We start from the raw sequence: 43,561 nt of genomic DNA, 5'->3' as shown, positions 1-43,561 counted from the left end.
AAACAAGGTGAGCTTAGGGAACGGACTATACAACATCAATTGCAAAGAGCCAGTGCTTTAAACATCATTATCAATGCCATCAGTATCTGGAATACTTTACATCTAACAAAGGCAGTTGAATATCAAAAACGGTCAGGTAGTTTTAATGAAGAATTATTGCACCATATGTCACCTCTAGGTTGGGAACATATTAATTTACTTGGAGAATACCATTTTAATTCGGAGAAAATGGTCTCGTTAGATTCTTTAAGACCCTTGAAACTTTCTTAACGTTGTTAAAACTGGGGGAATAGTCGGGGAAATGGGCTTAGCGTTGTAAATCCGCATTTTCCTGACTGTACCCCAAATAAGAACAATTAAGCGATTGATGGGAATGAATAAATAAATCTTATTCAACCAAAGGGTGCTTTACTTGAGAAGGTCACTAGAAGAGTCAAATGATAACTATGAACTGCCCCAATTGCTAGGTTTTGTTTAACAATTGGGGCAGTTCATTTATAGCGCATAGGTAATCAGCTTTTTGTTAATCATGAGGTAGATATTTTTATCTAAAAACCCAACAATGGAAATATATTACAGCTCATGCCCCGTTTTTACACGTATCTCGGCTGAACCCCATCAACCTCTAAATTAATAACTACGCCAAAAGCTGATTTTCTTTAAGATAAGGAAATCAGCTTTTTCTTTGTAAAATATTTTTTAATACAGGAAAACCGGATTTTTATTTTCCATAAAATTTATTAACGTGGGTTTTATGTCATTTGGTTGGCGGGACCCCTTAGAGTAGGAAATTCGGCTCATTTTATGTCGAAATTTACTTAGCGTATATTTTCGTTAATTATCTTAACTAGTCGTTACGTATGACTTTACAGCATTCGATGCAAAGTTATCGGTTTTTTGTATGCAAATTTATGGATTAAGTCATACAATTACGCACTATTTTTAATGAATCGATATTTACTTGTTTCTTCAACTAAGTTCGTCCGAATCTTTTTCTACAAAATCACTAAAGTCATCTCCCCAATCACAGATGGCTGTTACAACATTCTCTAGTTGATGACCAATTTCACTAAGTTCATACTCAACCTTAGGAGGCACTACGGGGTATACACATCGAGTAATTATTTTATCGTCTTCTAATTCTCTTAATTGTCTAATCAACATACGTTGATTAACTTCAGGCAGCTTTTTTTGTATTTCACTTAATCTTAATGGCGAACGTTGTAACAAACACCATATAATTGCTATTTTCCAACGCCCTCCTATCACAGATAAAGCTAAATCTTTTCCAGTGAAAAATTCCTTGTCCTTATAATGAATAACCATAATTTTTGACCTTCCTCTCGCGAAAAAAATGTTTATAGTGACAAATTTGTCAGTATTGTAATTAAAATTATAAAGTGTAATCTTAGTGGTGTAAACAATAAAAAAAGAAAGTAGGGATTCAATTGAAAAGTAGAGCTGCTGTTGCATTTAAGCCAGGGGAGCCACTTCAAATCGTAGAAATCGATGTAGAAGAGCCAAAAGCAAAAGAGGTATTAGTAAAAATACTATATACTTCTGTCTGTCATACAGATGCTTTTACATTATCAGGTGACGACCCAGAAGGAGTATTTCCTGCTGTATTAGGCCATGAAGGTGCTGGTGTTGTCGTTTCAGTAGGTGATGAAGTTACTTCAGTAAAACCTGGGGATCATGTTATTCCACTATATACACCTGAATGTGGAGAATGTAAATTCTGTCGTTCTGGTAAAACAAACCTATGTAGTGCTGTACGAGAAACACAAGGTAAAGGTTTAATGCCTGATGGAACAACTCGCTTCTCTTATAATGGAGAGCCCCTTTATCATTACATGGGAACTAGTACATTCAGTGAATATACAGTTGTTAATGAGATTAACTTAGCGAAAATCGATGAAAACGCTCCGTTAGATAAAGTTGCTTTATTAGGATGTGGTGTGACTACAGGTATTGGTGCTGTACACAACACTGCAAAAGTTGAAGAAGGAGCTGTAACAGCTGTATTTGGTTTAGGAGCGATTGGATTAGCAGCTATTCAAGGATTGGTTCAAGCAAAAGCAAGCCGAATTATTGCAGTTGACCTGAATCCCCAAAAATGGGAACTCGCTAAAAAAATGGGAGCGACTGATTTTGTGAATCCTGCAGATTATGATCGCCCAATTCAAGAAGTTATAGTCGAAATGACAGATGGTGGCGTGGATTATAGCTTCGAATGTATTGGTAATGTTGAAGTAATGAAATCCGCTCTTGAAGCATGTCATAAAGGTTGGGGCGAAAGTATTATTATCGGAGTAGCTGGTGCTGGTAAAGAAATCCATACTCGTCCATTCCAATTAGTAACGGGCCGAGTATGGCGTGGATCAGCCTTTGGTGGAGTTAAAGGAAGATCTGAACTTCCAGAAATGGTCGAAGATTATATGCATGGTGATATTGATTTAGATTCATTTATTACTCATCATTTAGAATTTAAAGACATCAATGCGGCATTTGACTTATTACACAAAGGTGAATCCATTCGTACGATTTTAACTTACGGAGAGTGAGATAATGAGTCTTAAATGTATTGAACAACATCGTTCTTTCGAAGGAGAGCAACGTAAGTATAGCCATTATTCCGAAGTCTTGCAATGTGATATGAAATTTAGTATCTACTTACCATCAAATAAAGAAAAGAAAAAAATTCCACTTATATGGTGGTTATCTGGTTTAACTTGTACAGATGATAATTTTAGTCAAAAAAGTGGATTTCAACGTTTGGCTGAAAAACATCAAGTTGCAGTGATTATGCCAGATACTTCACCACGTGGAGAATACGTTTCTGATGTTGCAGCATGGGATCTTGGACAAGGGGCAGGTTTTTATTTAAATGCTACCCAGGATCCTTGGGCACAGCATTATAAAATGTATTCGTATATCGTAGATGAATTAACATCCATTGCTTCGACTATAGTACCTAATTTTTCAGGTGAAGAAAGCATAATGGGGCATTCAATGGGAGGACATGGGGCTTTAGTGATCGGTTTGAAAAATGCTAAGAGATTCAAAGCGGTTTCTGCTTTTTCTCCAATCTTAACTCCTAGTCAAGTACCATGGGGAATAAATGCTTTCACCTCTTATTTAGGTGAAGACAAAGATTCTTGGAAAGAATGGGATGCTTCAGAATTAATTAAAGAAGCTACTATTCCACCAATTCTTATTATGCAAGGTAGTCAAGACGAGTTTTATCCGAAACAATTGGAAGAACATATTTTCTTAGAGAACGCTCAAAAAAATAGTCAAATGGTAACTTATAAAAAAATGGAGGGCTATGATCATAGCTACTTCTTTATTTCCACTTTCTTAAATGAGCATTTCTCTTTCCATATGAAGTATTTAAGATGATTCTTATTTACAACAATACCCACTTCCAATGGCATATGAAGTATTTAAGTTTACAGCAAAATATAGTAACAAAAGTATCCGCATGTAGAGATGTGGGTGCTTTTGATTGTTATATTTTGTCATATTATATAGTTTGTAAAAACAAATAAATTGGGAGGAAGAGTTCATGTGGATTAAAAAAATGTTATTTAATTACCGTGTTAAACCATCCTTATTAAAATCTCGTTATGAGATTGAAAAGGAAAATCGACAAGTTGACTTATTTGAAAGTTCAACTGAAACGTCTAAACCGTTTTCGATAAGAGATACAAGATCATATATTCAGCCTAATACTAAAACATTAGAAGACATGATTAATTACTTAGCAGCTATTCGTGAAATCCCTTCTCTTTCCGTGGATAAGAATAAAATGCTTTGGCCATTAATATCCAAATGCTAAATTCAAAAAAATAATGGTTATAATTTTAGCTATTTCTATATCAAATATTTGAGTTGATGGGAGGTACAGTTTGTATGGAAATGAAAAAAATGTTAAACAATGACCGTATTAAACCATATTTATTAAAAGCACGTTTTGGAGTTGAAAAAGAAAGTCAACGAGTTGACCTATCAGGAAGTTTAGCTAAAACGGAACATCCCAAAAGTATTTCAGTAAGAGATGAACATCCTTATATTCAGCGAGATTTCTCTGAAACACAAATGGAATTAATCACACCAGTTACTGAGACACTAGGAGATTTATTTAATTATTTAGCAGCTATCCATGATGTTGCCTATCGTTCTATGGGAAATAACGAAATGCTTTGGCCATTAAGCATGCCACCACAGTTGCCCGAAAAAGAAGAAGATATTGTTATTGCGAAACTTAATAATCATGAAAATGTTTTATATCGTCGATATTTATCTAATTCTTATGGTCGACGAAAACAAATGATTAGTGGTATTCATTACAATTTTGAATTTAGCGATAATTTGATTCAGGCATTATTTGAATTACAATCAGAAATAAAAGATTATCATCAATTTAAAACAGAAATTTATCTGAAAGTCACAAGGAATTATTTACACTATCGATGGTTAATAACTTATTTCTTCGGTGCTTCTCCTAGTAGTGAAAAGAATTTCTTTGAAATAAATCCTTTAAATGACGCCGTAAGAAGCATTAGAAATAGTAAATATGGTTATAGTAATGAAAATGATGTTCAAGTATCCTATAGTAGTTTACAGAACTATATATCTGATCTTTCTTCGCTGGTAAGTAAAGGGGTTTTATTAGAAGAAAAAGAATTTTATGCATCTGTCCGTTTAAGGGGCGGTCCTCAAGTTTCAGATTTAAAAAATCATGGGATTCGTTATATTGAATTAAGAAACCTAGATTTAAATCCTTTTGAAACATATGGAATTAGCCATGAACAAGCAGAATTTCTACATCTTTTCCTCATCTATTTACTCTGGATTGATCAAGACGATAATAATGATGAATGGGTAAAAATCGGTGATTTTCAAAATAATTTAGTGGCTCTTGAACATCCGTTAGAACATACGCAATTTAAAACAGATGCTGAGCGTATTATTGATGAGATGGAACATTTAACAGGGCTGTTAGACATAACTGTTTCGAATACCTTATTTGTTAACTTGAGAGAAATGCTAACAGATCCAAGTAAGACTTTAGCTGGAAGACTTTATAAAGAGATTATAAAAAGTAGTCAAAGTCAGGTAGCTTCCCGTATTGCTAAAGAAAATTATAAAAAAGCATGGGATAAACCATATCAACTATCAGGATTTACTGACATGGAGTTGTCTACACAAATTTTAATGTTTGATGCTATTCAACAAGGATTACAAGTAGACGTTTTAGATCGACAAGATCAATTTTTAAAACTACAGTTAGGAAATCATGTTGAATATGTGAAAAATGGGAATATGACAAGTAAAGATAGTTATATATCACCATTAATTATGGAAAATAAAACAGTAACAAAGAAAATTCTTCAACAGCATGGATTTCGTGTACCAATAGGTGAGGAATTTAGTGATATAGAAAAAGCCTTACGTTCCTATGATATATTTGCAGGAAAGCCTTTTGTCGTTAAACCAAAAACAACAAATTATGGTTTAGGAATATCTATCTTTAAAGAAAACGGAGCAAGTTACGAAGACTATCAAAAAGCACTCACAATAGCATTTAAAGAGGACTCATCAGTATTAATAGAAGAATTTATTAATGGAACAGAATATCGATTTTTTGTGCTAGATGGCAAAGTTTCTGCCGTTTTATTACGAATTCCAGCCAATGTTATAGGAGACGGTTCACATACGATTGAAGAGTTAGTCGCTCAAAAGAACCTGAATTCATTAAGAGGAATGGACCATAGAACACCTTTAGAAAATATACAATTAGGTGAATTAGAGGTCCTAATGCTTAAAGCTCAAGGGTATCGAAAAGATTCTATTCCAACAAGTGATGAAATTGTTTTTCTGCGAGAAAATTCTAATGTCAGTACAGGTGGAGACTCAATTGATATGACAGATCAAATTCCCGATGATTATAAGAAAATTGCCGTAGATGCTGTGTCGGCACTTGGAGCAAATATTAGTGGTATTGATTTGATTATTGAAAATACAGAAGTTCCTGCAGCTAATAAAAATGCTTATGGAATTATTGAGGCAAACTTTAATCCATCGATGTATATGCATATATATCCGTATAAAGGCAAATCCAGACGTTTGACCATCTGTATATTACATTATTTATTCCCTGAACTACCAAAAAAATAATTTAGAAGTCTTCGAGATGTTAGAGGGATTAGTATAAAAATTGTAAATGATGTAACAAGAGGAGACATTACTTTTTAATTAATTGGGATCTCTCAGAGGTCCCAATTTAAATTATTATTTTAGAAACAGGCGTATGAGAAATGGGTTATTGGAATGCAAGTTTGAATAAGATAAAATAGGGGAATATCAGAGGGAAATTTAGAAAGGTATTTTGACTTATTTGGTCAATCAAGAGCAAGTCAAAAAGGGATACAGACGAGATATACATGTTATCTATACTTAGGAGTAAAAACCTTAATTTAATAAGAGTTTTACATTGAATACATGTAAACAATTTGTTTGACAACGATCCTTGCAACATCGAAGTCTACAACCGTTCGTTGCCCTCAAGGTAACGGACGCGCCTTAAGGAGCTCTTAAGAGACACGGTTTATCCAAGCAAGGTTATTCGATACCTTCTCATTGCACTACCTTGAATACATTAAATACATAATTTACTTAGTTAAGATATCAAGTAGTTAACGTAGCTTATCACTCAATTCTTCTTCTTAGAATACTTTAAATATTCCTGATTTTCATAGTAGATAATACACGTACCTTGGCTGTACTCCAACGTAATAGTTGATATAAAACTTACGTTAAGCAAATTTCCACGAAATTTTCACTATTTGATTCTTTAAAAAAAGTAGTAAACTAAGTAATCGGTTCCTTAACGTACAGGAATCAGTTTAAATGTGTCTAAATTTTGTCTAAATGTACAATTTTCTTTTTTGGGTATGGTGACCCCTTATTGCTCCACCAGGTATAGAAAATCCAGAGTGGGAACCTATTAGAAAGTTTATTTATAACGACAGTACATGCAAAAAGAAAAAATCATTTAAACATTTTTTACATTATCTTCACGCGAATGGGGCAGATTCTGACTATCTTAATCCACACTATTCACAACAATATATTCAAGGAGAAGAAGAGTTTGTAACCAATTATATATATTTAGAGAATTTCTCTAATGAAATCTCAAAAATAGAAAACAAATATAACTTACAGACTATCCCACTAGACACATTAACGAGATCATGGCATCATCAGGCGCCTAAGATGATTCATAAGGGAAACTACGCTGAAGCTGACATTACAGATCCATCTTTCCCTCGGCTGCCGACATATCAGAGCTTTTATGATACGGAGGCTATAAAATTAGTTACAGATATATTTAATGAAGATTTTGAAGCGTATCATTATCTTAAAATGGATATTTCTACAATATGAATCAGTTTCAGAGTACTTAAATAATAGTCTTATTTTTAATATGGAAAACACCGTGAACACTGTTATGGTGTTTTTTTGGGTTTAACACTATATTTTTAACTTTATATAATCCATATACCTTCAAGATAAGATGTATTTGTAAAATAATGTATGATTATGACCCATTTCTACAAGTATCTCGGCTGAACCCCTCTAGGTTTTTCTGTGCATCCTTTATATATTAAAGAGCCGATTTACTCTTAGCGGGGTAAATTCTGGCTCTTTTCTTATATATATTCTCTTAGCGTGGTTTTTTTCCGAAATGCTGGCGGTACCCCTAATAAAAGCTGCAGAAGATTCCCACTTTAATTTTCTAACTGTATCATTTGCACGCTTTTATCGGTGGATAGGATTTCTTTTAGCTGTCTTCCTACCCGGATTTTGGATGGCATTACTTGCTTATCACCAAGATCAAATTCCTTTCCCTCTTCTTGCGACTGTGACTGTTGCAAGATCAGGTCTACCATTTCCAGCACCACTTGAGCTTATAATTGTTTTGTTCCTTTTTGAGATGTTCCGTGAAGCCGGTCAAAGATTACCCTCCCCCCTTGGTCAAACCCTTTCAGTGGTAGGCGGACTAATCATTGGGGATGCTGCAATCCGTTCGGGTTTTATCTCCCCTTCTGTCATTGTTATTACTGCTTTATCTGCTATTGCGGGATATACCTTAGTAAACCAAATATTAGCAGGAGCAGTATCCATACTCAGAGGGTTTGTACTATTATGTTCAATTTTGATGGGGTTATATGGATTTATGCTTGCCGGATTCGTAATCGTTCTTTATATCTCAAGATTACGTTCCTTTGGAATCCCTTACTTAGCTTTAGTTTTCCCAAAATCTAGTTCAGATTTTTTCAAGGGATTGTTTCGTTTACCGTGGAGAAGTTATAGACATAGAGTTGATTATCTCCGAACCAATGATAGTTCTAAAACGGACGAAGGAGAAGGAAAACAGTGAAGCTGCACAAAATAAAACTAATAATTATGATGCTTATCACTAGTGCAATGTTATCTGGATGTTGGAATATTAAAGAAGTTCAAGATATTTATTATGTTGCAGCTCTTGGTATAGATTTTAAAGAAGGAAAATATATAGCTTATGCTCAGTTACTTGACTTTTCTAACGTTGCTAAGTTAGAGGGGGCTAGACCTGATAAACAACCACCAGTGTGGATAGGAAGAGGTGAAGGTTTTACCATTACGGAAGCATTAAATCAATTATATAAGGATGCTCAACAAAGACTTTTTTGGGGACATGTATCTACAATAATATTAAGCGAAAGACTGCTCAGACAAGATATTAAAGACTCTATTGATTTTATTAATCGGTACCGAGAAATACGCTATAATATTCTCTTATACGCTACAAAGGAACCCATTGATGATATACTTAAAACAAAAGCCTTTTTTACATTATCGGGGTTGTCTACCATTCTCCATGAACCAAAGGAAAGGTATAAACAACGGTCTTACATACAACCTAAACAATTTTATCAATTTATTAGAGATAGTGATCCGATGGGGCAAACTGCTTATATCCCATCACTTAAAATTTCAACAGAAAATTGGAAAGAAGAATCCAAAAAAGCACCATTATTAAGAAATGATGGAGCGTTCTTTGTAAGGAATAATCGCCTAGAAGGATGGCTTTCTGAGACTGATTTAAACGGTCTAAGATGGATGGATGAAAAAAACGTTCGATCTCCTGTGTGGATTATTGAGAATGATAGCGCTGTTGTTTCCGTAGTGATAGAGAAACCTAAGATTACAATTTCCCCTATTATGAGTAGTAAGCCCATACTTTTTAATATTCGAGTTGAAGTTCAAGCTGGAATAAATGAGAAGATCAAGGAAATTAGTGATAAAGAGTTGATTACAAAAACTGAAGATATTATCAAATTAGAAATTCTAAAATCCTTTGAAAAAGGAATAGAAATAAATGCAGATATCTACAAATTAGGTGAATCATTATACCGTCAGAATCCAAGAAAATGGAAAGAAGAAGTAAAAACAGACTCGTTTTACTTAAATGAACACAGTATAAAGAATTTAAAAGTTAAAGTTAATTTAGTTAACTCCGGAAAGTTGAAGTACCAAGATGGATCCTAATATTAATTCAAACGGTATTTATAGTTTTTTAAAAAGGCCTAAGCTCTTGCAACACCGAGAAATTAGGCTTTTTTATATTGAATTCCTTAACGTTGTAAATCCGCATTTTCCTGACGCTACCCCTATATTAGGTTGCGCATGCATTGCTAAAATAGGATTAAGCCGGGTAAGATATAATTATTTTTCTAAATAGTCTACTTTATAATTATTTAATCCGTATATTTTGTTTTTAGGGATAATGATTTTGTTTAGTGTTATACATATTTCTTTTCTACTGTATAAACCTTGTCTCCTCCATGAATAATAAACAAGGGATCTAATTTAGCTGCTCTTTGTAATAAAAGTTCGAATTCACCACCCATCTTAAAACAGCTACCTTCAGGTCCGTTGCATCTGCTGTCTTCAAAAAACACAAAATTAAATTTATTCTTACAGTGTAATTTTTTCATTCATTCTTTCAGTAAATATTCTGAACGTCCATGTAGTGTCATAAACATCTTTTCCTTTCATAAAAATCAATAATCTATCTTTTTAATTACATGAAGATTAATTGTTAAGTTAATCAAAAAAATAAAGGTTCTATAATGAATCTTGAGAAGCAAAAATAATTGAAATCATTTGAGTATAGAGATGAAAAACTTAGATGTTGGGAACTTGTTTTTTGTGGCATCTTCAACCAGTGATGTATAGGTGCATCTTCTATGCCTCGAGATATCGCTATCCAAACTTTCTTTTCACACAGTGGGCTTATTTGGATTTTAAGTGATTTGATATGAGATTTATTGTGTTAGCGCCTTTACTAATTTTTATTGTATATAAGATAAAATGAAGGAATGGTGGAAATGAAATGTCTTTTTAAAGTTATAACAATTGCGCTTATAGCTGGGGCTATCAGCGGTTGCTCTGAGTTAGCGGAGATAGAAGAAAGAGGCTTTGTAGTAGGTGCCGCTTACGATATTGTTAAGGAAAAGAAATCTAATCCAATTATGAAAGGGACGTATCAAATGGTACTTCCCAGTAAGTTAACGCAAGAAGGTGGAAAAGGCGCAGGGAATAATTATATTGATGTGAGTGCAAAAGGAGATAGTGTGTTTGAACAAATACGAATAATCGCTAAAAAGATTAGTCGTACTTTATTTTTTCCACATATACAAGTAATCATTTTTTCTGAAGAATTACTATCGAATCCAAATGTTTTACAAAATACGTTAGATGTATACATTCGAGATCATGAAATGAGAAGAAATATTCGTCTATTTGTTTCTGAGAAAAATGCAGAAGCAATCTTGAAACAAAATGCAAAATCAGAAAATTTACCGGCACAGTATATTGATATGCTAGCTGAACACCCTCCTAAAAATGCTCAGATGGTTGAGGCAGCAAGAATTGGTGACGTGCAGGAAAAGATAATTTCAAACCGAAGTTTTGTACTACCTGTCTTAAAACCTACAAAACAGGGGATAGAAATGGATGGGGCTGCGTTGTTTCGTGGGAAGGATAACAAGTGTGTTGGAATGTTAAACGGCGAACAGACAGTGGGAATAAACTTTATAATCGGTGAAAAATTAGGAGGTTATTTTACCATACGTAAAAAGGACCAGCTTATTACATATGAAATTCATAAGCTACACCGAAAAATACAGGTATTTACTGAAAATACTACAAAACCGAAGTTTGATATTCATCTATTTCTCGAAGGTGCTTTAGCGGAGTTGCATTTTAGTGATCATAAAAAATTCATGAATGAAAAACGCTTAACGAAGGATATTTCAAAAGAGGTGGAACAAAGGATTCAAAAATCAATAAAGCTTGTTCAAAAAAAATATAAGGTAGATGTATTAGCGTTAGGAGAAGTATATAAGCGGCATAATTATAAAAAATGGAAGAAAATACGTAAGAATTGGGATCAAGGCGAAAATTATTTTAGTGATGCCCAAATTAATGTTCATGTTCATTCAATAATTGAACATTCAGGTTCAGCTTTACCCAAGAAAGTAAAATGAGTTAATTTGATTGGTTACCGAATTAGATATTAGCTGCCAAATATCAATACTAGCTATACCCCGTATTATATATTTTATTTTCATAACTTCGATTGCTTCATATACATTACCTGTATTTCTTACATAAATTATATAAGTGAACAAGCTTTTACACTTTTCTTTCAATTTCACCTTTTACTTTTCTTAATATTTTCTTTTCAACTAAAAAATTGACTGAATAATTTTTTATCAGAGGTTTGAAATAGATTAAGTAACTAGAGGTACCATGTCAAAAAAGCTTGTAATTTGGATAACATCCAAATTACAAGCTTTTTATTTTTTATTTAATTACTGCCACCAAATCCAAGCCCAAAGGTAATTTCTTATATTTCGAGGAGTAATGCGAATGAAGCGTTCACCGTCAAAGAAGCAATTTAAATTTGGAAGTGTTTCATCTGGATTTTCTGGAACAAAGGTGACGATGTTCTCGTTACTTGTAACGGTTACTGTAATTGGTGGATCGGTAGGCGAGACTTGAAGTTGTAACGAAATATTGGCCGTATTTTTAAACTCATTATTAACAGGTGGACTTATTACTTGTACTGTGAATAACACGATAATTGTTTCGTTTGGCTCTAAATTAGTGGCAACTAGGAAACCGATATTCGGATTCGCTAGTGGAGAGCGTTCACCGTTAATAAAGACAGTGCCGTTTATAAATTGTAAACCTGCTGGAATAGTATCTTGTAACGAAATATTTGAGAGTGAAATTTTGGAAGTATTTGTAATGCGTACCGTGTAATCAAAATATTGATTTAAATAAGCTGAGCTGACGGAAGCATTTTTCGTGACTGTTGTAGTTATAAATTGAACTGGTATACGAACAATATTTGAATTAACAATGAAAGTAATAATTGGATCCTGTGGTGTCAATTGAAAAGCAGCGGTAACTGTTGCAGAATTTATAATTGTACTGTTTGAAGGAATAGAAGTTACGAGGACTTGAAATGTTATAGTTGCTACTGTACCTGCAGATAAAGAACCAATATTAATACCAGTGTCTGGACGAACATTTGGAACCGAAGTACCGTTAATAGTTACGCTGTTTTCTATAAATGTTGTACCAGCTGGAATTGTGTCTATAACAGAAGTACTAATTGTCGGAATTGTGGAATCATTAAATACCTCTAATGTGAATGTAATAACATCTCCTATAACGACGATAGATTTGTCTGCTGTTTTCTCAATGTTAATTATTGGCTCGATTAATGTTGTTGTAACGGTATTTGTTTGCTTTGTAATTGTAATAGGTGGTTCATCTGGATCAATGATAACGGTATAGGAAACAGTAGCATCGTTATTAATTGTAGGTTGAAGAGTAGAAGAAGATATTGTCACTTGGAACGTAATAATGACAGAGTCATTATGAGCAAGATTTCCTAACGTAATACCATTTTCCGGATTCTCATTAGGCTGATTGATTCCGTTAATCGTAACACTACCAGCAACAAAAGTCGTATCTATTGGTATGGTGTCTATAACAAGAAGGTCTTCAATCGTTACATTACCGCTATTCATAATCGTAATTGTATACGTTAAAGTTTGAGCAGGTAAGGCATTCGTTACATCAACAGATTTTATGGCAATGACATTATCATTTTGGACAGTAGTTGTGACGGTATTTGTTGTAGTCGTATTTGTAACGGGTACGTTATTTGGGTTGACTATATAGTTAAAAGTAGTAATTGCGTTGTTGTTTAGTTCATTTGGTGTTGGAATAGTAGTCACAGTTACTTGGAATGAAACGATAGCATCTCCATCTACAATTATAGTACCAATTGGTATGCCGCTTACTGGATTCACTCCTGGAAGAGTTTCTCCGTTTACAATGACGCTATTTTCTATAAACGTAGTACCTTGAGGAATAATATCTTGAATGATTACATCATTTACTGCAACATTACCGGTTTGATTTAGTGTAATCGTATACGTTAACGCATCACCAACCGTTGCAAATGCAAGGTCAACAGTTTTATTACTATTCAAAGTCGCATGATTAATTGTTGTTACGGCAGCTGATGAAATAATAGTTTCGGTAATAGGCGGCTGGTTTGGTAACGTGTATTGGTATTCAATTGTACTCGTATTAGAGATTGGATTTGTTTGCGGAATTGAAGTAACCCGTACTTGGAATAGAATAGTTGCTGTCGTATTAGGCGGAATGTTATCAAGTTGTATCCCGCTAAGTGGATTATCATTTGGACGAGCGCTTCCATTCACAATAACACTATTCTCTATAAAGCTCGTATTTGCTGGGATGATATCTGTAACGATAATATTTTCCACTTGTATATTCCCATTGTTTGTGATGGAAATAGTGTAAGGGATAATCGTTTGTAGGTCAGCGTATTGGATAGGCGTTGTTTTTGTTGCAATTATATTAGCAGAAATAACTTCAGTGAAGGTAATATTACTAGTTGATATTTGTTCTTCGCTATTAATTGTATAACGAGAAGTGGATTGATTTTGAATACGACCACTAGCTGGAAGCGCTACGACAGTAACAGAAAATGTGACTGGGATAGAAATGTTAGGAGCAATCGTTCCTAACAATATACCGGTACTTGGATTGGCATTAAGCTGCGGAATGTTATTTACTAAAACGCTACCGTCTATAAAGGTTGTTCCACCAGGAATATTGTCTGTAAATACAAGAGCAGTAGCATCCGTATTCCCTGTATTTGTTAAAGTTGTTGTATAAGTTAAAACATCACCAATTGTTACAGAAGTCAAATCAACAGTTTTAAGTGAAACGATATCAGCATCATTAATTTGAACGAAAGTAGTGTTGGAAGTAGTCGATTTTTGAATTGGTGCAAAGTCAGGGTTGAAAATAAAGTCGTAGACGATGTTTGCAGTATTAGGTGTTGGGTTTGCAGCAGGTAAATTCGTAACCGAAACTTGGAATGTTATTGTAGCTACTTGACCTGATGTGATATTCGGGATGGAAAAGCCGATATTCGGATCTGCTGCAGGAAGTACAGTGTTGTTAACTGTTACACTCCCCGAAATAAATACTGTTCCATCTTCTATAATATCAGTAAAAAAGATGGAGTTAGTTGTAGTGGATCCGTTATTTTGAATGAGTACTGTATATTCAATAGTTTCATCAATATTAGCTAATACTGTATTAGCGGATTTTGTAGCGATAAGAATGGCATCAATAAATTGTATATTTGTAGTATTGGAAGATGTCGTTTCTGAAATTGGTGGTAAGCTTTGGTCTGGCTGATACTCATAGTGGATGACGGCGATATTATTCATGTTATTTTGAGAAGGTATCGAGTCTACATTTACTTGGAATGTAACGATAATTGTATTGTTTGGAAGGATAATATTAAGTGAGATTCCGGTACTTGGATTTTCGTTAGGTCTTGGTATGCCATCTACAAGAATGCTATCTGGAACGAATGTGGTGCCAGCAGCGATTGCGTCAATTAGGAGAGTATTTGTAATAGGTACTGTACCAGCATTTGTAACTGCGATGGTATATGTGATAATTTGACCGATGCGTGTAATGGATCTGTTAGCAGATTTAATTGCACTAACATTTGCTGTACGGACTTCCGTGTTTACTGTATTTGATAATGATCTACGCTGAATAATTGGAGAACTAGGGTCAATTTGGTATTCATATGAAGTGTCTGAGATGTTAATGACTGTATTGTCTTCAGGTATATTTGTAAGTTGTACTTGGAATGAAATAGTGACTGTTTCATCTGGTTGTATCGTGCCGAGAGTTACTCCATTTTCAGGATTCGTACCAGGCTGAATGACATTATTTATTGATAAGCTATCTTCAATGAATATTGTCCCTTCTGGAATGTTGTCAATGAACACCGTATTGTTAGCTGGAACCGTTCCGATATTTTGTAGTGTATTTGTGTAGGTAATAAATTGCCCGATGGAGACGAAAGTTACATCTGCGCTTTTAACGGAAATAATATTCGCATTTTGAAGTGATGTTGTAACAATGTTAGAATTTGCAGAGCGATTCACTGGTGGAGCTGTAGGAATACTTATATATTGGTAAGTTACTGAAGATTGATTTACAATTTCGGTTTCAGTAGGTGGATTATTTGTTTGTACTTGAAATAGTATTGTTTTGGAACTGTTTGGTGGAATCTTTCCAATTGGTATTCCGTTTTCGGGATTTGCATCAGGCTGAAGTACACCGTTAATTGTGACACTGTCGAGAACGAATGTAGTCCCAACTGGAATCGAATCTGTAAAAATAATATTTATTGCGTCAACATTGCCGCTATTTTTCACTTCAGAAATATAAAGTATAGTTCCGCCAATATCTACAGTTATTGGATTGGACGTTTTTGTAATTGTTAATTGTGCTTGCACGAAATTTGTAATGACAATATTACTTGTAGATGTTTCAGTAATAGGCGGTTGCCCTGGATCTGGTTGAATTGTATATGTTGTATTAGATTGATTTGTAATCGATTGTTGCGAGAATGGATCGTTAATAAGAACTTGGAAAGCAATAAGGTGAGTAGCGTTTGCTGCTAGGTTAGGCAAAGTAACACCTACATTTGGATTGGCACCAAGTATAGTTGTTCCGTTAAGTGTAAAACTATTGTCTACGAATGTAGTCCCTTCTGGAAGCGTATCTGAAAATATGAGATTCGTAGCTGGAATATTTCCGGTATTTTCTAGCGTTATCGTATAGGTCAAAATATCACCTGTTGTTGCTTGTTGTGCATTGACTGCTTTTAAAGAAAGAACATTCGCATCCGAAATTTGTGTGAAAGCTGGATTAGACGTAATTGTTCGAGAGATGATAGGAGCAGTTGGATCAGCGATAAAAGTATAGTCAATACGAGCTATATTAGAAATTGGATTCACGCTTGGAATGGATTGAACGATAACTTGGAATGTGACGGTGACGATTTCCGAAGGTGCAATGGAGTTTAATGAGATCCCTACGTTTGGATCAGTACCTGGAGCTGAAACACCATTAATGGTCACACTATCCGGAATAAATGCAGTTCCCTCTGGGACCAAATCTGTTAAAGTAACTGTATTTGCAGTTGTATTCCCGTTATTTTGAACGACTACAGTGTAAGTGATTGTACCGTCAGTAGACTGTACGAGGGAATCTGTATTTTTAATTACAGATAGTGATGCATCAACGACAGCTGTATTAACCGTATTAGATGAAGATGTTGCTGTAACTGGAGGTTGACTTGGGTCGACAATATAAGTGTAACTTGTAAGTGCTTGATTTATAATCGCTCCTTGCGGTGGAATAGAACTTGCAAGAAATTGGAACGTAATAGTAGCAGAATCACCTGGTGCGATAATACCAACTGGAATACCGAGAGTTGGACTTGCATCTGGAAGTGAAATCCCGTTAAGCGTGACACTATTTGGAACAAATAATGCCCCTTCAGGAACTCCATTAATGAGTAATACAGAATTTGCAGGGAAGTTTCCAGTATTCGTTAATGTTGCTGTATACGTAATGATATCTCCAATAGATACAATTGTACGATTTGCTTCTAAAACAGTTGTAACAGTCGCGTTATTAATTTGTGTGGAAGCACTATTAGAAGTTATTGTGCCTGTAACAGGAGGAGAGGTCGGGTTAACTATAAATTCGTATTGAATAGCTGCAACGTTTGTAATTGGGTTCGAAGGTGGAGTAGATGTAACTATGACTTGGAACGTAACGGCTGAGGAACTACCAGCATTCACGGTTCCGATATTAACCCCGTTATTTGGATTTGCCCCTGGAATGATACTTCCATTTACAGAAAAACTATTTTCAACAAAGGTCGTTCCAGCTGGAATAAGATCTGAGAAATTTAGATTCGTAGCGTTTGTATTGCCGCTGTTTTGTATTAAAACTGTATAAGTGATCGTGTCTCCAATATTCGCAAAGGCTGTACTAGCAGTTTTTACAGCTGAAAGTATTGCTGAATGAATAGAAGTAACGAAGACGTTCGTTTCCACATTGCCAGGCTGAGCCTGTAATGCATTGCCTACGTTATATTGGAAGTTAACAAATGCTAAGTTTTGGAGTTCAGGTGTGAACGTTGTTGGGTTGCTTGTGATTTGAACTTGGAACATGATTGTTACAGTTTGATTTGGAATGATTGTATTTATGCCAATACCGTCAATGATAGAAGCAGATGCTAATGGTGTGCCATCAACAATAACTGATCCTGCAACAAATTGTGTCCACGATGGAATCGGGTCTGAGAAAATAACGTTATTAGCAGGAATATTTCCTGTATTCGTAATCGTAGTTGTATACGTAATTGTATCACCAATCGTCGCAAAAGCTTTATCTCCGATTTTAGTAGTAGTTAAAATAGCACTTTCAATTGTTGTTGTAACACTATTTGAAGTAATGTTTTTTGAAACAGGAGGATTAGCTGGATTGACAATGTGTTGGAAACTAACACTAGCTTGATTGGTAATTGGATTTATAGGCGGAATTTCATCGGCACTAATATGAAATGTTACAATGACAGATTCGTTTGGCCCAATATCGCCAATTGGAACGCCTGTAATTAGGTCTGCATTTGGGATGGTAGTTCCGTTAAGTGTAAAACTATTCGGTTCAAAGGAAGTTCCGTCTGGAATTAGGTCGGTAAAAATAACATTCGTCGCACTAACATTTCCGCTATTTGTAATCGTAACTGAGTAGACAATATCTTGCCCAATATCTACTGCTTCCACATTTGAATTTTTTTGTGCAGTAAGGATAGCGCTATTAACTTGTGTTGTCGTTGTATTAGATTGATTAGAAGTTGAAATGAACGGCTGATCTGGATCAACAATATAACGGTAAGTGGTAAGAGCCGAATTAGAAATAGGATTGTTGATTGGGAGGGTTGAAACGATGGCTTGGAATGTGACGATTGATGTGTTTCCACCATTAATGGAACCGATATTTACACCAGTAGATAAATCAGCGTTTGGAATGGTTTGCCCATTAACTGTGAAACTGTTTGGAACGAAACTTAAATTGCTATCAAGCGTATCGATAACGGTAACATCAGTTGCAGTCACATTCCCTGTATTCGGGAGGTTAAGTGTAAATGTTATTGTATTACCAACATCCGCAAAAGTAAGATCTGTTGTTTTTGTACTTATAATATTCGCGTTGTTTATTTGAAGAAGCGTAGTGTTGGAAGTAGCCGCACTTAATACTGGAGGATTAACAGGATCAACAGTAAACTCATATGTTGTTGATGCTGTATTTGGTGCTGGATTAATAGGGGGAATGCTGTTCACTGTAACTTGAAAGACGATACTATATATTTCATTAGGCGGAAGTGTTGCAAGTAATACACCTGTATTTGGATTCGCGTCAGGTTGTAAAACACCATCGACAGTTAATGTGTTAGGAACAAATGTGACTCCATTTGGTAATACATCTGTGAATACAATATTAGTTGCATCTGTATTTCCTATATTCGAAATAGAAGTAGTGTAAAAAGCAGTTTGCCCGATATCTGCAAAGGATACACTTTCATTTTTCGTCATGGATAATAGTGCTTCTTTAATTTGCGTTGAAACAGGATTGCTAATTGAAGTTTCTGCATCAGGCGGTGAGACTAATTGGTACGATGTTGATGAGAAATTTACAATGGGGTTTTCAGTTGGTAATGACGTTACAGTAACTTGGAACGAAATTGTTACTGTAGTCCCAGCTGTTATAGTTCCGATATTTACACCGTTCACTGGATTTGCACCACTTTGAAGAATTCCATTAATAGAAAATGTGTCTGCAATAAATGCTGTTCCGCTCGGTACGGTATCTGTGAATATAACATTTTGCGCAGATGAGTTTCCATTGTTTGTTAAAGCGACAGTATAAGTGAGTGTGTCTCCAATACGACTAAAGGATTTATCGACTTGTTTTAATGAAAGAATGGTAGCTGTATTAATCGTAGTGAACACTGTGTTTGAAGTAACGGTCCTTGAAACAATAGGGGCATTAGGATCAGCGATAAATGTGTAAGAAGCAGTAGCGGAATTGGCAATAGGATTTTGGGCTGGTGTAGAAGTAGCGGTAACTTGAAATGCTATAGATATTGAGCTGTTAGGAGCAATTAATCCAATTGTAATACCTGTATTAGGGTTGAGCCCGATTTGTGTGATGCCATCTATTGTAACGCTATCAGTTATAAACGTCGTACCATCTGGTATGAGGTCAGTGAAAGTAATATTCGTAGCGTTTGTATTACCGCTATTCGTTAAAATTGTCGTATAGGTAATGGTATCACCTAGTGTTACAAGTGTTTGATCTACAGATTTCACCATCGTTATCATAGCATCTAGTACCGGGTTTGTAACGATATTTGTTGAAATAGAAGTTGTAATAGGAGTTCCGTTTGGATCGACAGTATAAGAATATAAAATTGTGTCATTACCCATAATCGAATTTGAAGGGGGAACAGAAATAACATTTACTTGGAAAGTAACAGTTACTGTTTCACCCGGTGCGATATTTGGTATAGTTACTCCCAGTGCTGGTTGTGCACCAGACTGCTGAACGCCATTTATCGTGAATGAATTTGGTATAAAGGTAATGCTAGCTGGAATAGCGCTTGTGAAAGTAATATTCGTAGCGGCTGTATTTCCTGTATTTGTAATAGTAGTTGTATACGTAATCGTATCTCCAACTGAAACGATAGATTTATCAGCACTTTTTTGGGTTGTTAAAATTGCACTATTAATAGTTGTCGAAACAGCATTAGATACATTCATTTGTGATACGGAAGGTTGGCTAGGGTCGACCACATGTGAAAATTGTACAGAACTAGAATTAGAAATTGGATTTATACTTGGAATATTTGTAACAAGTACGTTGAGAGTAATCACAGCCGTTCCGTTTGGATTTATATTTCCAATCTGAATCCCGTTAGCTGGATTTCCGATCTGCTGTGTACCAGAATCGTTTGTAAGAGTGCCAGATATGAATGTCGTTCCGTCAGGTAAAATATCTGTGAAAATTATATTTTGTGAAGTAACATTTCCAGGGTTACTTAATGTAATCGTATAAGAAATTGTATCGCCAATTGTTGCGAAAGTTTTATCTACAGATTTAACAAGTGTAATTTCTCCGGAATTTATTTGTGTCGAAACCGGATTGGATGTCGTACTTCTTGAAACGAGTGGTAAATTAGGTCCTGTCATAAATTGATAATCAATAGAAGCGCCATTTACAACTGGTGAGTTTGGCCCCCCAGGTCCAATTGTGAAAATTGGATTTGGAATGCTAACTACTTGCACGCGGAAGGTAATGTTTGTAAAATCTCCTGCAATAATATCCCCAATTGGTACCCCATTCGCTGGATTTACCCCAGGTAATAAAACCCCGCCTACTCGAACGCTATCCGCTATAAACACTGTATTATTTGGAATCGGATCTGTAAAAATGATATTCGTAGCAGTTGTGTTTCCTATATTCTCCAATAAAACAGTATACGTTAAAAATGAATTTCCAGGTGCTACGTCAGAAAATAGTCGATCCACACTTTTCGTTGCTTGAATAATCGCTTCGTTAATTTGAACTAAAGTTGGATTACTTGTAGCTGTTTCTGTCACCGGCGGCTGGGTAGGATCAACAATGATCGAGTATGTCGTGCTAGACTGGTTCAAAGTTGGATTTGTAACTGGTATTGAGCCAACGATAGCTTGAAAGCTAATTGTTGTCGTTCCTCCAACTGGAATTGAGTCTAAAGAAATCCCGCTATCTGGTCTAAATCCAAGTTGTGGGATGGTATTAATTTGTACGCTATCAGGAACGAATGAAAGTTCAGGTGGTAATATATCGATAAAAACAGGTGTGTTTGCGGTAGTATTTCCGCTATTGGTGAGGGTAGTTGTATACGTAATTGTATCTCCAACAGCAGCAAATGCACTGCTTGCAGTTTTTGTTGCGATAACGGAAGCAGTATTTACTTGTGTAAAAGTTTTATTAGATTGAACTGTTCGTGAAACTGGCGGTTCATTTATACCTACAATAAAGCTATATTGAAGCGATGATTGGTTTGGGATTGGATTCGGATTTGGGAGTGATGTAATGTTTACTTGAAAACTGAGTGTAGCAGATGCATTTGAATTCAAGTTGCCAATATTGATACCATTTTGTGGATTTGCATTAGGAATAGTTGTTCCATTTACCGTAAAACTGTTTGGAATAAATGATGTACCATTTGGAATTACATCTGTAAAAATAACATTGTTTGCGGTAGTATTACCGGAATTAGTAATGATAGCAGTGAAAGTCAGTGTATCTCCAATAGTAGCAAATCTTGAATTGACAGTTTTATTTATAGAAAGAGTTGCATCAATAATTGGCGTAACCGTCGTATTCGTAACTGTACTACCAACAGCGGGTGATTGGTTTGGATTTACGGTATATTCATAATTTACAAGAGCATTATTTGTTAATGTGCCACTAGGTGGTATCGCTAAAATTTGTGCTTGAAAAGTAATGAATACAGTATCTCCTGGGGGAATATCTGCTAAGTGAATACCAAGTGATGGATCTAACCCTGGCTGCGGAATATTATCGATAGTTACAGAGTTTGGCACAAATGAGGCGCCTGCACCGAGTCCATCTGTTAAAACTGTAGCGCTAGCAGGGATATTCCCTGTGTTCGTAACTGCAATCGTATAAGTAACGATATCCCCAATTGCAGCTGTCGGTGTATTCACTGACTTCGTAGCGACGATTGTAGCGTTATTAATTTGAGTTGTTATTACGTTACTTAACGCATTGGCGGACGCTGGAGGTAAGTTAGGATCTATGACATATTGGTACGCTGTATTGCTTTGGTTCGGGATTGGATTTGGACTAGGAATGGAATTTACTATTACTTGAAATGAGATTGTTGCACTTGTATTAGGGTTTATTGGATCAATTGCAATTCCACTTGCTGGGTTTGTATTAGGAAGTGTATTGCCATTTACTGTTACACTATTAGGAATAAATGATGTTCCGTTTGGAATTACATCTGTAAAAATTACATTTGATGCAAGTGTGTTCCCGTTATTCGTTAAAGTAGTTGTATACGTAATAATATCATTTACGTTAGCAAAGTGTTTATCTGCCGATTTTACAGCGGCAATCGTAGCGTTATTAATAGTTGTCTGTACGGTGTTAGAGGCCACCATCTGCGTTACAACTGATTTGGATGCGTCGTATGTGTATTGGAATGTAGTGCTCGATTGATTCGTAATCGGATTTGGACTAGGAATAGTTGGTACAGAAACTTGGAATGCAACAGTACGTGATGAATTCGCTCCTATCGTCCCAATTAAAATGCCATTAGCAGGGTTTGCATTTGCTATAGGGACACCGTTAATCGTTACAGTATTAGGAAGGAAGATGGTACCAGCTGGAATGATATCTGTAAACGTTACGTTAGAAGCAGGGATATTGCCGTTATTTGTTAAAATTGTTGCATACGTTATGACAGCGCCAACATCAGCGAAATTTGTACTTGTTAGTTTTGTGGCAACAATATTAGCAGTATTAATTTGCGTCGTTACTATATTGCTAGTAGCGTTTCTGACAACGGCAGGTAAACTTGGATCTGCGATAAAGCTATATTGAAGTGCAGCGCTATTTTGAACTGGATTTGGTGAAGGTAAACTATTTGCACTTATTTGAAAAACAATCGTTGTAAAACCACCTGAAGGAATGGAGCCGACTTGAAGACCGGTACTAGGGTCTGCACCTTGTTGTAAAGTACCACCTATAAAAATACTATTTGGTACGATAGTGGAGCCATTAGGGATTATATCGGTAACAATAACATTATTTGCTGTAGTATTGCCAAGATTAGCTAAAGAAATTGTATATGTGATTGGTTGCCCGACATCGGCGATAGTTAAATCTACTTCTTTGACAATCACTACATTTGCTAAATTAATTTGTGTACTTACAGTGTTACTTACAGATGTTTCTATAGTTGGTGGATCGCCCGGATTTAGAATAAAGCTATACTGTGTACTAGATGAATTTAATGTTGGATTTTGTGTTGGTAAAGAGGTGACGGTTACTTGATAAGAGACAGTAAGTGAGCCATTAGCAGCAATGGAAGGTAGTGGAACACCTATATTTGGATCTGCGTTATTTTGAAGTACACCATTAATAAGAAAAGTATTTGGAATAAAGGTAGTACCGTCTGGATTCGTATCTACGAAAGTAGGGCTATCAGCAGAAACACTTCCTGCATTCGTCAAAGTAACAGTATAAGTTAATATATCCCCTACGGTAGCGAACGCTCGATCCACTGTTTTGGCTGAAATGACATTTGCATCGTTTACTTGAGTAAATGTAGTGGTTGAAGTAGTGTTCTTACTTACAGGTGAAGTGTTTGGATCAACGATAAAGTTATAGGAGATGGAAGCGCTATTTGAAATAGGGTTTGGATTTGGAATGCTAGTGATTACTACTTGGAATGAAGCTGTAATTGTAGTATTAGCATTGATGCTACCAATATTGATGCTAGCTGGTGTAACGCCTGGCTGAGTAACACTGTTAACTATAACGCTGTTTGGGACAAAAGCGGTTCCATTCGCAATTGAATCAGATAGTAATACATTGTTCGCTGCAACATTTCCATCGTTAGTAAGAGCAAAGGTGTAAGTTAATACATCACCAACTTCCGCAAACGTTTTATCTACAGATTTATTAGCATGGAGATTTGCTAGTCTAATTGTTGATGTAACAGAATTAGAATTTGCTGTTTTTGAAGTCGGTGGCAAACTTGGATTTACAGTATATAGATAAGAAGCGAAGGCGTTATTAATGATAGGATTTTGGGTCGTAATATTGATGACTGTTACTTGAAAGGATAAGGTGAAAGTAGCTCCTCCTGGTATTGTACCAATAGGTACGAAAACGAGTGAATCTACATTTTGTAAAACACCGTTGAGTGTTACCGAACCTGGTGTTAATATCGTTCCATTTGGAAGTGAATCTGTTAGCTGTACGTTAGTTGCAGCTGTATTTCCACTGTTTGTAATAAGGATTGTATAACTTATCGTTTCGCCAATTGTGGCAAATTGTTTGTTAGTTGATTTTGTTAATGTTACATTCGCATTATTAATTTGAGTGGAAACGAGATTAGAAGAAATGTTTTTTGTAACTGGTGATTGGCTAGGGTTGACGGTATATTGATAAGAAGCGCTTGATCCATTAAATACGACGTTTGACGCGGGTATTGTATTTACTACTACTTGAAATGAAACATTTTTTGTTGTACCAGTTGGGATGGATCCAATGTTCACACCGTTAGCGGGATTTGCGCCCACTTGTGTCGTGCCATCAATTGTTACACTGTTTACAACAAAAGTTGTTCCAGTAGGAATGACATCTGTAAAAATAACATTGTTTGCATTCGTATTACCTGTACCTGTAAAGGAAACGGTGTACGTTAGTATATCACCAATATCTGCAAAATTTTTATCTACTGCTTTCGTCATTGTTACAGTAGCATTATTCACTTGAGTGGAGACAATATTCGTCGTATCAGTCCCGCTTACTGCCGGTTGATTTGGCACAGGAATGTATTGATAAGTTGTTGTACCACTATTTAATATGGGATTTGTTTGCGGGATAGAAGGAACGAATACTTGAAATGAAACCGTAGTCGTAGAATTAGCAGCAATAGATCCAATTGATATACCAGTAGCGGGATTTGCGCCAGCTTGGGTAACTCCGTTCACAGTTACGCTCCCTGGAATGAAAGTAGTCCCGCTAGGAATCGGGTCCGTATATATAACATTTGTTGCAGCGATATTTCCTATATTAGCTAAGGCAATACTGTAAGTTAGCGTTTCACCAATATCGGTAAAAAGTTTATTAACTGATTTTGTGCCATTAATATCTGCGAGGTTAACTTGTGTTCCAGCAGAGTTGCTTGTTGCAAGACCGTTAAAGGTCGTTCCACCGGCGATTGGTGTATATTGAAATGTAATATTAGCAGTGTTAGAAATCGGATTTGGATTTGGCAGAGAAACGACAGTCGCTTGGAAAGTTACTGTACGAGAAGCACCATTATTGATTGTTCCAAGAGATATACCAGCGGCAGGATTTGCATTTGTTTGTGGTATGTTATCTACCATTACAGTGCCAGGTATAAAGGAAGTCCCATTAGGGAGAATGTCTGTCAAAATAACGTTATTGGCGGGAAGAAGTCCGGTATTAGGGATAGTAACTGTATAAGTGAGAATGTCTCCAATTGTAGCTACACTTTTATTCACGCTTTTCGTTGCTTGTATATTAGGTGAGTTTATATTAATTTGTAAACCGACTGTATTTAACATGTATGCATCTCCTTTAGTTGTTAAACGGATTGCGGCAGATACTTGAGAATTTGTTAAATAGGGAGAAATATCAATGGAAGTAATGTCCCAGCCTTGTCTTCCTGCAGAGATGTTTGTACCTGAAGAAGCACTTTGATTTCGCGTTCCAAATGTCCCTGTTGTATCTAAGTTTCCTGCAGCATTATTAATTTGGGAACCGAAGAAATTATTTATGGCATTATTTGGTCCGGATAAAGCGTTTAATGAACTGAAATTTGGTCCGAATAGAGCCTGATCCCCAATTAAATCAGCATCCCCTTCGGTAGAACTCAAAAATAATCGTCCGCTTACAGGTCCTCCGGAAGGTGTTAAAAATCCTGAAACAGCTACATCTGCACTACCGGTATCAGCAGAAACACGGTTACCCGCTACATAAATGGTTAAGTTTCTTGCTGGCAATGTCCCATTTTGATAAGCGACAATGAGCGTCCATCCAGAAGAATTGATAGCCCCATTAGAAGCATCTAAAGGATCAACAAGTCCAGGGACAGAGCCAGTTGTATAAGAGCCAGATCCAGCAGCTTGAACGAGAGATGTTACATCTGCAGAACGTGTATAGAATCCAAATGTGACAGATCCAGAAACGAAAGTTTGATTTGAAGCTGTAACAGCCGAAGGGGTAATTGGGTATGTTGAAACAGGTGTAGTAAAAGAAACAGGGTTTCCTAAAACACTCGTAATGTTTTGATCACGAGATAAATAGTTTCCACCCCAAACGAGTTCTGCGTAAAGAATCGTACTACCAGCAGGGATATTTAATACAGCGGTAGAACTATTTTGTGTATAGTTTAACGTTGTACCAGCAGGAAAAGTAGGTACTTGTAAAGCGGTATTCGTAGTTACGAATGCACCAATTGCCCCGATTGTACCAGCACGGTTTTGGTTACTAATTTTACTTAAACCTAGTGTGTTCCCTGTAATCGCAAGTGCCCCGTTAGTAGTGGTAGAAAATCGATTCGTAATGGGCATTTTTTCACCTCATTTGCATATAGTTTTGGTCAAAATACGATATGCATATAAACAATCAAAAGGAACATGTATAATTGAACTATAAATTCCTTCCTTAATCATTGGAAGGAATTTAATAGTAACAAGGGCTATTTTTAAATCAGTTAATATTAACATTAAAGGAAACTCCAGGGACACAAACATTGATTTATAAAACTGCATTTGTTCCTCTATTTTGTTTATTTTGACTTTTGGATAGCACCACATGCCCATCAACTTAAGAATTTAGAATTACCCCAAAATGAAAAAAATAAGCTTTTTGTTACTTAATAACGGTGTGTCTGTAGCCCTAAAAGGGGCATTTAATTATTAGAATATAATTATTACATTATCGCATACAGTAAAACATATATTTAATAATAGGAAACAGGATTAATACCTTAGCTAAATTTAAATGATTCGTACTATATCTATCAAGAAAAACCTATTCAAGATTAATTAAAATTCAATTATCTGAGCTTTTTTCAAATCAGCAAACCATTCACCTATTATATCGTTATGATGCTTAATAATTTGGGATGCCGATAATAATGTAGTGTCATATGTACTATGCCCATCTTCAACAAGAGTAACATCATACCCTAAGCTATATGCACGTCGACACGTCGCATCTATACATATTTCAGACTGAACGCCTGTAATCACAATGTGTTCGATGTCCCTTTTATTCAATTCTTGTTGAAGACTTGTTTCATGAAATGAATCAGGGTGGTTTTTTTCAAGAACGATATCTTCAGATAGTGGAGCTACAGATTCATGAATTGCCCATTCCGGATTTCCATGCTCTAATAAAGATCCTGTTTTCCCATTAAACTTCATGTAAAAAATAGGCGCTTGGACAGTACGAGCTTTATGGATTAACAATTGAATGTTTTTTAATAATTCAATTCCTTTATATAGCATTCTTTCTTCTTTAAATGAACCCACTTGTACATCTATAATAAGCAATGCTGCATAGCCTTTTATCATAAACGACCACCTCACATTTTGATTAAAATCATACAAGTAAAATATGTATAAAATAAGTATCCATTTTTAAAGTATCCAAAATGGATAGAGAATATAAATATGTGGAATCATGAATTTTTTTATCTTCAAGCTAGAAATGAATACATTAATAAAGTTTGTATTGCTTAATGTAGCCTAGAGGTGTTTGAATGTAGTGAATTTCGCACGTACAGTGTTAAGTGGCGCAAAAGATGGAGATAACTTCAAAGTCTTACCTATCGCAACGATGGGGATGAAGAATGACCATAAATAGAACCTGTTGTTTATAACAGGTTCTAATCAGAGTTATAGGCTCAATTACAGGAACTACAGATCTACTGGGGGGTAGTGTAATTCCTGATTAAAATTAAGATATGTTAAAAAATTTTAAATATGATTAATCAAATGATAACTAAACAAAATCGTTATTTTAAAGTGACTCAAAAAAGAGCACAGATATAAATGTGCTCTTAGAGAGGTAGGTTAAGTATCCTATTGGCCATTGTTCAAAGTTAATATATGTACGTTTAACTAAAAAGTGAAAAATAAAAACAGGATAGTTAGAAAAAAGCTAACTGTTTCATTGCAACTTGTAAAAAAGAATGTGGGAGGTTCAAAAAAGAAACTATATATAATTATACAAGTAAAACAGAATTGTACAGCATGAAAAGGAGCACTACATAAGTGAGTGCTCATCGATAAGGAGGTAACTTTTTTAGCTAAACACCCTTCTTAAAGAATATGCTGGAAAAGTGGGAAATAAAACTAAAATATAGTAACTAATGATGTTATGAATAACAATTTATAGGGAGAGGTTTAATGTTGTTATTATTTAAATAATAAAGCAGCTAGCTCAATGAACTAACTGCTTTATTGTCCAACAATAACGATACCCACAATACGTTGTAACTTAAAGTTACAACTATAGTATAAACGGAATTAAAAATATTATGTAAAATTAAAAGTGAGCTAAATAAGGAAACTAAAAAGAGCACTAGGTACAAGTGCTCTTTAAAAGAAGACCCTATGAGTTAATAGCTACATATCCGTAATATATGATGACAAACAAGTTAATATAAAAGAGCATTCAGCAGAAAACTAACTGCTCATTCCTAGAAGAAAAGGAAAAACAAAATTAAAGAAGTCACTGTGAATTCAAGCTGCATCAGCCCATCTATAGCATTGGACATAATGAATAGAAACAATAAGGTCATTAAAACTCACTTATAAAAACGTAAAGGAGGCACTGCTTAAATTGTAGTATCTCCTTTTAAAAAAGTTAAGTTCAGCTTTACTTCTGAAATCAAAACAGATAATAAAGTTGTTTATTTCCTTGTGAAACTAAAGCTACCATATAGTTGAATAATATAAATTGTTTTATTCGAATATATAGTTTTAACATTGACTTTCCGTCCTTATCCAATAACGGAGTAAATTCCCCTGCATATCCACTCAACTAAATAAATGATGAATTCCTATTTCTTTATCTACCATTATTACTCGTGAACACATAATTTAGAATTTTATTCGGAAAAACTCAAAAAGGCAGCTAGAAAAAACTAACTGCTCTAGTAAATACTATGAATACAATGTTTATTCGTATTCAAACTTGGATTACCTATATTGTTAACATGCCCTAAAAATTTATTCAATAAAAGAGCAGTTAGCCCAGTCTAACTGCTCGATGCAGAGGTATTGTATGCCGAGTTATTGATTTTATTCAAGGAATAAAGAAATTGTATTTATTTGAAAAATATAGTTGAAGAATTTTATAGAGAAAATGTAGCAAATTCTATATTACAAGAGATACAAGGTGTAGCTCCAATAGAAGACAGAAGTACGAAGACCTAAACAACTTTCTGAACCAAATTTTAGTAAGGCTTCAACTAATTTAACTGCATTTGAAACAAAACTAAATAGTAAAACCTAATTAAATGTGAAATTCAACTAAAATTTAATTCTACATAAGTAACAAAAGATATTCATGAAAATGGATACTTTCTCTTCTAAAAAGTATCTATTTTATGTCCATGTACAAGTGTAGAAAGACATAAAAGTCTAAACTAAAATCTCACAAATAATTGTTGATAAATAGTAATTACCATATAGCAATAGGATTTGTAAATAATAATCAAACCACATACCTAAAATCTCGAAGATTATACTTTAATGAAAAGAATTCGAGGACTTTTTGCAAAGTACGAAAAATTAGAACGTGAACTTAAAGAAGTTAAATATTGCTTGTTGAAAGCAATATTTGTAGCACATAAGATTAATACGTAAAGCAATTATCTTTATATAATCTTGATATGAATTTTACTTTGTCTTTCTATAAATATGATTTTATCTAAATATAAACAAATTACACTCTCCTTATAAAGCATCGAGGAGAGATAATGATGAATCCATTTAGAAAAACAACCCTGTTTGTATTTACACTATCAGTATTAAATACAAACATTGGTATGTCACATGGTGATATTCCTATATTTACTAAAATACAACCTGCAATACCACAAGAGGAGAATGCAAAATCAGAAGTAGAATATATGAGAAATGAATCAGTAGAATCAGAAAAGGTACTTGAAAAAGAAAATAGGCCCATAGAGCAAGAAAAAGTGATAGTAAGGCCATTGGATGTGCCGCTGATTCTACAAAAACCAGAATTGATGAGAGGTTGTGAAGTAACGAGCCTTGCTATGGTGTTGCAATTTTCAGGTGTACAAGTCGATAAGATGGAACTCGCTGCAAAGATAAAGTCTGTACCATTTCAGGGAAAGGGTATAAAGGGGAATATGCACAAAGGGTTTATTGGGGATATAGCTACATTTGATAAACCTGGACTAGGTGTTTATGTAGAGCCGATTTTAGAATTGGCAAAGGAGTATGTTTCAGAAGAGAAAGTGAAGGATCTAAGTCACAAAGAACCTCAGCAAATATATGAGGCGATAGACAGAGGGCAACCTGTATGGGTATTAACAAATGCCCGTTTTAAACGGTTACCTGATGATGAATTTTATACATGGCGTACAGATGCAGGAGAAATGAAAGTGACATATCACCAGCATAGTGTCGTTGTGACCGATTATGATGAACAATATGTATATATTAACGATCCACTAAAGAAGGACAAACACAGAGCAATTGATCGGAATAGTTTTGAACAAGCCTGGATTCAAATGGGAAGACAAGCGATGACAGTTTCAATGTAAAACGAACGTAGATTGGATGAGAATAGAGATGAAAAAAGTTTTAATAGTTGAAGATGAACAGATTATCCGAGAGACTGTAGCCCATTATTTCTCGCATGATGGATATGAAGTAATTACAGCGGAAGATGGTCAAATTGGGCTAGATTTGTTTGCTGAACAAGAGCATAATATCAGTTTAGTTATTTTGGATATTATGCTCCCATTAATGGATGGATGGTCAGTGTGTAGACGTATTCGAAAGAATTCTAATGTTCCTATTATCCTATTAACGGCACGAAGTGATGAAGATGATACGTTACTTGGATTTGAACTTGGGGCAGACGATTATGTAACAAAACCATTTAAACCGTCTATTTTATTAGCGAGAGCAAAACGTTTGTTCAAAGATACAAATCAACAAGTACAATATCAGGACTGTATTAATTTATGTGGTATTCGCTTAGATAAATCAGCACGTTCTGTTTCAATAGATGGACAAAAAATAGATTTTACACATACAGAATATGAAATTTTACACTCTTTAATGCAACACAAGGAACAAGTACTATCAAGAGAGCAGTTAATCACAAATATTTGGGGATACGATTATGATGGAGATGATAAAACACTAACTGCACATATGCGTAATGTACGATTAAAACTTGGTGAGAAAGCAAAACACATTATTACAGTTGTTCGTACGGGTTATAAATTTGAGGTAGAAAAATGATGAGAAAGAAGATTGTGTTTCAGTTATTTTCTCTTACCTTTTTACTATGTTGCATGATTATCGCAGCTATCTTTTTCGGACAAATGTATGTGATGAAATACTTATATATAGATAAAGAAAAAGAAAATGTTCAGAAGCAATTACAACGGTACTATACATTTTATGAAGCTCATAAACAGGATGAAAATACACTCCAGAGGAAGGAACTCTCGTATGCTAATCAGCAGGGTATTATGATTGCTAGGCTCGATAAAGAAGCCAATATCAAGAAATTACCATCAGGAGATCATTATATAAAAACAGTTGATAAAAATGATTCGAGTCGATCCTCTAAGGTTGTGTTTAATAATTTAATCAATGCAAAGAAAGATATGGATCCTAATTTCAGTATATTAATTACAAGTTTACTCAATAAAACGACTAAACTAGCTATCATGGATACAGTAAGTAAAAGATCGAATAAAGACATAGTGATTCCTACAACATTGAGAATAAAAGGTTATGATGGAAATTTTGTTGCACCTACTTATTATCAGATTGATAAATATATGATGTCTGGTGCTAAAAATGGTATGAAGGTTTTTTCAAAAGAAGAAAGTGAGAAATATTATTTCTTAGAGGGAATTGTAACAGAGATAAATTTCCCAGTTTACTTCAATTCAAAAATGAATAATACATTGTATAGTAATGAGGTGTTTGCAAATCGTATTTTGCAATTTCAATCGGAATGGATCAGCGATAAAGTGAAATTACAAGGAGACGAATGGGTTCAGAATGAAATCAGTATAGATGGAATCAAGTATCTAGAAACGATAAAACCACTCATGCAAAATGGACAAGTAAATGAATTCATTTATACATTGTCTTCGTTACAACCGATTACAAAAGTGACAGATGTAATGAGTGATTATTATATATATTATAGCATTTGTGCTGATTCTATCGCTGGTTGTATGTTTATATTATTCAAGAATTATTACCAAACCATTACTAAAAATTAATGAAGCAACGAAAAAAATAATGCAATTTCAATTTCAAGATAAGCTTTCTATCAAATCAAAAAATGAAATTGGTGAGCTTTCCTCTAATATTAATCAACTCTCAGAAAGAATGGAAGGATATATCAATCAGTTAAAAACAGACTTAGAAAAAGAGAAAAAATTAGAACAGACACGAAAAGATTTCATTGCAGGCGTTTCGCATGAATTAAAAACGCCACTCAGTGTCATGCAAATATCTGCATCTATGCTGCAAGATGGAATCGCGCCTGAAATGAATCAATATTATTGGGAAGCATTAGAAAAAGAAATAGAGAAAATGAATGTGTTAATAGATGAAATGTTGAATTTGGCTAAATATGAATCCGGAACGTACCAAATACAGATGGAGCAGGTTAATATAGGGAATTTAATTCAAAAGGCAGCAAAAGATTTACAAGTTCAAATTAAAGAAAAATCACTACACATCAAATTAAATATAGATAATGTTTGTGTTAAAGGTAAAACACATCTGTTAGAACAGGTCATAACAAACTTGTTTACCAACGCGATTCGCTATACAGATGCGAATCGAACCATTGTGATAGATGTAAACGAGAAACAACATGACGTATATATAGGGTTTGAAAATAAAGGGGCACATATAGCAGAAGAAAACATAGATAAAATATGGGATCAATTCTATAGAGTGGATAAATCAAGAAAAAGAGTATATGGTGGAACGGGTCTTGGACTTTCAATTGTAAAAAATATATTAGATTTACATAATGTAAAGTACGGTGTAACTAATACAAAAGATGGGGTATTGTTCTACTTCCATTTAGAAAAATGGGATACAAAGTAGTAAGATGTAACATTGATATTATAGATTTTACTGTGGTGTTAAAGGCGATTTACATTCATATAAATTATTTTTAAAAAGGTGCGGAGTCAACTGAAATGTACCCTTTAAAATGGACAGTTTAATAAAAAAAAACTGAAAAATCAAGCCCGGAAAAGATGGTTCCGATATTCAATCGGAATCATCTTTTTTAATGTTCACTGATAACGATTATAATTATACCCCTCCATCTATTAATGGTATCTTTAGTAAAGTTGAAGAATATGTAGGCTAAAGCGTCCATAGCGTTGCTTTTTTTGGTTATATAAGGGTAATATCATATAGGAGTAGAGGCCATGCATATTTGCACCAGAACCGGTTAAAATTAAGGTGGTTCAGTTAGAGAAAGGAACTTTATGGTATCATTTTAGCGAGTTTATTTATATTAAACTATATAAATAAGAAGTTGCATAAAGGTAAGTAAATATTATAATTGATTTTGAACCATTTAATCCAACAATAAATGACATAGCGATCAAACTTACTATGGTACTTTTTATACCGTTATTCTTAGCCTTGCTTATCAAAGTCATACTTATGAAATTTATGAGAGAATCGATTGCTGGCAGACTAGCATATCTATCTTGTCTATTTTTTATGTACTATGTATTTAAATTTGTTACAGAGTAGAAAGACATCTTAGGATGTCTTTTCTTTATAAATAACAGTAATGTAGTATTTAAGCCTATACGTTCACACAAGATTACATGTATTTAGTTCTGTATATCAATAAAGTTTTGGAACTTGATTTTCTTATCCAATCAAGTTCCAAAAAACTCTAAACTAAAAACTTATAAAGAATCTTTGATAAATAGCCATTATTATAAATTTTGTAGGTACTTTCATGTCTTAATAACAGGACATGAAAGTCTAAACCTTTTGAACATAGGACAAAAAACTCTTAACTACTTAGCCAGTAATATCTTTAACTTATTTTATTATAATAGATGAAAATAATGATAAAATTATACCTTTTTCCTAATTGCACGTGTGAATATTCTGATACAATAGAATTAAATAAATTTAAAGTTAGGGTGAAACGTAATGTGGGATAGTCATTTCCATGGTACTCCAAGTAAAGTGATAGTTGAAGAGATTTCTTCGGAAAACAATAGTGATAAAACTTTTAAAGTTGGACAAATATATTCACATCCATTATATGTTTATAAGCTAGAAATTTCTAAAATTGAAGCGTATAAAGGTGAAAGTTATAGTTATAGAAATGCTTCTATATTTGTAAAGCCTTGCTTTTTTAATAGGGAAAATGAAATTGTTAAATTAGATGAGTATGAGATGACTACAGAAGAATTGAACGCAGACAAATGGTGGATTGAATCAGAAAAATAGAGGTGAGAATACTATGATTAATTTACTTATAAATACAGGTCTTTCTAAAAAGCTGTTAAGTGAATGGCATCCTATCAAGAATGGTCACTTGAATCCTGAAGATATTACATATGGAAGTTACGAATATATTTGGTGGGAGTGCTCTGAGGGACATGTTTGGGGATCAACTCCTAATGATAGGCTGAAAGTTGAAGATGAGCTTTGTCCAAAGTGTATGAAGAAAAAGCAGCAGCTAGATAAATTAAACAATGTTAATAAAATAGAAGCTAAATCACTTAGATGTATTGATCCAGATTTATCTAAGCAATGGAATTTCAAAAGAAATGCAGATGTAACACCTGATAATGAGATGATTGATGAAGAGAATTGGAATGTTAGATGGTGGATATGTGGTAAGGGTCATGAGTGGAAGGAGTCTGTTAGAAGTAGACTTCATGATAAAACTGTGTGTCCATACTGTTCAAATAAGAAAGTTTGCAAAGACAACTCATTAGCAACAATGTATCCAGAGATAGCAAAGGAGTTTTGTATCTTTGACACATGTTATCGGCAGAAATTCCGAAATCCATATGAGGCAATTTATACTTCAAATGAAGAAGTAATGTGGGTTTGTAAAGAAGGTCATATGTGGAGAGAAAAAATAAATTTAAGAGTGAAAAATGGTAAGGGATGTAGAACTTGTGAAAAGTATCAACAGTCAATTGCTCTTCATAACCCAGAAATAGCAAAAGAATGGCATCCTACAAAGAATAAAGAAGTATATGGTGTAACAACACCAGAGGAGACATCTACCAGATGTAACGAAAGAGCATGGTGGATTTGTGGTAAGTGTGGACATGAATATAAAGCAATGGTCAAAGCTAGACATGAAGGGGCTGCAAAATGTCCGTCATGTTATCCTCCAGAACCAAGGGTAAGAAAAAAGAAAAGAGAAGCTTTATTTCAAACTTATAATAAGATGGAAGATAATAGGGTTATCTTTGAGAAGAATTTAAGAGGAAAATTTAAAGATAGTGAAGGATAGCTTGAAATCTTTTTTCAAATTTGTGCTGGGAAGCTAAAAAACTAAAAAAGTGTCCTTTTTGCTTTTTTAGTTTTTTACATTTTATTTTGTGGAAATGAATTTAAATAAAAGCACCTATAAATCTCTAAGGTGCTTATTTTACTATATCTAGACCTTGCTATTTTGTGTAGCAAGGTCTTTTATTATATGTTCTATTTATAAAGTGAATTTAGTACGATAGAACATTTTCAATACTCCTAGAAATCATAGCAGTGCTTTTTTGTTATAAAGGATAATATTATATAGGAGTAGAAGCCATGCATATGACAAAAAAGAACAATTTCGGTAGGAATCCTGATTGTTCCCTGAAATGCGTCTTATATTTGCAAAAGAACCGGTTAAAATTAAGATTGTTCAGTTGGAGGAAGGAACCTTATGGTATCTTTTTAGCGAGTTTATTTGTATAATTTTATTCTTTAAATAGAACGATAAGAGAAAGGTAAGTGAATATTATAATTAATTTCGAACCATTTAATCCAATAATGAATGACATAGCGATCAAACTTGCTATGGTACTATTTATACCGTTATTCTTAGCATTGCTTGTCAAAGTCATACTTATGAAATTTATGAGAGAATCCGTTGCTGGCAGGCTAGCCTATCTATCTTGTCTATTTTTTATGTACTATGTATTTAAATTTGTTACAGAATAGATAGGCATCTTAGGATGCCTTTTTTATAAATAAAAGTAACGTAGTATTTAAACATATACGTTCACACAAGATCACATGTATTTAGTTCTGTAAATCTATAAAACTTTAGTTTGGATTTTCTTGGCCCAAGCTAGTCCCAAAAATGAGAGTTTAGAGTTTCATGCCTTTGTACAGTACATTAAGATAGGAGGGGAGTTTAACTCACATTTCCTCAACTGTTCGTTAAATTCCGATTTAACGAACAGTTGGTATTGTCTTATTTATATGTTATGATGTTATTGTCATTTATTATAAGTTGAGGAGAATTAATATGAAAATTCCTTTTATGAAAGAAAAAACAAAAAAAGTAGAAAAAAGATATTTGCAAGCAGAAACATTTGTACAACTATTCTGTGGTTTAATGATTCCTAGAATACGAGACGGAAAAGACATTGAGACAGCTTGGAATGAAATAAAAGATTACTTTGAGGAACCTCGTTTTAAACATGAAAAAGTATGTTTCAGTAAAGGTTTGAAGTATAATTTCGAAGATCTTATTGAAGCATACAATGAATTATATTATGAAGAAACACCCGTCTACTTCAATTTACTACAAGTATTTAAAGAATACCATGCCAGTGAAAAACAAATATTAGCTGATCAGTTAACCATTTATCAGGTAATGAATACAAGAGTGCCTTATAGTACAGAGTCCTACTTTCCCAACACTAAATAATAGTTTGTAAATGTTATAGTATGAATGACGTATGAATCATCCATAATGAAATTTTCAAGCGAATTAGTAAATAGAATATGATTTCAAAACGACAAGAACATTTGTTCGTTAAAATTGTATTTAACGTGAAGAATAGATAGCTGTTTTTTTATTCTTCGTATATAATTGTACAAAGACATGAAACTCTAAACTAATTAGACAAGAAAGTCTAAACTATCATTTGGGGAACTTAGTTGGGACAAGAAAGTCTAAACTAAAATTTTTTAGATTTATATAATATCCATTAAACATAATGTTAAACCAAATTAATTTGAAAGAATATAATTTATTAAAGAAAAATCCCCAAAAATATGAATTTTTAGGGATTAGATATATTATACGTATAAACGGTTTAACACTTGTTTCATTTCTGGCTTGATACTAATGCTTGAACGGATTTCTTTTGCTTTTTGTTCAGCTTCTTCCACATTAGATGCATGCCCTAATTCTACTAACAACCCTGTAGCAACTGTACCTGTACGATTACGTCCACCAGAACAATGGAAAAATACTTTTTTATCTTGTTCAACAGCTTCCTTGACCGCCGCAATTGCATTTCTTACTGATTCATCTTGCCCTTCAACACCTTCTACGATTGGATAAGCATGACGTTTAGTCCCAGACGGAAACCCTTCTGGTTCTTCTCCACCAGCACGTAAATCAAACACCTCTGTAATCCCGTGCTTGTTTACTGCGTCTTGTATAGCGTCTACTCCACCAATATATACTTTTCCTTTTACTAATTCGTGATAGTTAGTCATGTTTGTTAATCTCCTTCAATTATTAGTTAGCAGCAGTTAGATCCGCCACTGATAACCAGTCCTGCGCCTTGTTGATCCTCTACATAGTCTAAAGTTAAAGTATTAACAATTTCAGCTACTTTTGGATCCATAGCGACTTGAACACCATTTACTGTTTCTGTGATATCACTTTCTTCTGCTTCGCCTAAATTAATACCGTAACTAGGGCCACAGCATCCAGCACCCTCAAATGTAAAACGTAATGTTGAAACACCGTTTTCTTTCATGGCATTTTCAATAAATTCTTTTGCTTTATCTGTAATATTCATTATTATTTCTCCCCTTCACAGTAACTAATTAAAATGTTTTATTTTACTAACTCTTTAAGTTTCTCATATCCTACAATATCTTCCGATTGCCAAGGGATAATAACACAGTTATTTTGTGATTCCTTTTGCACTTCTTGAATCCACTGTATTTCGGACTGTGCTCTTCCTCTTAACACAAAGTCACTTGTATGTGTTGCGTAAAAACTTTGATTGATAACCCACCATTTCGGAGTAATATCCGCACGTTTTAAATCTTCTTGTAGACGGCTTGCTTCATGAACTGGTGTTGCTTCTGCAAGTGTTACAATTACAACGCTTGTTTCTTCTGGATTACGCAAACGTGGTAATAAGTTTTTCACAGACTGTGGTACTTCACCCGTAGAACGTGCAATTTCCTTATGATACGTTTGTGCTGCATCTAGTAACAATAATGTATGACCTGTTGGTGCTGTATCAATTACTACAATTTCATCATTAGCTCTTTCAACAATATCGGCCAAAGCACGAAAGACTGCAATTTCTTCCGTACAAGGAGAACGTAAGTCCTCTTCGAGATACGCTAAACCTTCTTCATCAACTGTATCTTTTGCTTGCTCTATGACTTCCTTACGATAGTTTTCAACTTCTACTTTTGGATCAATTCGGCTTACCGTAATATTCCCTTGTTCTCCATGCATGACATAATCAATATGTGCTGCGGGGTCAGTTGTAGTTAGGTGTACATGGTGCCCTTTTTCAGCCAGACCAACTGCAATTGCTGAAGCTACTGTAGTCTTTCCGACACCACCTTTTCCCATTGTAAAAATTACTCGTTTTCCTGATTCTGAAAGATTAGTAATCAATGTCTGAAGTGAAGGGATAGAGACGGTATTTGCTTCCTCATCTGAAATCAAGAGATTTTCCATTGGTTGAACCAGTTTTCTCATATTCTCTATTCCAGTAACATTAAACGGTACTAATGGAATTTCATAAGTAGGAAGATTTTTTAATTCTTCTGCCATGTTTTCTAACGCGCGTGATTGTCTCTTAAACAGTGCATTTGAGACATTATCATTTTGCATATAGTCTTTCAAAATCCCATTTACAAGTAGAAATTGATTACTAACACCAATTTCTTTTAATTCATGAGCTGCTCGTTCTGCTTCTTGTAATGGAGAACTATCCGGTCGTGTAACAAGCATTAACATCGTTTGGTTTGGATTAGATAGTGCCTGAACCGTTTGATTATACAACTCTTTTTTATCACCAAGTCCTGCTAATGGCCCTAAACAAGAAGCCCCATGAGTACTTTCTTCCAGGAAACCACTCCAAGCCGTAGGAAGTTGAAGAAGACGTAACGTATGACCTGTTGGTGCTGTATCAAATATAATGTGATCGAATTTTGATGTTAATTCTTTATTTGTAAGTAACGTAGAGAATTCATCAAATGCAGCCATTTCTACTGTGCAAGCACCAGATAACTGCTCTTCCATCGTTGCAATAACAGCATCAGGAAGCTTTCCACGATATGGACCAACAACACGTTCTTTATATTCATGAGCAGCAGTTTCAGGATCTAAGTTTGCTACTTGTAGATTTGGAACACTTGGAATTTCTTTCGGTTTATTCGTAAGTTCTATTTCGAACACATCTTGTAAATTAGAAGCTGGGTCAGTACTTATTAATAAAACTTTCTTCCCCATATCAGCTAACGTAATAGCTGTTGCACATGCAGTAGATGTTTTTCCTACCCCGCCTTTACCAGTAAAGAACAAAAATGGTGTGAATGCTATTGTGTTTGGGTTATATAAGTTTGTCATTGCCTTTCACTTCTTTCTCTATTTTTTCACGTTTAGCTTTAAACGTACGACTGGCTTTTGACTCAACTCTTCTTCTGTTATATCTGTTAATTGTGTAAGTTCTTCATTTGTCAGGTGACTTTTTTCTTTTACTACTTTTCCATCCACCAAAGTTACAGGTAACACGTCTGGTCCTTTATCTGTTAATAGTTGACTGATAACACCATTATTGGCAAATGCGTCTGGTTCACTTGCTAAATTATAACGAGTCACATCAATTCCTTTATTCTTCAAGTTGTTCACAGCAACTGAAATACGAATTAACTCTGGATCAACACTTGGACCGCAAACTCCAGTAGAACAACACATTGCAGGATCAAAAATTTCAATTTTTTTCATCTCTGATTTCTCCCCTTCTTTATAAAAAAGCCGAGAAAGAATTCTCGGCCTATTTTGTTTTCAATTATTCTCCTGTTTCAGCATACTTTTTAATGCGTGCGCCAATTTCATCACGAACTCTTTGGAATACAGACCATTCTTGACCCGCTGGATCATCAAATCCCCAGTGAACTCGTTTTACATGAGGTGGTGGTGTTGGACATACGTCATTTGCATGACCACAAAGTGTTACAACTAAATCTGCTTTATCTAAAATGTCACGATCGATGATATCCGATGTTTGATCCGTAATATCAATGTCTACTTCTTTCATTGCTTTAATTGCATTCGGATTTACTCCGTGTGCCTCAATGCCAGCAGAAAGTACATTCCATTTGTCACCTAAGTATTTTTTACCCCAAGCTTCTGCCATTTGGCTACGACATGAGTTTCCTGTGCATAAGAAGTAAATTGTTTTTTTGTTTTCCATGATAATTCCACCTTTATTATGAATAATTATTTTGGTTGTGTTTGAAAGTATTTACGCTGAAACCAAAGTGCTACATTTACAAGCGCTATCATAACTGGAACCTCGACTAAAGGTCCGATAACTGCTGCAAATGCTGCACCTGACTGAATTCCAAATACACCTACAGCTACCGCAATTGCTAATTCAAAATTATTACTTCCAGCTGTAAACGCTAATGTTGTTGATACACCGTAACTTGCACCGATTTTTTTGCCCATAAAGAAAGAGACAAAGAACATGATTACAAAATAAATGAGTAATGGAATTGCAATGCGTACAACATCAAATGGTACGCTAACAATCACTTCTCCTTTTAGAGAGAACATCACAATGATTGTAAATAGTAATGCGATTAAAGTGATTGGACTAATCTTTGGAATGAATACTTTTTCATACCATTCTCGCCCTTTCGTTTTTACAAAAATCAAGCGTGTTAGCATTCCTGCGATGAATGGAATTCCTAGATATATAAACACTGATTTTGCAACCTCTGCCATAGTTATATCTACAACAGCACCTTCAATTCCTAACCATTCTGGAATAACTGTTACAAATACATAAGCATATACTGAGAAAAATAACATTTGGAATACAGAGTTAAATGCTACTAATCCTGCCGCATATTCTGTATCACCTTTTGCTAAGTCATTCCAAACGATTACCATCGCTATACAACGAGCCAAACCTATCATAATTAAGCCCACCATATATTCTGGTTTATCCGGTAAGAATATAACAGCTAAAGCAAACATCAGAACAGGACCAATAATCCAGTTTTGTACCAACGATAATACTAATACTTTTACATCTTTAAAAACTCGCCCCATCTCTTCGTAGCGAACTTTCGCGAGTGGAGGATACATCATTAAAATTAATCCAATGGCAAGTGGAATAGAAGTAGTTCCTACCTGTAAGCTATTCATTCCCTCAACAAAACCAGGGGATAGATATCCAACTCCAATTCCAACAGCCATTGCAAGGAAAATCCAAAGAGTTAAATACCTATCTAAAAATGACAGTCGCTTTTTCCCCGTGTTGCTCATTCTTCTCACTTCCCTTTCCTATTGTCACACTAACATTTACATCGAAGGGTTGGATTACACTTTTCAATTTGTTGAATGTTTTCTTTCTGATCAGGTACATGCTGCAAAATATCTTTAATAATTGGATAAAAACTACTTTCCTCATTTAAAGAATAGTAAATCCATTGTCCCTGCCGTTCTTCCTTTAATAATCCAATATCTTTTAATTTTCGAAGATGTTGGCTTATAGATGGTTGGCTCATATCAAATACTACTTGAAGTTCACATACACAACATTTACGCTCATTTAAAATTGCAATGGTTGTTAGTCTTGTTTTATCTCCAAGTAGCTTCAAAACACCTGATACTTGAGCTAACTCTACAACTGTTTGTTGCATCGCAATCCCTCCTTTCAAATAATTATATAAGCATACACTTATATGTTAGGTAAAAAAATAAATCCTTATGCAGTTATTCAAAATAAATATTAAATCATGACTGAATTCGATATAAGTATATAACTAATTACTTATATGTTTCAAGTAATATAACTGATTTCTAGAAAAAATTATTGCTTCTAGGGATTTAATGCGAATGTTTTATTTAAACAACACCTATAAAGAAAAATATGAGGTTTCTCTTATTTTGTAATCAATTCATCAATCTTACTTATTTCTTTATATGCATGCTCGAAGTTTTGAAATGTATAATTCCCATATGCAGTATGATCTCCTCTAAAAATCCTATTAAAAATAATCTCCTTGGCCTCAATAACAGTACACTGCTGAGAATTCATAACTAATCTAAAATAGGATTTAAAGTATTCGACACTAAGCTGGCTTCCATTATTAATAATCATATAATCACCTTATTTCATTTATTTAACGACCTATCTTACCACTTCTTCTCTCCATCAAAATGTTATCTTTCCAAATTCCATTTACCTGCCCTATTTTCTCTCTTACCCCTACAATTCTAAATCCATTCTTTTCATGAATTTTTATGCTTGAAATATTTTCTGCAAAAATATTTGCCTGCAGTGTCCAATAACTATTTTCCTCTGATAAATCTACAAGCTCTTTGAGTAATCTGAATCCAACATTATTCCCTATATAGTTTGGATGAACATATACACTCGTTTCTCCTACACCCACATATGCACATCTTGATGATATTTTAC

General features: G+C 34.5%; 25 protein-coding genes and 2 pseudogenes (1 of these 27 only partly in view). 16 read left to right on the top strand and 11 right to left on the bottom strand.

From position 1 onward, the window contains the following. A partial coding sequence (locus KVT31_RS24650; RefSeq protein ID WP_144531572.1) for a Tn3 family transposase occupies nt 1–270 on the top strand: 270 nt, incomplete at its 5' end. A 699-nt stretch (nt 271–969) separates the two neighbouring features. Here the strand turns inward: KVT31_RS24650 and KVT31_RS24645 are convergent. After that, complete coding sequence (locus KVT31_RS24645; protein WP_000234699.1) at nt 970–1,326, bottom strand: winged helix-turn-helix transcriptional regulator; 357 nt, start codon at nt 1,324–1,326, stop codon at nt 970–972. 122 nt (nt 1,327–1,448) lie between these two features. On the opposite strand from KVT31_RS24645, the gene KVT31_RS24640 reads away from it, so the two are divergent. From KVT31_RS24640 to KVT31_RS24610, 8 genes and pseudogenes are all read left to right on the top strand, one after another. Continuing rightward, complete coding sequence (locus tag KVT31_RS24640; protein ID WP_000842153.1) at nt 1,449–2,564, top strand: S-(hydroxymethyl)glutathione dehydrogenase/class III alcohol dehydrogenase; 1,116 nt, start codon at nt 1,449–1,451, stop codon at nt 2,562–2,564. Nucleotides 2,565–2,568: 4 nt separating this feature from the next. Further along, nucleotides 2,569–3,402 carry an S-formylglutathione hydrolase gene (gene fghA / locus KVT31_RS24635; RefSeq protein WP_000053341.1) on the top strand — a complete coding sequence of 278 codons (834 nt, stop codon included), beginning with the start codon at nt 2,569–2,571 and terminating at the stop codon, nt 3,400–3,402. Between the two features lie 166 nt (nt 3,403–3,568). Then, nucleotides 3,569–3,841, top strand: a complete 273-nt coding sequence (locus tag KVT31_RS24630; protein WP_000264853.1) for a hypothetical protein — start codon at nt 3,569–3,571, stop codon at nt 3,839–3,841. 74 nt (nt 3,842–3,915) lie between these two features. Beyond that, entirely contained in the window at nt 3,916–6,183 is a 2,268-nt protein-coding gene (gene gshAB / locus KVT31_RS24625) for a bifunctional glutamate--cysteine ligase GshA/glutathione synthetase GshB (RefSeq protein WP_000425291.1), read from the top strand. Between the two features lie 786 nt (nt 6,184–6,969). Beyond that, nucleotides 6,970–7,452, top strand: a pseudogene (locus tag KVT31_RS30415) (sulfotransferase family 2 domain-containing protein); the annotation flags it as partial. A gap of 301 nt (nt 7,453–7,753) precedes the next feature. Further along, a complete protein-coding gene (locus KVT31_RS24620; protein ID WP_000881732.1) occupies nt 7,754–8,449 on the top strand; it encodes a spore germination protein in 696 nt (231 codons plus the stop codon). Next, nucleotides 8,446–9,600, top strand: coding sequence for a Ger(x)C family spore germination protein (locus KVT31_RS24615; protein WP_000766211.1), 1,155 nt, complete (start codon nt 8,446–8,448; stop codon nt 9,598–9,600). Before KVT31_RS24620 ends, KVT31_RS24615 begins: the two co-directional genes overlap by 4 nt. A gap of 842 nt (nt 9,601–10,442) precedes the next feature. After that, nucleotides 10,443–11,603 (top strand): Ger(x)C family spore germination protein, encoded by a 1,161-nt coding sequence (locus KVT31_RS24610; RefSeq protein WP_061531599.1) that lies wholly within the window; start codon nt 10,443–10,445, stop codon nt 11,601–11,603. A gap of 327 nt (nt 11,604–11,930) precedes the next feature. On the opposite strand, the gene KVT31_RS24605 is transcribed toward KVT31_RS24610, so the two are convergent. Together KVT31_RS24605 and KVT31_RS24600 are read right to left on the bottom strand one after the other, a co-directional pair. Beyond that, a complete protein-coding gene (locus KVT31_RS24605; protein WP_163095855.1) occupies nt 11,931–26,963 on the bottom strand; it encodes a beta strand repeat-containing protein in 15,033 nt (5,010 codons plus the stop codon). 477 nt (nt 26,964–27,440) lie between these two features. Beyond that, entirely contained in the window at nt 27,441–27,971 is a 531-nt protein-coding gene (locus KVT31_RS24600; RefSeq protein ID WP_000589748.1) for a cysteine hydrolase family protein, read from the bottom strand. Nucleotides 27,972–30,385: 2,414 nt separating this feature from the next. Here KVT31_RS24600 and KVT31_RS24590 point away from each other — a divergent pair. The 7 genes and pseudogenes from KVT31_RS24590 to KVT31_RS24565 all read left to right on the top strand — a co-directional run bounded on the left by KVT31_RS24590 (nt 30,386) and on the right by KVT31_RS24565 (nt 37,566). Continuing rightward, nucleotides 30,386–31,201, top strand: coding sequence for a C39 family peptidase (locus KVT31_RS24590; protein ID WP_001997354.1), 816 nt, complete (start codon nt 30,386–30,388; stop codon nt 31,199–31,201). Between the two features lie 28 nt (nt 31,202–31,229). Next, nucleotides 31,230–31,910 (top strand): response regulator transcription factor, encoded by a 681-nt coding sequence (locus KVT31_RS24585; protein ID WP_000756749.1) that lies wholly within the window; start codon nt 31,230–31,232, stop codon nt 31,908–31,910. Then, a pseudogene (locus KVT31_RS24580) lies at nt 31,910–33,752 on the top strand (sensor histidine kinase). The gene KVT31_RS24585 and the pseudogene KVT31_RS24580 overlap by 1 nt, the downstream one beginning before the upstream one ends. A 1,080-nt stretch (nt 33,753–34,832) precedes the next feature. Further along, a complete protein-coding gene (locus KVT31_RS24575; protein WP_000263523.1) occupies nt 34,833–35,135 on the top strand; it encodes a hypothetical protein in 303 nt (100 codons plus the stop codon). Nucleotides 35,136–35,148: 13 nt separating this feature from the next. After that, the gene (locus tag KVT31_RS24570) at nt 35,149–36,159 is read left to right on the top strand and encodes a zinc-ribbon domain-containing protein (RefSeq protein WP_000609152.1); all 1,011 of its coding nucleotides are present in this window, start codon (nt 35,149–35,151) and stop codon (nt 36,157–36,159) included. Between the two features lie 482 nt (nt 36,160–36,641). Next, a complete protein-coding gene (locus tag KVT31_RS30755; protein WP_001021329.1) occupies nt 36,642–36,851 on the top strand; it encodes a hypothetical protein in 210 nt (69 codons plus the stop codon). 310 nt (nt 36,852–37,161) lie between these two features. After that, nucleotides 37,162–37,566, top strand: coding sequence for a hypothetical protein (locus KVT31_RS24565; RefSeq protein ID WP_000701128.1), 405 nt, complete (start codon nt 37,162–37,164; stop codon nt 37,564–37,566). A gap of 374 nt (nt 37,567–37,940) precedes the next feature. Here the strand turns inward: KVT31_RS24565 and KVT31_RS24560 are convergent, their stop codons facing one another. From KVT31_RS24560 to KVT31_RS24525, 8 genes are all read right to left on the bottom strand, one after another. Beyond that, nucleotides 37,941–38,366 carry a protein-tyrosine phosphatase family protein gene (locus tag KVT31_RS24560; RefSeq protein WP_000186246.1) on the bottom strand — a complete coding sequence of 142 codons (426 nt, stop codon included), beginning with the start codon at nt 38,364–38,366 and terminating at the stop codon, nt 37,941–37,943. Between the two features lie 26 nt (nt 38,367–38,392). After that, nucleotides 38,393–38,674, bottom strand: coding sequence for a HesB/IscA family protein (locus KVT31_RS24555; RefSeq protein ID WP_001027741.1), 282 nt, complete (start codon nt 38,672–38,674; stop codon nt 38,393–38,395). Between the two features lie 38 nt (nt 38,675–38,712). Beyond that, entirely contained in the window at nt 38,713–40,473 is a 1,761-nt protein-coding gene (arsA, locus tag KVT31_RS24550; RefSeq protein WP_000183539.1) for an arsenical pump-driving ATPase, read from the bottom strand. A gap of 18 nt (nt 40,474–40,491) precedes the next feature. Next, the gene (arsD, locus tag KVT31_RS24545) at nt 40,492–40,851 is read right to left on the bottom strand and encodes an arsenite efflux transporter metallochaperone ArsD (protein ID WP_000717835.1); all 360 of its coding nucleotides are present in this window, start codon (nt 40,849–40,851) and stop codon (nt 40,492–40,494) included. Between the two features lie 64 nt (nt 40,852–40,915). Then, on the bottom strand, nt 40,916–41,320 hold the full coding sequence (gene arsC, locus KVT31_RS24540; RefSeq protein WP_217613656.1) for an arsenate reductase (thioredoxin): 405 nt from the start codon (nt 41,318–41,320) through the stop codon (nt 40,916–40,918). Between the two features lie 26 nt (nt 41,321–41,346). Then, entirely contained in the window at nt 41,347–42,402 is a 1,056-nt protein-coding gene (arsB, locus tag KVT31_RS24535; RefSeq protein ID WP_000072358.1) for an ACR3 family arsenite efflux transporter, read from the bottom strand. A 29-nt stretch (nt 42,403–42,431) separates the two neighbouring features. Further along, nucleotides 42,432–42,779 carry an ArsR/SmtB family transcription factor gene (locus KVT31_RS24530; protein WP_001188007.1) on the bottom strand — a complete coding sequence of 116 codons (348 nt, stop codon included), beginning with the start codon at nt 42,777–42,779 and terminating at the stop codon, nt 42,432–42,434. A 483-nt stretch (nt 42,780–43,262) separates the two neighbouring features. Beyond that, nucleotides 43,263–43,561: the 3' portion of a GNAT family N-acetyltransferase gene (locus KVT31_RS24525; protein WP_000456785.1), read on the bottom strand. It continues 196 nt past the right edge of the window; the window shows 299 of its 495 coding nt (coding positions 197–495); the start codon falls outside the window, past its right edge — the gene reads right to left on this strand; its stop codon occupies nt 43,263–43,265.

The organism is Bacillus sp. GbtcB14, from assembly GCF_019091205.1.
GTDB classification, from domain to species: domain Bacteria; phylum Bacillota; class Bacilli; order Bacillales; family Bacillaceae_G; genus Bacillus_A; species Bacillus_A cereus_AG.
Note: the sequence above shows the minus strand (reverse complement) of the source record. Positions and strands in the feature narration are given on the sequence as shown.

Bases quoted from the DNA above. Each gene is read 5' to 3' on its own strand.
- KVT31_RS24645 (WP_000234699.1), bottom strand. From the start codon at position 1,326: ATGGTTATTCATTATAAGGACAAGGAATTTTTCACTGGAAAAGATTTA.
- fghA (WP_000053341.1), top strand. From the start codon at position 2,569: ATGAGTCTTAAATGTATTGAACAACATCGTTCTTTCGAAGGAGAGCAA.
- KVT31_RS24630 (WP_000264853.1), top strand. From the start codon at position 3,569: ATGTGGATTAAAAAAATGTTATTTAATTACCGTGTTAAACCATCCTTA.
- gshAB (WP_000425291.1), top strand. From the start codon at position 3,916: ATGGAAATGAAAAAAATGTTAAACAATGACCGTATTAAACCATATTTA.
- KVT31_RS24620 (WP_000881732.1), top strand. From the start codon at position 7,754: ATGCTGGCGGTACCCCTAATAAAAGCTGCAGAAGATTCCCACTTTAAT.
- KVT31_RS24610 (WP_061531599.1), top strand. From the start codon at position 10,443: ATGAAATGTCTTTTTAAAGTTATAACAATTGCGCTTATAGCTGGGGCT.
- KVT31_RS24605 (WP_163095855.1), bottom strand. From the start codon at position 26,963: ATGCCCATTACGAATCGATTTTCTACCACTACTAACGGGGCACTTGCG.
- KVT31_RS24600 (WP_000589748.1), bottom strand. From the start codon at position 27,971: ATGATAAAAGGCTATGCAGCATTGCTTATTATAGATGTACAAGTGGGT.
- KVT31_RS24590 (WP_001997354.1), top strand. From the start codon at position 30,386: ATGATGAATCCATTTAGAAAAACAACCCTGTTTGTATTTACACTATCA.
- KVT31_RS24585 (WP_000756749.1), top strand. From the start codon at position 31,230: ATGAAAAAAGTTTTAATAGTTGAAGATGAACAGATTATCCGAGAGACT.
- KVT31_RS24575 (WP_000263523.1), top strand. From the start codon at position 34,833: ATGTGGGATAGTCATTTCCATGGTACTCCAAGTAAAGTGATAGTTGAA.
- KVT31_RS24570 (WP_000609152.1), top strand. From the start codon at position 35,149: ATGATTAATTTACTTATAAATACAGGTCTTTCTAAAAAGCTGTTAAGT.
- KVT31_RS24565 (WP_000701128.1), top strand. From the start codon at position 37,162: ATGAAAATTCCTTTTATGAAAGAAAAAACAAAAAAAGTAGAAAAAAGA.
- KVT31_RS24560 (WP_000186246.1), bottom strand. From the start codon at position 38,366: ATGACTAACTATCACGAATTAGTAAAAGGAAAAGTATATATTGGTGGA.
- KVT31_RS24555 (WP_001027741.1), bottom strand. From the start codon at position 38,674: ATGAATATTACAGATAAAGCAAAAGAATTTATTGAAAATGCCATGAAA.
- arsA (WP_000183539.1), bottom strand. From the start codon at position 40,473: ATGACAAACTTATATAACCCAAACACAATAGCATTCACACCATTTTTG.
- arsD (WP_000717835.1), bottom strand. From the start codon at position 40,851: ATGAAAAAAATTGAAATTTTTGATCCTGCAATGTGTTGTTCTACTGGA.
- arsC (WP_217613656.1), bottom strand. From the start codon at position 41,320: ATGGAAAACAAAAAAACAATTTACTTCTTATGCACAGGAAACTCATGT.
- arsB (WP_000072358.1), bottom strand. From the start codon at position 42,402: ATGAGCAACACGGGGAAAAAGCGACTGTCATTTTTAGATAGGTATTTA.
- KVT31_RS24530 (WP_001188007.1), bottom strand. From the start codon at position 42,779: ATGCAACAAACAGTTGTAGAGTTAGCTCAAGTATCAGGTGTTTTGAAG.